52 protein-coding genes and 1 riboswitch (1 of these 53 running past the window's edge) are annotated in these 56,563 nt (G+C 59.6%); of the genes, 27 read left to right on the top strand and 25 right to left on the bottom strand.

From position 1 onward, the window contains the following. The 9 genes in view from MHM86_RS06930 to MHM86_RS06890 are tightly spaced (at most 8 nt apart) and all read left to right on the top strand, a layout consistent with a single transcriptional unit that may run on beyond the window. On the top strand, positions 1–319 hold the end of the coding sequence (locus tag MHM86_RS06930; RefSeq protein WP_239197364.1) for an ABC transporter ATP-binding protein. 404 nt of this gene lie to the left of the window's left edge; the window shows 319 of its 723 coding nt (coding positions 405–723); its start codon lies beyond the left edge, outside the window; the stop codon is at positions 317–319. Between the two features lies 1 nt (position 320). Beyond that, complete coding sequence (locus MHM86_RS06925; protein WP_239197362.1) at positions 321–1,352, top strand: branched-chain amino acid ABC transporter permease; 1,032 nt, start codon at positions 321–323, stop codon at positions 1,350–1,352. Position 1,353: 1 nt separating this feature from the next. Continuing rightward, on the top strand, positions 1,354–2,412 hold the full coding sequence (locus tag MHM86_RS06920; protein ID WP_239197360.1) for a branched-chain amino acid ABC transporter permease: 1,059 nt from the start codon (positions 1,354–1,356) through the stop codon (positions 2,410–2,412). Next, positions 2,409–3,215, top strand: coding sequence for an alpha/beta fold hydrolase (locus MHM86_RS06915; RefSeq protein ID WP_239197358.1), 807 nt, complete (start codon positions 2,409–2,411; stop codon positions 3,213–3,215). Before MHM86_RS06920 ends, MHM86_RS06915 begins: the two co-directional genes overlap by 4 nt. After that, complete coding sequence (locus MHM86_RS06910; RefSeq protein WP_239197356.1) at positions 3,212–3,811, top strand: TetR/AcrR family transcriptional regulator; 600 nt, start codon at positions 3,212–3,214, stop codon at positions 3,809–3,811. The genes MHM86_RS06915 and MHM86_RS06910 overlap by 4 nt, the downstream gene beginning before the upstream one ends. An 8-nt stretch (positions 3,812–3,819) precedes the next feature. Continuing rightward, on the top strand, positions 3,820–4,617 hold the full coding sequence (locus tag MHM86_RS06905) for an enoyl-CoA hydratase/isomerase family protein (RefSeq protein WP_239197354.1): 798 nt from the start codon (positions 3,820–3,822) through the stop codon (positions 4,615–4,617). Then, positions 4,610–6,100 carry an AMP-binding protein gene (locus MHM86_RS06900; RefSeq protein ID WP_239197352.1) on the top strand — a complete coding sequence of 497 codons (1,491 nt, stop codon included), beginning with the start codon at positions 4,610–4,612 and terminating at the stop codon, positions 6,098–6,100. The genes MHM86_RS06905 and MHM86_RS06900 overlap by 8 nt, the downstream gene beginning before the upstream one ends. After that, entirely contained in the window at positions 6,093–6,449 is a 357-nt protein-coding gene (locus MHM86_RS06895; protein ID WP_239197350.1) for a MaoC/PaaZ C-terminal domain-containing protein, read from the top strand. The genes MHM86_RS06900 and MHM86_RS06895 overlap by 8 nt, the downstream gene beginning before the upstream one ends. Next, positions 6,443–6,808 carry a phosphate acetyltransferase gene (locus MHM86_RS06890; protein ID WP_239197348.1) on the top strand — a complete coding sequence of 122 codons (366 nt, stop codon included), beginning with the start codon at positions 6,443–6,445 and terminating at the stop codon, positions 6,806–6,808. Before MHM86_RS06895 ends, MHM86_RS06890 begins: the two co-directional genes overlap by 7 nt. A gap of 91 nt (positions 6,809–6,899) precedes the next feature. Here MHM86_RS06890 and MHM86_RS06885 read toward each other — a convergent pair whose 3' ends face one another. The 4 genes from MHM86_RS06885 to MHM86_RS06870 all read right to left on the bottom strand — a co-directional run bounded on the left by MHM86_RS06885 (position 6,900) and on the right by MHM86_RS06870 (position 17,124). Then, positions 6,900–8,660, bottom strand: coding sequence for a sulfite reductase flavoprotein subunit alpha (locus MHM86_RS06885; protein WP_239197346.1), 1,761 nt, complete (start codon positions 8,658–8,660; stop codon positions 6,900–6,902). A gap of 4 nt (positions 8,661–8,664) precedes the next feature. Continuing rightward, positions 8,665–14,145 (bottom strand): glutamate synthase-related protein, encoded by a 5,481-nt coding sequence (locus MHM86_RS06880; RefSeq protein ID WP_239197344.1) that lies wholly within the window; start codon positions 14,143–14,145, stop codon positions 8,665–8,667. A gap of 483 nt (positions 14,146–14,628) precedes the next feature. Next, a complete protein-coding gene (locus tag MHM86_RS06875) occupies positions 14,629–15,615 on the bottom strand; it encodes a sterol desaturase family protein (RefSeq protein ID WP_239197342.1) in 987 nt (328 codons plus the stop codon). Between the two features lie 105 nt (positions 15,616–15,720). After that, entirely contained in the window at positions 15,721–17,124 is a 1,404-nt protein-coding gene (locus MHM86_RS06870; RefSeq protein ID WP_239197340.1) for a DUF4856 domain-containing protein, read from the bottom strand. 324 nt (positions 17,125–17,448) lie between these two features. On the opposite strand from MHM86_RS06870, the gene MHM86_RS06865 reads away from it, so the two are divergent. Both MHM86_RS06865 and MHM86_RS06860 read left to right on the top strand, forming a co-directional pair. Beyond that, positions 17,449–18,051, top strand: coding sequence for a hypothetical protein (locus MHM86_RS06865; protein ID WP_239197338.1), 603 nt, complete (start codon positions 17,449–17,451; stop codon positions 18,049–18,051). Positions 18,052–18,276: 225 nt separating this feature from the next. Continuing rightward, positions 18,277–19,593, top strand: coding sequence for a hypothetical protein (locus tag MHM86_RS06860; RefSeq protein ID WP_239197336.1), 1,317 nt, complete (start codon positions 18,277–18,279; stop codon positions 19,591–19,593). Between the two features lie 79 nt (positions 19,594–19,672). On the opposite strand, the gene MHM86_RS06855 is transcribed toward MHM86_RS06860, so the two are convergent. From MHM86_RS06855 to MHM86_RS06840, 4 genes are all read right to left on the bottom strand, one after another. Next, positions 19,673–20,299, bottom strand: coding sequence for a LysE family translocator (locus MHM86_RS06855; RefSeq protein ID WP_239197334.1), 627 nt, complete (start codon positions 20,297–20,299; stop codon positions 19,673–19,675). A 75-nt stretch (positions 20,300–20,374) separates the two neighbouring features. After that, positions 20,375–21,397 (bottom strand): biotin-dependent carboxyltransferase family protein, encoded by a 1,023-nt coding sequence (locus MHM86_RS06850; RefSeq protein ID WP_239197332.1) that lies wholly within the window; start codon positions 21,395–21,397, stop codon positions 20,375–20,377. After that, on the bottom strand, positions 21,394–22,146 hold the full coding sequence (locus tag MHM86_RS06845; RefSeq protein ID WP_239197330.1) for an allophanate hydrolase subunit 1: 753 nt from the start codon (positions 22,144–22,146) through the stop codon (positions 21,394–21,396). Before MHM86_RS06845 ends, MHM86_RS06850 begins: the two co-directional genes overlap by 4 nt. A gap of 71 nt (positions 22,147–22,217) precedes the next feature. Further along, positions 22,218–22,988: a hydroxypyruvate isomerase family protein gene (locus MHM86_RS06840; RefSeq protein WP_239197328.1), complete on the bottom strand. Its 771-nt coding sequence runs from the start codon at positions 22,986–22,988 to the stop codon at positions 22,218–22,220. A gap of 112 nt (positions 22,989–23,100) precedes the next feature. Beyond that, positions 23,101–23,231: riboswitch (TPP riboswitch) on the top strand. A gap of 105 nt (positions 23,232–23,336) precedes the next feature. Here MHM86_RS06840 and thiC point away from each other — a divergent pair. Further along, positions 23,337–25,178, top strand: a complete 1,842-nt coding sequence (thiC, locus tag MHM86_RS06835) for a phosphomethylpyrimidine synthase ThiC (RefSeq protein ID WP_239197326.1) — start codon at positions 23,337–23,339, stop codon at positions 25,176–25,178. Between the two features lie 70 nt (positions 25,179–25,248). On the opposite strand, the gene dtd is transcribed toward thiC, so the two are convergent. Together dtd and MHM86_RS06825 are read right to left on the bottom strand one after the other, a co-directional pair. Then, entirely contained in the window at positions 25,249–25,695 is a 447-nt protein-coding gene (gene dtd, locus MHM86_RS06830) for a D-aminoacyl-tRNA deacylase (RefSeq protein ID WP_239197324.1), read from the bottom strand. Positions 25,696–25,817: 122 nt separating this feature from the next. Further along, positions 25,818–26,924, bottom strand: a complete 1,107-nt coding sequence (locus MHM86_RS06825; protein ID WP_239197322.1) for a TFIIB-type zinc finger domain-containing protein — start codon at positions 26,922–26,924, stop codon at positions 25,818–25,820. A 135-nt stretch (positions 26,925–27,059) separates the two neighbouring features. Here MHM86_RS06825 and MHM86_RS06820 point away from each other — a divergent pair, with 135 nt between their 5' ends. The 3 genes from MHM86_RS06820 to MHM86_RS06810 all read left to right on the top strand — a co-directional run bounded on the left by MHM86_RS06820 (position 27,060) and on the right by MHM86_RS06810 (position 29,060). Next, positions 27,060–27,482 carry a CZB domain-containing protein gene (locus MHM86_RS06820; protein WP_239197320.1) on the top strand — a complete coding sequence of 141 codons (423 nt, stop codon included), beginning with the start codon at positions 27,060–27,062 and terminating at the stop codon, positions 27,480–27,482. Between the two features lie 434 nt (positions 27,483–27,916). Next, positions 27,917–28,294: a hypothetical protein gene (locus tag MHM86_RS06815; protein ID WP_239197318.1), complete on the top strand. Its 378-nt coding sequence runs from the start codon at positions 27,917–27,919 to the stop codon at positions 28,292–28,294. Between the two features lie 388 nt (positions 28,295–28,682). Further along, a complete protein-coding gene (locus MHM86_RS06810) occupies positions 28,683–29,060 on the top strand; it encodes a hypothetical protein (protein ID WP_239197316.1) in 378 nt (125 codons plus the stop codon). Between the two features lie 78 nt (positions 29,061–29,138). Here MHM86_RS06810 and MHM86_RS06805 read toward each other — a convergent pair whose 3' ends face one another. Then, positions 29,139–29,450, bottom strand: coding sequence for a cupin (locus MHM86_RS06805; protein ID WP_239197314.1), 312 nt, complete (start codon positions 29,448–29,450; stop codon positions 29,139–29,141). A gap of 119 nt (positions 29,451–29,569) precedes the next feature. Between MHM86_RS06805 and MHM86_RS06800 the strand changes: the two genes are divergently transcribed. Then, positions 29,570–29,986 carry an Lrp/AsnC family transcriptional regulator gene (locus MHM86_RS06800; protein WP_239197312.1) on the top strand — a complete coding sequence of 139 codons (417 nt, stop codon included), beginning with the start codon at positions 29,570–29,572 and terminating at the stop codon, positions 29,984–29,986. A gap of 61 nt (positions 29,987–30,047) precedes the next feature. Here MHM86_RS06800 and MHM86_RS06795 read toward each other — a convergent pair whose 3' ends face one another. The 6 genes from MHM86_RS06795 to MHM86_RS06770 all read right to left on the bottom strand — a co-directional run bounded on the left by MHM86_RS06795 (position 30,048) and on the right by MHM86_RS06770 (position 36,363). After that, positions 30,048–30,563 (bottom strand): DinB family protein, encoded by a 516-nt coding sequence (locus MHM86_RS06795; RefSeq protein WP_255723085.1) that lies wholly within the window; start codon positions 30,561–30,563, stop codon positions 30,048–30,050. A 6-nt stretch (positions 30,564–30,569) separates the two neighbouring features. After that, positions 30,570–31,733: an SPFH domain-containing protein gene (locus tag MHM86_RS06790; RefSeq protein WP_239197308.1), complete on the bottom strand. Its 1,164-nt coding sequence runs from the start codon at positions 31,731–31,733 to the stop codon at positions 30,570–30,572. 68 nt (positions 31,734–31,801) lie between these two features. After that, the gene (locus MHM86_RS06785) at positions 31,802–32,779 is read right to left on the bottom strand and encodes a DUF2927 domain-containing protein (protein WP_239197306.1); all 978 of its coding nucleotides are present in this window, start codon (positions 32,777–32,779) and stop codon (positions 31,802–31,804) included. A gap of 5 nt (positions 32,780–32,784) precedes the next feature. Next, positions 32,785–33,978 carry a toxic anion resistance protein gene (locus MHM86_RS06780; RefSeq protein ID WP_239197304.1) on the bottom strand — a complete coding sequence of 398 codons (1,194 nt, stop codon included), beginning with the start codon at positions 33,976–33,978 and terminating at the stop codon, positions 32,785–32,787. A gap of 64 nt (positions 33,979–34,042) precedes the next feature. Further along, the gene (locus MHM86_RS06775; RefSeq protein ID WP_239197302.1) at positions 34,043–34,945 is read right to left on the bottom strand and encodes a 5-bromo-4-chloroindolyl phosphate hydrolysis family protein; all 903 of its coding nucleotides are present in this window, start codon (positions 34,943–34,945) and stop codon (positions 34,043–34,045) included. A gap of 221 nt (positions 34,946–35,166) precedes the next feature. After that, positions 35,167–36,363, bottom strand: a complete 1,197-nt coding sequence (locus MHM86_RS06770) for a pseudouridine synthase (RefSeq protein ID WP_239197300.1) — start codon at positions 36,361–36,363, stop codon at positions 35,167–35,169. 97 nt (positions 36,364–36,460) lie between these two features. Between MHM86_RS06770 and MHM86_RS06765 the strand changes: the two genes are divergently transcribed. Then, positions 36,461–36,910: a nucleoside deaminase gene (locus MHM86_RS06765; protein ID WP_239197298.1), complete on the top strand. Its 450-nt coding sequence runs from the start codon at positions 36,461–36,463 to the stop codon at positions 36,908–36,910. Between the two features lie 69 nt (positions 36,911–36,979). On the opposite strand, the gene MHM86_RS06760 is transcribed toward MHM86_RS06765, so the two are convergent. Together MHM86_RS06760 and truA are read right to left on the bottom strand one after the other, a co-directional pair. Continuing rightward, entirely contained in the window at positions 36,980–37,672 is a 693-nt protein-coding gene (locus MHM86_RS06760) for a metal-dependent hydrolase (protein WP_239197296.1), read from the bottom strand. Positions 37,673–37,744: 72 nt separating this feature from the next. Then, positions 37,745–38,533: a tRNA pseudouridine(38-40) synthase TruA gene (truA, locus tag MHM86_RS06755; RefSeq protein ID WP_239197294.1), complete on the bottom strand. Its 789-nt coding sequence runs from the start codon at positions 38,531–38,533 to the stop codon at positions 37,745–37,747. Positions 38,534–38,717: 184 nt separating this feature from the next. On the opposite strand from truA, the gene MHM86_RS06750 reads away from it, so the two are divergent. Further along, positions 38,718–40,136 (top strand): YcjX family protein, encoded by a 1,419-nt coding sequence (locus tag MHM86_RS06750; RefSeq protein ID WP_239197748.1) that lies wholly within the window; start codon positions 38,718–38,720, stop codon positions 40,134–40,136. Further along, positions 40,136–41,179: a YcjF family protein gene (locus MHM86_RS06745; protein ID WP_239197292.1), complete on the top strand. Its 1,044-nt coding sequence runs from the start codon at positions 40,136–40,138 to the stop codon at positions 41,177–41,179. The genes MHM86_RS06750 and MHM86_RS06745 overlap by 1 nt, the downstream gene beginning before the upstream one ends. Here MHM86_RS06745 and MHM86_RS06740 read toward each other — a convergent pair. After that, entirely contained in the window at positions 41,176–41,583 is a 408-nt protein-coding gene (locus MHM86_RS06740) for a group III truncated hemoglobin (RefSeq protein WP_239197290.1), read from the bottom strand. The two genes, MHM86_RS06745 and MHM86_RS06740, sit on opposite strands and share 4 nt — an antisense overlap. Positions 41,584–41,894: 311 nt before the next feature. Between MHM86_RS06740 and MHM86_RS06735 the strand changes: the two genes are divergently transcribed. From MHM86_RS06735 to MHM86_RS06725, 3 genes are all read left to right on the top strand, one after another. Continuing rightward, positions 41,895–42,071 carry a hypothetical protein gene (locus MHM86_RS06735; protein ID WP_239197288.1) on the top strand — a complete coding sequence of 59 codons (177 nt, stop codon included), beginning with the start codon at positions 41,895–41,897 and terminating at the stop codon, positions 42,069–42,071. Positions 42,072–42,857: 786 nt separating this feature from the next. After that, positions 42,858–45,782 (top strand): isoleucine--tRNA ligase, encoded by a 2,925-nt coding sequence (gene ileS / locus MHM86_RS06730; protein ID WP_239197286.1) that lies wholly within the window; start codon positions 42,858–42,860, stop codon positions 45,780–45,782. 56 nt (positions 45,783–45,838) lie between these two features. Further along, positions 45,839–46,291 carry a methylated-DNA--[protein]-cysteine S-methyltransferase gene (locus tag MHM86_RS06725; RefSeq protein ID WP_239197284.1) on the top strand — a complete coding sequence of 151 codons (453 nt, stop codon included), beginning with the start codon at positions 45,839–45,841 and terminating at the stop codon, positions 46,289–46,291. Positions 46,292–46,395: 104 nt separating this feature from the next. Here MHM86_RS06725 and MHM86_RS06720 read toward each other — a convergent pair whose 3' ends face one another. From MHM86_RS06720 to fsa, 4 genes are all read right to left on the bottom strand, one after another. Beyond that, a complete protein-coding gene (locus MHM86_RS06720) occupies positions 46,396–47,103 on the bottom strand; it encodes a phosphatidylcholine/phosphatidylserine synthase (protein ID WP_239197282.1) in 708 nt (235 codons plus the stop codon). Positions 47,104–47,110: 7 nt separating this feature from the next. After that, on the bottom strand, positions 47,111–48,043 hold the full coding sequence (locus MHM86_RS06715) for a tyrosine recombinase XerC (protein WP_239197280.1): 933 nt from the start codon (positions 48,041–48,043) through the stop codon (positions 47,111–47,113). After that, positions 48,043–48,747 carry a DUF484 family protein gene (locus tag MHM86_RS06710; protein WP_239197278.1) on the bottom strand — a complete coding sequence of 235 codons (705 nt, stop codon included), beginning with the start codon at positions 48,745–48,747 and terminating at the stop codon, positions 48,043–48,045. The genes MHM86_RS06715 and MHM86_RS06710 overlap by 1 nt, the downstream gene beginning before the upstream one ends. A 217-nt stretch (positions 48,748–48,964) precedes the next feature. Further along, positions 48,965–49,618, bottom strand: coding sequence for a fructose-6-phosphate aldolase (gene fsa / locus MHM86_RS06705; protein ID WP_239197276.1), 654 nt, complete (start codon positions 49,616–49,618; stop codon positions 48,965–48,967). A gap of 107 nt (positions 49,619–49,725) precedes the next feature. Between fsa and MHM86_RS06700 the strand changes: the two genes are divergently transcribed. The 5 genes from MHM86_RS06700 to MHM86_RS06680 all read left to right on the top strand — a co-directional run bounded on the left by MHM86_RS06700 (position 49,726) and on the right by MHM86_RS06680 (position 56,141). Next, positions 49,726–51,939, top strand: a complete 2,214-nt coding sequence (locus tag MHM86_RS06700) for a primosomal protein N' (protein WP_239197274.1) — start codon at positions 49,726–49,728, stop codon at positions 51,937–51,939. A 114-nt stretch (positions 51,940–52,053) separates the two neighbouring features. Beyond that, positions 52,054–53,289, top strand: coding sequence for an MFS transporter (locus MHM86_RS06695; RefSeq protein WP_239197272.1), 1,236 nt, complete (start codon positions 52,054–52,056; stop codon positions 53,287–53,289). Positions 53,290–53,330: 41 nt separating this feature from the next. Continuing rightward, entirely contained in the window at positions 53,331–54,731 is a 1,401-nt protein-coding gene (locus MHM86_RS06690) for an MATE family efflux transporter (RefSeq protein WP_239197270.1), read from the top strand. A 68-nt stretch (positions 54,732–54,799) separates the two neighbouring features. After that, positions 54,800–55,666 (top strand): 50S ribosomal protein L11 methyltransferase, encoded by an 867-nt coding sequence (locus MHM86_RS06685; protein ID WP_239197268.1) that lies wholly within the window; start codon positions 54,800–54,802, stop codon positions 55,664–55,666. Between the two features lie 127 nt (positions 55,667–55,793). After that, positions 55,794–56,141 (top strand): hypothetical protein, encoded by a 348-nt coding sequence (locus tag MHM86_RS06680; RefSeq protein WP_239197266.1) that lies wholly within the window; start codon positions 55,794–55,796, stop codon positions 56,139–56,141. Positions 56,142–56,314: 173 nt separating this feature from the next. Here the strand turns inward: MHM86_RS06680 and MHM86_RS06675 are convergent, their stop codons facing one another. After that, positions 56,315–56,542, bottom strand: coding sequence for a DUF1127 domain-containing protein (locus MHM86_RS06675; protein WP_239197264.1), 228 nt, complete (start codon positions 56,540–56,542; stop codon positions 56,315–56,317). Positions 56,543–56,563 lie beyond the last annotated feature (21 nt).

The following is a 56,563-nucleotide window of genomic DNA, read 5'->3' as shown; positions in this document are numbered from 1 at the left end:
CCTCTCAGGCGGGCAGAAGCAAATGTTGTCCATTGCCCGCGCGCTGGCGGAGGATCGCCAGCTTTATCTGATTGATGAACCGACCAAAGGGCTGGCGCCGGCAATTGTGTCGACCATGGCGCAGGCGTTGCGCGAGCTGAAAGAGCAGGGCGCGTCGATCCTGCTGGTGGAACAGAACTTCTCCGTCGCGCGGGCGCTGGGTGACAGAGCGTTGGTGATGGATGACGGCGCGGTGGTCTGGTCCGGCGCTATGGCCGAACTGGCCGACAGTAAAGATCTGCAAGAACAGCTGATGGGTCTCAGCATGGAGGCGCATTGAGATGACAATTGCACCCGATCATAAACCGACATTTGCCAAGATGTCGCTGGGCGAACAGCTGGGCAAGGCGATGCCTGTTCTGCTGATCCCGATCCTAGTCGTGCTGGGCTTCTTCGCCATCGGCGCGCCGTCTTCGTGGTTGACACTGACGGTGTCTGGACTGGCGATGGGGATGATGATTTTCATCATGGCCTCTGGTCTGACGCTGGTGTTTGGCCTGATGGATGTGATCAACTTTGGTCATGGCGCTTTTGTCTCTGTCGGCGCCTTTGTCGGTGTGTCTGTCCTGCTCGCGCTGGGCGGTTGGACCGGTACGCCCTCGCTCCTCCTTAATATTGCGGCGGTGTTGCTGGCGGTGGTTGCGGCGATGGCGGTCACTGGCGCGATGGGCTGGGGGTTTGAACGGGTGATCGTAAAGCCCGTTTATGGCGCCCACCTGAAACAGATCCTCGTGACCGTTGGCGGATTGATTGTGGTGGAACAACTGATCCATGTGGTCTGGGGACCGGATGAGATTTTCATCAATCGTCCCGAAACCCTGAAAGGTGCGATCACCTTCGCCGGGGCCGCGATGGAGAAATATCGTCTGCTGGCTGTGGCGATCGGGCTGATCCTGTTTATCGCCATGCGCATGGTCCTGCGCCGTACCAAGGTGGGGCTGATTGTGCGCGCAGGCGTCGAAAACGGCCCAATGGTCGAGGCGCTGGGCTACCGGTTGCGCATGGTCTTTGTCGGGGTGTTCATCGCCGGATCGGCGCTGGCGGGCCTCGGTGGGGTGATGTGGGGGCTGTACCAAGAGGTGATCACCGCGGGTATGGGCGAACGGATGATGGTGCTGGTCTTTATTGTGGCAATCATCGGCGGGCTGGGGTCGATCGAGGGCGCCTTTATCGGTGCGCTCTTGGTTGGGCTGACGCAGAACTACGTTGCCTTTTTGGAACCGAAACTGGCGCTGGTGTCCAATATCGCGCTGATGACCGCAATCCTGATGTGGCGCCCGCAGGGGATGCTGCCTGTTGTGAAGGCGAAATAACATGCTGACGAAATTTCTTTCCGGCGATCAACCACGGTCGCGCGCGCTGACGGCGATCCTGCTGATGATTCTGATCTGTCTGGCTGGTGCCCCCTTGCTGTTTGACGGGGTGCGCCCGTTGGATACGGCGGCGCGCATCTGCATTTTTATCGTGCTGGTGGCCAGCTATGATCTGCTGCTGGGCTATGCCGGCATCGTCAGTTTTGCACATACGATGTTCTTCGGCCTTGGGGCATATGGCGTTGCGCTGGCCTCGACCTATATGGGGCGCGGGTTTGATGCGCTGATCGTGGGCAGTGTTGCGGGTGCGCTGGCGGCGGTGGTGCTGGCGCTGATGATCGGGCTGTTTAGTTTGCGGGTGCGTGCGATCTTCTTTGCGATGATCACGCTTGCTGTCGCCTCTGCCGTGGCGGTTCTGGTGTCGCAGTTTTCCGGCCTGACGGGGGGGGAGGACGGGCTGACCTACAAGATCCCCCGCGTGCTGACTTCCGCCAACCGGATGGGGGAATTTCTGGGCACCCGTATCAGCGGAAAGATCCTGAATTACTACCTGATCTTCTTTGCCTCGCTGGCGCTGTTCCTGCTGCTGCTGCGCATCGTGAATTCGCCCTTTGGGCGGGTGCTACAGGCGATCCGCGAAAACGATTTCCGGGCCGAGGCGATCGGTTATCGCGTGGTCTGGTATCGCACGGCTGCCACCTGCTTGTCGGCGGCCACGGCGGCGCTGGCCGGTAGCCTCTTTGCCATCTGGCTGCGCTATGTGGGGCCGGACACCACGCTGAGTTTTGAGATCATGTTGGACATCCTGTTGATGGTGGTGATCGGCGGCATGGGAACGATGTATGGCGCGGTGATCGGGGCGACCTTGTTCATCATGGCGCAGACCTACCTGCAAAACCTGATGGGCGTCGCGTCCGAGGCGACGCACAACCTGCCACTGTTGCCACATTTGCTGGAACCGGACCGCTGGCTGATGTGGCTGGGGATCCTGTTTATCCTTAGCGTCTACTTCTTCCCCACCGGCATCGTTGGCCGCCTGCGGGAGCGCGGCAAGGCATGACGACACCGGTACTATTCCTACACGGCTGGGCGATGCGCGGTGATCTGTTTGCGGATGTTGCCCGTCGCCTTGGCCCTGATTTCGACTGCCATATGCCGGATATGCCCGGTCACGGTGCGGCTGCGGATCAGGCCGGGGGGCTGGATGCCTGCGCAGATTTGGCAGCGGCTTGGATGAGCCGGCTGGACAGGCCCATTGTGGTGGGCTGGTCAATGGGGGCGGCGATTGCATGGCGGCTGATCGAACGGCTGGGTACGAGTGGGATGCGGGGGCTAGTGACCCTTGATATGTCGCCACGCATGTTGCCGGATCAGGGCTGGACGCAGGGGCTGATCGCGCGGGATGCGGATGCCATCCGCGCCACCGCCGCCCGCATCGTGCCGGGCTGGCAGCGCATGGCCAGAAGCATCGCTCAAAGCATGTTCGCTGAAGGAAGCCAGCCGGTGCCGACACGCACGGAGATTGCAGATTTCCTGTGCGGTCAAGATCCCGGTAATCTGGTTTCTGTGTGGGCGGATTTGGTGGAGGCCGACGCGCGGCAGGGGATTGCGGCTATCGAGGTGCCCTATCTGGTCTGTGCGGGTGCTCAAAGCGGGCTTTATCCGCGCTCCACCGCACAGTGGCTGGTTGAGGCCGCGCCGGACGCAACCCTCGCCCTTATCGAACAGGCAGGCCATTCGCCGCATCTGGAGCAGCCAGAGGCGTTTTGTGATGCCATTTGTCGCTTCGTTGCGGCAAAAGGGCTGGCATCCTCCCTGACCCGGACACAGATCCAGCCTGCACAGAAAGCCCCGATCCCATGACCAAAGCCGCCGCCAGCCAACCAAAAACCAAACGCGGTATCGAACGCCGTGCCAAGATCCTTGCCGCCGCCGAACAGGTGATCGGCGAAAAGGGGTTCGCCGCCGCTTCCATCGCGGACATAACCCGCGCGGCGGACACGGCGTCGGGCACTTTCTACATTTATTTTTCGGGCAAGGACGTTTTGTTCCGTGAACTGGTTGAGGATATGGGCCGCGCTACAAGATCACAGGCGGCTGAACGCATCGCGGGGGCCAGAAACCGACTGGAGGCAGAGCGCGCAGGCCTAGAGGCCTACCTGATCGTCGTAAGGGATCGTCCGATGCAATACCGCATTGTCGAAGAGGCCCGTTTTGTCGATCCAGACGCCTATCGCACCTATTACACCGAATTTGGCGAAGCCTATGCGGACCAGCTGAAACAGGCCGCAGAACAGGGTGAGATTTCGGCTGGCGACGCAGAGGTGCGCGCCTGGGCTTTGATGGGTATCGCCAAAACACTCGGCGAACGTTTCGTCCTCTGGGAGGAGGGTGAGGTGGATATCGAACGGGTGGTGGCAGAGGCGCATAAATTCATCTGCAACGGGTTGGCATCATAGGGGGGAATATGGCTGACATCAGGGAGGAGAGGGTTACCTGCGCAGAGGTGGCACTGCCAGGCGGGGAGGTCTGTTTCCAGATCACCCTGCAGGCACCGCGTGCCAATGCACTGGAACCTCAGGTGCTGGGTGATCTGCATGCCGCGCTTGACGCCTTGCAGCAGTCGGGCGCGACTAAGGCGTTACTGCGGACTGCGGGGCGCAATTTTTCGTCCGGTGGCGATGTGGCGGGGTTTTATCGCGCCGCACAAGAAGGCCGCGCAGATGTTTATGCTGATCAGGTGGTGCCGGTGTTGCAGGATCTGGTGATGCGGATCATCGACATGCCAGTTCTGTTTGCCGCTGCCATCCGCGGCGCCACGACGGGGGGATCTGCGGGATTGATCTTTGCCTCCGATCTGGTGATCGCGGCGCCGGATGCGTTTCTACAGCCCTATTATGGCGTGATGGGTTTTGCCCCCGATGGCGGCTGGACGGCTGTTCTGCCAGAATTGATCGGCGCAGGGCCTGCGCAGGGTTGGCTGCACGCGAACCTGCGCCATGAAGCGGATCAGCTCTTGGCGCTTGGCTTGGTTCAGGCGGTGGATGACGCGGCAGAGGATCGTGCGCTGGCACTGCTTGACGGCACAGATGCAGGCACTGCGCTGGCGACCAAGACGATGATCTGGACCGCAGAGCGCCGTGCCCGCGTGCGTGCGGGTTTGGACGCGGAAACCGCCGCCTTTCGTCGTTTGATCACGCGGCAGCAAACACTGGCACGCATGACTTCTTTTCTGACACCTGAAAAAGGGACGAGAGATGTTTGATATGATCCCTGACATGGCCGCCAAACGGGCGGAGTTGAGCCCTAATGCGCTGGCCTTTCACGATCTGGTAACTATGCGCGACTGGACCTTTGCCGAGGTCAATGCGGCAGCGAATGGAGTTGCTGCCGGCCTGACCGCATGCGGTCTGGGGGAGGGCGACCGTGTGGCCATCCTGTCCCAGAATAGGGTGGAGTTTTTCATCGCTCTCTTTGCTTGCCAGAAAACTGGCGTGATCCTCTGTCCGCTGAACTGGCGTCTGCCTGCGCCTGAACTGGTGGAGATTGTGGCGCAGGTCGGCGTATCGCTGATCCTCAGCGACGCGGGGTTTGGGGATGTCGCAGCGGAGGTTGCAGGTCTGACGGGGACCGCGACCCTAAGCATTGAAACCGATCTGGGCGCATGGATCGATGCGGGTGGGCCCGCGCTAACGGCAGCCATTCCGGCAACGCGGCCTTGGTATCTGCTGTTCACCTCCGGCACCACTGGCACGCCCAAGGCTGTGATCCAGACTGCGCGCATGGCTTGGGCCAATGCGATCAGCATCGGGCAGGCGATTGATATCGCGGCGGGGGATCGCGCGGCGTGTTTCCTGCCGTTGTTTCATACCGCTGGCATCAACCTCTACACCCTGCCGGTGTTCCTGTGGGGCGGCAGTTCTACTGTTCTGGCGAAGTTTGAGGAGGGGCCGGTTCAACAGCTATTAGCATCTGGGCGGATCAATCAGTTTTTTGGCGTGCCTGCGGTTTATCAGGCTCTGTCGTTGATGCCCGAGATTGCCGATGTCGACTGGTCCAAGGTACGGTGCGGCTGTGGTGGTGCCCCCTTGCCGGAACCCTTGATCCGGTTCTTTGCCGAACGCGGTGCAGATGTTTTGAACGGCATGGGCATGACCGAAAGCGGGCCGACCGTTTTCTTGATGGATGCTGCCCATGCAAGCGCTAAGATCGGATCGGTGGGCAAACCGCAATCTCTGGCGGAGGTGCGGCTGGTCGATGTGCCCGACGGCACAGCGGGCGCAGGTGAATTGCATCTGCGTGGTCCCGGCATCACGCCTGGCTATTTTCAGAACGAAGGGGCCACGGCCAAGACCTTCACAGACGATGGCTGGCTTGCCACCGGCGATGTCGCACGGCGCGATGCGGATGGGTATTACTACATCGTGGACCGCCTCAAGGACATGTTCATCTCTGGCGGGGAAAACGTCTATCCGGCAGAGGTGGAGCGTGTGCTGAACGCCCATCCTGCGATTCTGGAGGCGGCGGTCATTGGCGTGTCGGATGAACGCTGGGGGGAGGTGGGCGCTGCCCATGTTATGCTGCGCCCCGACGCGTCGTTGGATGCGGGCGATTTGCGCCCGTGGTGCCGCGAACGGCTGGCGGGCTACAAGGTGCCTGCTTATGTGCGCATCGTCGATGAGTTCCCGCGCACTGCGGCGGGCAAGGTCTGCAAACCCGATCTGCGAGAGGCTTTTGAACATGATTGAATTGAGCGAGGTCTGGACCCCGACGCAGGGCGATTTTGACGCCTTTGCACGGGTGTCTGGCGATGACAACGCGATCCATGTGGATCCGGACTTTTGTGCGCAAACCACATTTGGGCGTACGGTCAGCCACGGGATGCTGATCTACTCGAAACTCTGGGGCATGGTACGGCGCTATGACCCGTCGCTGCGGCAGGTCAGCCAGCAGATGATGTTTCCCAACCCCGCCTTCACCGGCGAGGAATTGCTGCTGGAGATCACTGAGCACCGCCCCAATATCCTGACAATGCGCGTCACGCGCAGCGCAGATGGTGCGGAATGCCTGACCGGGGAGGCAGAGGTTACATGCTGACAGTTGGACAGGCGGCAGAAATCCGTCGCACCTACACGCAATCTGATCTGACAGAGTTTGCGGCCCTCAGCGGCAGCGTCGGCGATACTGTGCCGGAACCGCTGATCGCGGCGCTGTTTTCCTACCTTTTGGGGGTCAAACTGCCGGGATCAGGGACCAATTACCTGAAACAGGAACTGGCGTTCAAAGCGCCGGCGCCGCTGGACACCCCCTTGATTGCACGGGTCGAAGTCACCCGCTTGCGGCCTGACAAGCACTTGGTCGATCTCTGGGCCAGCTGTACGGCACCAGATGGTACGGTTCTGTGTGAGGGGCGTTCACTGGTGAAGGCAAAAGATGTTTCGGGTGCCTTCGTCTAGAGTGTTCTAGCCGTGTTTTCTATCTGCCGCGTGCATACAGAAAAACGGGCGCCCGAGTGGGGCGCCCGTTCTGCTTTGTCTGGCGCGCGGGTCAATAAACGTCGCGCACGTAACGCTTGTCGCGTTTCAGCGCGTTCACATACGCGACCGCGCCGTCTTGTGAGAGGCCGCCATGTGTGGCGACGATCTGGTGCAGCGCGTCGTCCACATCGCGGGCCATGCGGGTGGCATCACCGCAGACGTAGAAATATCCACCTTCTTCCAGTTGAGCGAACAGATCTTTGCCGTTCTCGGCCATACGGTGCTGTACGTAGACTTTTTCCGCCTGATCGCGACTGAATGCCAGATCCAGGCGGCTCAGCAGACCGGAGGCGCTGAAAGCGCTGATTTCATCTTCATAGATAAAGTCGCTGGCGCGGTGCTGATCGCCAAAGAACAGCCAGTTGGCGCCGTTCGCGCCCCGTTCGCGGCGTTCCTCAAGGAAGGCGCGGAAGGGGGCGATACCAGTGCCGGGGCCGACCATGATCATCGGTACGCTGTCATCTTCTGGCACGCGGAAACTCTTGTTTGGCGACATGAAGATCCCGGTCTGTTCACCTGCAGGCATGTGATCGGCCAGGAAGGTCGAACAGACCCCGCCATGAGCGCGATTGTCATGCATCCAGCGCACAGCAGCGACGGTCAGGTGCACTTCGCCGGGGTGGGCCTTCGGGCTGGAAGAGATCGAGTAGGCGCGGTGTTGCAGCGGTTTGAGCCAGTTGACCACCTCGGCCGGATCAAGGGCGAGGTCAGGCGCGAGGTTCAACAGATCAAGCGCATCCTTGCCCCAGAGGTAGGCATCCAGCGCCTCTTTGTCGCCGTTGCCGACCACATGGCTCAGCTCATCATTATGAGCCAGCGGCTCAATCGCGCGGATCAGATCGCGCGAGGGCGTCATAATCTCCAACCCTGTGGTCAGTAGATCGCCTAAGGCGCGACCGCCAATATCGGTGTCAGCCCCTGCGCTCAGACGGTCCAGCCAGCCCTGCACCAGTGTTGGGTTGTTCACTGGCATCACGCACAAAGCATCGCCTGCTTCATATGTCATGCCGCTGTCACCCAGATCAAAGGCGATGTGGCGGATTTCCTTGGCGGAGTCCGCGCCAGACACGACGCGGTTGTCCAGCGTGGTGGCGAGGTAGGGATTTTTGCGGCCCCAGCCGGACTTTTCAGCCTTTGGCGTGGCGTCGGCCACGGGCACGGCGGCTGCGATGCTGCCTGCATCGGGGATCGTCGCGGCGATCCATGCCTCTGCGGCATCCTCGAAATCAACGTCACAGTCTACCCGCGCAGCCAGACGTTTGGCGCCCAGTTGTTCCAGACGGGTGTCAACCAGTTTTCCGGCTTGGCAGAACTCATCATAGGATGTGTCGCCAAGAGCCAGAACGCCGTAGTTCAGCGCCTCAAGCCGTGGCGCAGTGGAGGCGCTGAGCGCGCCCCAGAACTGGTGTGCGTTGTCGGGCATTTCGCCTTCGCCGTAGGTCGAAACCACGATGATCACGTTCTGCATGGCGGCCAGCTGTTCCATGCTGACGTCATCCATTTCGGCCAGCCGTGGCGTGAAGCCCCTGGTCCTGGCCAGTGTGGCGGCATCTTCGGCCACGGTTTCGGCATTGCCGGTCTGGGTGCCGAACAGGATGTCGAGGTGTTTCACCTCTGCCGCCGCAGTGGCGGGCGTGGCAGCGGCGGCACCGCCGCCAGCGGCAAGGCGCGAGTGCAGGCCAGCAAGAAACCCGCCCAGCCATAGGCGCTGTTCGCCAGAAAACGGGGCATCCCCGGGGATGTAAGGGACTTTGGTGTTTGTATCGGTCATCTGTTCACTCGGCTGCGGTGCGGGCGATCACGTCAGGGATCGCGTTTTCGGCAAAGAGCGCGTCAAAGCTGGGCACCTCGCCCAGTGCCGCGCGGTTTTTGGCGCTTTGGTGCAGGATCCAGGCATAGGTGCCGGGGCTGTCCATGCTGAGGATGTTGCGCAGGCTCAGCGCCCGCTTGAAGTCGCTGAGGCGCTTGTTGGCCACAAGGGCGGCCAGACCGGCATCATCATAGCCTTCCACAGCGGTTTTGGCGTGTTTGCCAAGGGCCGCCATAAGCGCGAAGTCTTCGGTCAGGATCAGGTTGCGCGCGGCCTTGTCCAGCGCAAACTGGTCGCGCCCTTTCACACGCTTCGCCGCAATCACCTGCGCCTGTTCCAGCACGATGTAGCTGCCCAGCAGGCGGAACATCTCATCGGTGTCCATCTCGCCATAGGCAGGCACCGCACCACGCTGTACAGGCCGGCCGTGTTTCCATGCGGCCTTCACCTCGGCGATCTGGTGGCTGGCGAGCGCAGTAGACAGTTCGTCGATCAGATCCTTGCGGCTGCGGGCGGCCAGAATGGCGTCTGCGTCCTGATATTGCAGGAGCGCCTTTGGCATGATCCACGCCATATGGGTGCGGGTGGTGTCCCAATCGCCCAGTAGATCCTTACCCTTGGCAGATCCCGTTGCTTCCACATGCCATGTCAGCATCTGGCGGACCGCCCCTTCGTGGATCTGGGCGTGATCAGAGCCGTCTGCCAGCGTGCCTGCCAGAACGGAGTCCTGACTCATCATCTCTTGGATGCGGCTTTCAGGATCATACTGATACGCAAAGCCACCCGACATGCCGTTGCCAAAACCCTTGGCGAAGTCGCCGATGTTCAGGATCGCACCGTTGGTCATATATTCGGCGCAGAAATCGCCCACGCCCTCAACCACCGCCGTCGCGCCGGAGTTGCGCACCGCGAAACGGTCTCCTGCCTGACCTTCGATAAAGGTACGACCACCGGTGGCGCCAAACAGGGCAAAGTTGCCGACCAGCACGTTTTCACGACCCTTGGCGCCACCGGGGCTGCGCACGATGATTTCACCGCCAGAGGCCCCTTTGCCAACACCGTCGTTACAGGTGCCGGTGTGTTCCATCAGCATGCCATCGTTGCAGAAGGCGCCAAAGCTTTGACCGGCAGATCCGTTGGTCACAACCTTGATCGCGCGGGCATCCAGATAGCGGCGGCCACGCTGATCCTGAAATGCTGCGGCGGGAAGCTGTTCCAACTCATGGTTTAGCATCCGCTCAATGTCGATGCCCAGCTGACCGCCCACAGTTTTATTGCGATTGTTCAGCGGCATGTTTGGACGCAGCTCGATCGTGCGTTCATCCCCCTCAATCAGGCGGGATTTCACCTGTTCCAGCAGCGCATCATCGACAGCGAAGTCTTTTTCCAGATAGACCGGATCTTCAACCTTGACCTCCGGCACATTGGTCAACATCGCCCGCAGGTCCAGTTTGCCCACCGATGCGGGGTGGTCCAGAAGGTGCAGCAGGTCAGAGCGACCGCGGGCCTCTGCCAAGGATTTCAGGCCAAGCGAGGCCAGAACCTCACGGACCTCATGGGCGATGTTCAAGAGATACTGCGCCAAGGCACGGGGGTCGCCATCAAATACTTCTGGATTCGTGGTTAAACCGGCTGGGCATTTCACGTTGCAGTTCTTGGCCATCACGCATTTCAGCATCATCAGCGCGGTGGTGCCAAATTCAAAGCTGTCACCGCCCAAGAGGGCACCTTTGACCACATCTGAACCGGTTTGCATCGCGCCCGAACAGCGCAGCAGCACCTTCTGGCGGATGCCATTTGCACAAAGCGCATGGTGTACCTCAGCGATGCCAATTTCAGCAGCGCGACCGGTGTATTTCAGGGACGTGACCGCCGCCGCGCCGGTGCCGCCGGTGTTGCCGGCGATGTTGATCACATCGGCGCCCGCTTTGGCGACGCCCACCGCAATGGTGCCGATGCCCTCGGAGGAAACCAGTTTGACGATGACGCGCACCCGTGCCGCCTTGGCGTCGTGGATCAACTGGCCGAGGTCCTCAATCGAATAGGTGTCGTGGTGCGGCGGGGGGGAAATCAGCTCCACCCCCGGTGTGCCGCCTCTGGCAGCGGCGATTTCCACCGTCACTTTGGGCGCCGGAAGCTGGCCGCCTTCGCCGGGTTTTGCGCCCTGACCGATTTTGATCTCGATCTCTTCCAGATTGGGGTCCGCCAGATAGCCTGCCCAGACGCCAAAACGGCCCGATGCAAACTGTTTGATGCGGCTGGCGCGGATGGTGCCGTAGCGCGTGATATGTTCCCCGCCTTCGCCAGAATTGGACATGCCGCCCACCATATTGGTGCCATGGGCCACCGCTTCATGCGCCGAGGCCACCAGCGCCCCATGTGACATCGCGCCAGAGGCAAGGCGTCCGGTAATCTGTGACGCAGGTTCAACCTCTTCCAGTGCGATCCGGTCGGGGGCTGGGCGGATGCGCGCAATATAGTCCTGCGCCATGCCAACGACGGTGACCTTCAGCGCACCTTTGGTGATGTAGTGCCCTTCGACATCCTTGCCAAACCGTTCCACCAGCGTTTCCGCCAGCACATCCAAACGCCCCAGATCGCCGGATTTGGCACCAGAAAGGCGCAACAGGTAGGCGCCCTCTCCCAGATCTTCTACCGCGAGACCACGAATAGCGAAGTCATTGTTGCCCGCGCGGTTAAACAGCATCATCTCACGCTTCATATCCGCGACAGTGTCGAGGAAGGTGATATCAGCCGGGAACGCCAGCACATCGCGCAGGGCGGCAGGGCGACGATGGCGCTCTTCGGCCATCATGGCGCTGAAGGCACGGTAGCCGGGGGTGATGGTGAAATTGTCGATCTGTTCCTGGGTGAGCTTCGCGAAGGAAGTGTTCACATAGCCCGTGTCATCAACGCCAAAGGCATCCTCCATTTGGCGCAGGGTCAGCAGGCGGAAGGGATCGGTTTCCCCATCCAGCGCGCCGCCGTCATTTGCGGTCTCAAAACTGATCTTTTCTTCGGTCAGGTCGACAAACCCACGTACCGCTGTGGTGCCGTACGAGTGGCCCGCGCCTTCTGCGCGTTCCTTGAACAGCCCAAGGATCGGGATGTCCTTGTCGCTCTCGACACTCAGTGCGCGTTCGTGCCAATCAGCGACCGATTTCGCCACCACGTTAAAGCGCACGCCGCCGACGGGCGTTTTCATGTTCGGCAGATATTTGGCAAAGACCGCATCGTTTGTGTCGAGGAAGTTCGGCTCAAAGAATTCCCCGCCCGAATAGCTCTCCACCGTACAAAGACCGACCTTGCCCATCGTCTTCATCAGCGCCTTTTCAGCTGCCTTTTTGAATTTCTGATAAGCAGCAGGAGCCTCATTGCCATAAAGCTCTTCGGCGCGCATCCGCACGGCCATCGGATAGACGGCAGAGGCGCCAAAGCCCAAGGCACAGGCGATGTGGTGGGAGGAACAGATCTGACCGCTTTCCACCACCAGAGACACCTTGAACCGCATGCCTTCTTCGATCAGGCGCTGGTTGATTGCCGATACGGCCAGTGTCATCGGCATCGGCGCACGTCTGCGGCTGAGGTGACGATCGGACAGGATGGCAATACCACCGTGATCGCGGGCAAAGACGACGATCTCTTCCGCCACCGCATCAATCGCGCTGGTGAGCGCGGTCTCATTTGCGGCTGCATCGTCAAACACCGGCACATAAAGCGCGTCAAACTTGGCCCAAGGGGTCTGGGACTGTGCTTTGATCTTCAAAACATCGGTCATCAACAAAACGGGGCTATTCACCACGATTTGGCGTGATCGGCTGTGGCCCAGATACGGTTTTTCACCCAGCGCCACACGCAGGGTCATTCCGTCCGCCTCGCGGATTGAATCCAGCGGCGGATTTGTCACCTGCGCAAAACGCTGGCTAAAATATTTGGCCACACCGCCTTCGTTATCCGACAGCGCGTTGATCGCGTTGCCATAGCCCATGGCAGAAACCTTCTCGACCCCGGTTTGCAGCATCGGATCCATCAGAAACTTGAAGCTTTCCTGATTGAGCGTGTAGCCCACATAGCGCGCCGCCCAGCTGAGGTCGCCGTCATAGCGTGCCGCCGCATCCGACGGCGCGGTGTCGGGGATGGGGAAATCGTCGATGTTGGTTTGCGCATCCGCCAACAGGGTGGCGTATTCCTTGGCTTCTGCCAGTTTCGCCAGCGCCTCATCGGTTTCATAAATCCGGCCTTCGGCGTGGTTCAGATAGATCATGCCGCCTGCCTCAACACGGCCGCGGCGCAGCACATCCTCTGGCGGGAAATCAATCTGGCCTGCCTCGGACATCACCGCCAGATACTCGCGGGTCTCAACCGAACGCATCGGGCGCAGGCCCAGACGGTCCAGGCGGGCGCCAATGATATTGCCATCGCCAAAGACCAGCGCGGCAGGACCGTCGTTCTTTTCCTCTGACAGGGAGAAGTATTCCAGCATCGCCCGCACCTCGGGGCTGATACGGGCATCGTTTTCCCACGCGGGTGGCATCATCGCCACCACCGCTTCGACCAGATCCAGACCTTCGCCATAGACCCGTGCGTTCAGTGTCTGGTCCAGACGACAGCTGTCGGACTGCCCCTTGGGGCGGACGATGGATTTGTTGCGCGCCAGCGCAATCGCCGCCTCTGACAGGCGGTTTTTCTTGTCGGTGTTCAGTTCCCCATTATGTGCCATCAAACGGAACGGCTGGGCCATCGATGGGTGCGGATCAGTGTTCGTGGAAAAACGGGTGTGGAAGTAAAGCGTATGCACCGCATGATCGGGATCGGACAGGTCGCTGAAATAGGGAATGATTTCCCACGAATTCAGTCGCCCTTTGAACACCTGCATGCGAGATGACAGCGACAGCGGGTAGAGGCCTTCCAGATCGGGATCGGTGTAGGCCTCTGCCTCGATCTCCAACAGGGCGAGGTGAATGCGTTTGTCAAAGGCTGTCTGATCCATGCCACTGGGCGCAACAAAGACCCATTGGGCGATCGGCAGTTGGCATTTGACCGCCCGCACGCCGATGGCGTCATTATTGACAGGCATGTTGCGGATCAGTTTGGTTTGAAACCCTGACCTATCCAGCGCGGTTTCGATCAACTGGGCGGCGCGGTCATGCTGGCTTTCGTCCGCAGGCAGGAAGAAGTTGCCAACGCCGAACAGGCCGGGCGTCAGCGTGTTGCCGGTGATCTTGTTAAAGAATGACAGGGACAGGTCCACGGACAGGCCAGCACCATCGCCTACTCCTTCGGAGGACATGCCGCCACGATGAGGCACCGCGCACAGCGCCTCATGGCCGTGTTTCAACACCTCATGGGTTTGCACACCATCTTTGCGGGTCAAAAAACCAACCCCGCAGGAGCTTTTCTCGCTCTTGGGGTCATAAAGGCCATAGGTTCCTGGCTTGGCTGTCATTCCGGGCTCCAACGATAAAGGGACATTGCGCCGCTTCGACGGAAGGGGCGGATAGGCTGTCTCTGGCGTTGGGCTGGAGGTCTAGTCACCATTGCGAGTAGCGGACGACACCACAAAATTCAAGTCTGGCAGACGCAATGTTACGTATATTTGGTCCGATGCGGATCTAAATTTAATGTAGAATGTGATGATATGCGATAATGTTGGCTGTTATAGCTGCTTTCGGGCTTGATATAGATATGCTTAGGTCAGTTTTTATGACATAAATATATTGATAAAAACTGAGCACCACCTTGTGTTCTGGTGTTGTGCGGCGGGATTTTAGTAATTTTGCAGTCGCTCGAATCCTTCCGATAGAATCAGGACGGAAATTTAGGACGCTTTACTGACCTAATTTGCAGCGCTGCGCACAGACTGCTGACCAACGGGGGAAAAGGAGCTGTTTGGGCCCTCTGCCCGCACTCTGCGAACCTTTGTGCGGGCTCAGTTCTCTTTGAGCGTCTTGTTCTGACGGTTCAGGGCGCGTTGCAGGCGGCGCAGACGCCGCCGTATCACTGCGGCCATATCGCGGAACGGGCGCAGGTAAATATCGAGCAGCGCATCGGCGCTGGCCTCTTCCGGTGGCAGCCCGAAGGCGAGCGTGCGGTCTTTTTCCGACAGGTGCAGTGATCCAAACAGCCAGTCCCAAACTGCCAGCGCAACACCGAAGTTCTTGTCATAATGTTCCACCGCGGTCGAATGGTGCAGCTGATGCTGGGCGGGGGAGATCAACAGCCGTTCCAGCCACGGCCAATAGTGGATGTCGATGTGGGAATGGCGCAGGTTCGACCCGGTGACATGGAACACAAACACCGCCGCGTTGACGCCCACGATAGTGATCAGGTCCACCGCATTGCCGAAGAAGAAGAAAAACACCGATAGCACCGTGCCTTGCACAAACACACTGCGCAGACCGTAAAGCACGCCCTCCAGCGGATGTACACGGTAGACGGTGATCGGGGTCATGGTTTCGGCCGAATGATGCACCTTGTGGATCGCCCAGAGGAGTGGCCAACGGTGCATCCAGCGGTGTAGCAGAAACTTGGTAAAGTCATCAAAGATGAACATGGCACATGTGAACAATGTCACAATCATTGCAATAGGGGCGTCTGAGAACACGCCGCTTTGCAGCCAGTCGACGCTCAATAAGAAATAAAACACCGCCGTCGCAATGCTGAGCTGGGTGATCAGCAGTGGCGAGATGAACAGGGTGAAAAAGCGGTTGATCACAAAGATCTTGTAATCCGCTTTGGCCGAAGAGGATAAGAACACCCGCCGGTCAAAGATCTGCGCCAGACTTGCGCGCAGGGTTTTGTGTTTCACGGCCACCAGCCAGACAGCGCCGATGACCAGAGACAGGAACAGGTAGCCGAAGAAAATCCGTTTCTTCGGATCCCAGAAATCCCCAAAGATATCTGCGAAAACGTCCATCTGGCACCTCTATTCGGGTTGCGACGAAAAGGAAAGGCGGCCCCGAAAGGCCGCCCTGGAGCTATTGGGGGACCCAGCTGCCTGGATCCTGCGCATTCTGGCGGCTTAGTCGGTTTCGGCGCTTGCCTCGGCCTTCATCTTGTCGGCCAGACCTTCCAGTTGCGCCAGCTGATCGTTGGCCAGAGATTTCAGGCCGAACTTGCCTTTCAGCAGTTCCTGGGTTTTCAGCATGTTCAGCTGGTAGTCGTTCCAGGTCATGCGACGATCACGGACGAAGTTACCGTCTGCGTCGATGCCGGTGACGTAAGAGTTGTCCATGGTTACAGGACCAAAGCCTACGAGGTTGTTCAGCTCAACCGCGGTGGCGCCCAGGTTGTTGCGGCCCGATTGCAGCGCCATGGCGAAGCCTTTCAGCTCACCCCAGTGCTTGACGTAGGCGCGGTAGGCTTTTGCTTTCTCTTCGCCTTCGGCCTCAGCCATCTTGTTGATGTCTTTGTAAACCGAACCGGCATATTTGAACGCGGCTTCGGCCAGCACTTTTTCCCAGTTGCTTTCGATGGTGGCGGCGTGCGCTTTCAACTGGGCGCGGGCCTCATCGGACAGCGCTTCGCCTTTGGCGTCTGCGATCACCTGACGGCCGTCAATGAAAGCCTGCATGATGGTGTGCATGTAGTTGGTCGACTTGGTGCCGCCTTTGTCGGCGCCAGCGGCGTAGTAGGCCGGGCCAAAGACGTATTCGGTTTTCAGGTCAACCATGCCGTCGCCGTTGGCGTCCGCTGCTGCCAGATCCTTGCCTTTGGCAATGGCGTAGGCTTGCTGCGGAGTCAGGCTCATCGCGTGTGCAGGGGCGCCCCAGTAGCCAAAACCTTCGTCCCAGCTGTGCTCTTTGCCGGTGTAGTAGGCGCCGTCTTTGTAGGGCTTGTCGTTCGGTTTGTTGTCAGCGGCCAGCTTTTCGTCCAGATAGTTGTCAACCGACTGGTTGTACATCATTGCGCCCATGGTGAATTTGGAAATCACCTGACCCCAGTCATAGCCGTTTTCAGCGTCAAAACCTTTGTCCGCCTTGGCGGCCATTTTGATCATGTGCATCACGGCGTCTTTGCCGGTGCCGTTGCCGGGCCATGCGGGCATTGCGCCCTTGTAGAACTTGCCCGAGATGTTTTTGCCCTTGGAGATGGCGTTCACGGTGGTCTGTTTGATCGGGAAGCCGTCTTTGGACTTCGGCGCCAGAATGTCCAGATCGGCGTCGGAACCGTTGAAGTAGGACAGCATCAGCGCTTCAACTTCGGCGGCGTTTGCACCACCGTTGCCCAGAGCAGCGGCCTTTTTCAGGCTGTCATGCAGCGCATGGCGGGCGATTTGACCCGAATAGGAGACAGAGTTGGTTTTCTCGCCTTCATAGCCTTTCAGTGTGACGGGGAAGGGGCCGTACACATCGGCCGCGGCAGCGCCGGTGGCGGTCATTGCGATCAGGGCCAGGGCCGTGGTGTGCAGTTTAATTGAACGCATTGGTGTTTCCTCTCAGGGTCTTGGTCGCGAAGTTTCAAAATTCTGACACTTTTAATAAGTTTTAAAAATTGTAAGTCAACAATAATGCTCAGGATTGAGCGTGGCCCTGTAAATAACATGAAGATCGCCACTTGATGCGAATATGAATTCGCGTTTTGAGCGGTCGGTCGCGGGTCGCTGCTGCGGGTGCCGGCCTCTGCATTTAAGGGGGGCGAATCTTACGGCGCGGCATTTTCGCGCGCAGGTCTACGGGCTCTAAAGAAACAGCAGAAATCGCCGTTATGGGAAACAATCTAACCTAATCAGACCCGCTGTGAGGTCGCCGTGTTTGAATTTTTGAAGCCACTACTCGCCCTGTTTAATCCCACATTAAAGCTGGAACAGCGTCAGCACATTCTGTCGCGGGATTTGGTGGCGTTGGATCAGGATCTGCAAAAGGTTGTCGATGCGATTCTGACGGAAAAGGTGCGTTTTCTGGAAAAACTAGATGCCCTGGATGGTGCAAACAAGGCAGCAGTTCGCAAGCCCGCGCCTGTAGCGCGTCCGGGCCTGCGAGCTGCGCAGAAACAGACGTCCTCCACCGCGGATGCTGTCGCAGCAAAAGCGTTGCGCGCTAGAACCTCTAAGCTGGAAACGCAATGCCATAGCGCGTTTGCAGAGCTGGCCGATCTGGCCCGTCAGCGCGGCGATGAGGTGGCGCAGTTGCGCAGCCGCCTAGAGGCCGTCGCGGTGCCGGAATTGTCAGCGGAATTGGGGCAGAACCTGGAAGAGATCGCGCAGGCCCTGATCATACAGAAATCACAGATTTCTGCCCTACGGCTGAAAGCAATCACCACCGCCACTGAACTACATCAGGCCTGCACCGCAGGGCAGGCACCCGCCACCCCCCCTGCCACCGTCGCAGCTCCGACGGGCCGTGCAGCCTAGGCCATCCCTGCGCTGACCGCGTGCGCAGCTCTTGTTTTCGGGAATTGTCCGCCGAATAAGGGTAATTTTTCCGCTGAAACGGCAAGAAATGCATCTTGCCGATGGAACCGCCGTCAAAAGATCGTTATCTGGGGAACAAAGGCGCTGCGCTTTGCGTAGCGTCACTGTCGTTTTTCTGCCGTAGCGCGACGCGCTGCGCTCACCAAGACAAGAGTAGAAGCTGAGATGAAAGAATCAATTCCGCTGACCTCCCTTCCGACCAACAGCCTTTATGGTGAAGGCGATGTTTTTGTACTGTTCGGCGAACTGTTCGGCCGTGGCTATGCCACCGGGCTGATTGACGCGGCCAAAGCGGCTGGCATGACCGTTGTGGGCATCACCGTTGGTCGCCGCGAAGAGGACGGGAGCCTGCGCGCGCTGACCGCTGAGGAGCACACTGCAGCCGAGGAAAACCTGGGCGGCAAGATTATCAACGTGCCGCTGATGGCCGGTTTTGATATGGATGCGCCCGAGGGTGAGAAGACCCCGACCGATCTGGTGGGCGAAATGACCATCGACGGCTGGCAGGATCACAAGCTGGACTTTGACCTGATCGACCGTTGCCGCGAACTGGGTGTCACCCGTTTCAAAACCGCGCTGATCGATGTCATGGCACAGCTGGACGCGCTGATCCCTGCCGGTAAAAACGTGTTCTTTGCCCACACTATGGCGGGCGGTATTCCGCGTGCGAAGGTGTTCATGGCGATCGCCAACCGTATCTACAAAGGTCGCGGTGCCCGTTACATGCCGTCGCAATCGCTGGTCGACAGCGATCTGGGCAAGCTGATTCTGCAAAACTTCGACGAAGTGACCGCACATACCTTCGGCCACCTGATCGAAGCCAGCAGCGCCATCCGCACCCGTATTGAAGGTGAGGGTGGTCAGGTGCGCTATACGGCCTATGGCTATCACGGCACCCGCGTGTTGATTGATGGCGCATACAAATGGCAGACCTACACCAACTACACACAAGGCTACGCCAAGATGACCCTTGAGGGTCACGCACAGGCGGCGTTTGAAAAGGGCATCAAGGCAACCGTCTTCAACTGCCCCGAAATCCGCACCAACTCTTCTGATGTGTTTGCCGGTATCGAACTGTCGCTGCTGCCTCTGCTGGAGGCGTTGCGGAAGGAAGGCGGCGGCGCATGGGTCGACGCGCTGTGGAGTGAATGTCAGGACCTGCTGAAGGATGGCGCAACAGTTGAGGGTCTGCTGAAAGACGTGAACGACTATCAGCTGGATCCGGTGATGCAGCCCTTTAACAATTTTGAAGCTTGGCCAATGCCCAACAGCGGCGAACAGGTCGAAAAGACTGTTGGCACCTCGCAGGCCATCGTGGCGCTGCACAAGGATCGCAAAGTCCTGGTCAGCGACGTGCTGAGCCATGAGGTGGTGAATGCCACCGGCCAGCTGATCTTTGGTGAGGCCAGCGATCCCGCTGGTCCCGTTCTGTGGCTGGACCATGATCTGGTTGCCCAGCAGCTGATCGCCAACAAAGGCTAATTTCTGTCTGGATAGAAATGGAAAGGGCCGCCCTGCTGGGTGGCCCTTTTCATGTTCGGATCATGTGAGGGGGGAGCCCTTACTTCTGTGTGACCAGTTTGAACGCCAAGCCCAGGAAAACGACACCGGCTAGGCGATTCATGAGGACTTGTGCGCGGTTTGAACCGGCAATCTTTTCACTGGCGAAACCCGATGCCAGCGCGATACCGCCGAACACCACCATCGTCACCAGCGCCATGATGAGCCCAAGGCTGAGGATCTGGCCCGCGATATTGCCCTGATCCGCAATGACAAATTGGGGCAGGAAGGCCAGCATGAAAATCGCGACCTTGGGATTGGTGATGTTCATTACGAATCCACGCGCCACCAGTTTGCCGCTGCTGAGGCGCGGGGCCTCTTGATCCGGTGCACCTGCAGCGCCTGCGCGAAACGCGCCCCAGGCCAGATAGATCAGGTAGGCGGCGCCAAGGGTTTTCAGTACAGTGAAGGCCGCAGGCACCGCCTGCATCGCTGCCGCCAGACCCAGCGCCACTGCCAAGGTGTGCAAAGCCAGGCCGCAGCACAGCCCCAGCACCACCATCAGGCCCGCCCGTCGCCCGACCAGTGCCGATTGGGTGAGTACAAACAGGTTGTCCGGTCCCGGCATCAGCGCCAAAAGCGCACTGGTTGCGGTGAAGGCCAGAATGGTTTCATAGCTGAGGATCATGAGCGAGGTCTTTCTGTTGGCGCGGTTTTCGCCCAAAGAAGTGACGCAAAAACTGCCCTTTGCCAAGTCCGGCAATCAATCGCGATCCAGATCGTCGCCCGCGGTCACGCCGCTGATCAGCTGATACCGCAGCAGGTCGCGGATCTGGTAGGGATCGCGCAGCTTGACCTCAGCCGCGGCGCGCAGTTGGGGCAAGGTCTGCGCCTCAGCTGCGGTTAGTGCATCGGCCTGTTCTAGCGTGATCGTCTCTAGCCGCAGTTCTGCGCCCAGCGGCGCCTGTGCCAGCATCGGCAGATCCTGCGCGACGACGGTGCCAAGGCGGGGGTAACCGCCCATGGTCTGACAATCAGCCATCAGCACATAGGGCACGCCGTCACCGGTCATCTGTACATCACCGGGACAGATGAAATCGGATGCCAGTGCGGTGGCATCATCGGCAGGGAAGGGCGCGCCGTCATGATGCAACCGAACGCCCTGACGGTTGGCTGCGGCGTCACGGCGAAAGGGCGTCGCGAGGGCGCGCTCTAAAGTCTCTGGCGCAAAAAGCGCGGTTTGCGGCCCTGCCATCATCCGCAATGCCCCACCTGACAGACGATCGGGCACCGCAAGGCGGCGGGTGGGCGCGGCAGCGTCGGGGTCTGCCTGCATCGGCAAACTGTCCCCTGAAGTCAGCATTTGCCCAATGCCAAGGCCCGCCTGCGTCGCCACACTTCCCATCCAGCGCGGCAGGTCCAGTGGCGCGGCAAAGGTCAGATAGCCATAAACGCCTTTTAGCACGCCGCCCACTTCCAGCCGTTGACCGGGAGAGAGCAGGTGGCTCTCGTTCCAGCCCAGCGGTTCGCCGTCTAATATGGCCTGCATCACCGCGCCTGTGAGGGCAAAACGGGTGGGGGTGGTGACAGTGAAACTGCCGCCCAACCCTGCCATCTCAATCGCGGGCAGGATGCAGGGGGCTTGTAGGAGCGCCGCTGCCTCTTTCAGTGCCAGCCGGTCCGCAGCGCCGCCCGTCGCGATGCCCTGTGACATCAATCCGGGACGGCCCAGATCCTGCACCGATAGGGCAGGGCCTGCGCGGTGAATATGCAGCGCGCCGCTCATGTCAGGACCTCCAGGCGTGCACCACCCATGCCATCAGCATTGTCGCGCATCAGATCGCGGTAGGTATCATGGCTCACATGGTGCAGGCATAGCGCATCCCCTTGCTGCAGCAGAAATGCCTCTGCACGGTCGCGCAGAAAGGGACGGAACCCAGTCTGGGCAATCTGACGCCAGCCGGTTGTAGAGGCATTGCAAAACAGCACCATCTGGCGCACGGCCGTGACAATCGCACCAGCGGGCACCTGTGGGGTCAGGTCACGCTGGCGTGGCACCTGCCATGCGGGCGGCAGATAGCCAAGGTAGGGCTGACCGGGGGCAAAACCGATGGCCAGAACGCGTAACTCAGTCTCTTGGGCCTGCGTCACGACGGCGTCTTCGCTCAGCCCGCTGAGGGTGGCGAAATCCGCCAGTTGCGGGCCAAACTCCCCACCAAAGGTCACCGGAATGTGCCAGCGGCGGCTGGGGGCGGGCAGGGCATCTTCAGCTGTGTCTTGTGGGGTGAAACGTGCTTTGACCGCCTTGGCAACTGCGGCGCGGTTGGTCTGTGTTGGGTCAAACTGCAATAGGACAGAGGTGAGCGATGGGATCACCTCGACCACGCCATGAATGGTTTGTGTGGCCAGCGCGTTGCGCAATTGCAGACAACGGGCGGTCGCGGCGGGGGACGCGTGGCGGGCAAAGCGGACCAACACACCGGTCTGGCCGAGCGGCAGCACCTCTGCATCTGTCGGGGTCTTGGCGGGTTCCATGGGGGTTCCGGTTGCGGTGGGTTTGTGGGAAATCAGTTGCGCGGATCGGCAGGCTTGTCAATTGGCGGAGTTTAATCAGTGCCGAGTGGCGCCATCCAGCTGAGGGATCCTTCTGTCGCCCCGTCTGGTCGATATTCCGCCCCCAATGGCGCATTGTAGCCCCGTGTCGCCAGATGCGCAAAGACCGCCGCGTAATCCAGTGCGCCCCGATCAGGGCGGCCGCGATCCGGCACGCCAGCAAACTGGATGTGGCCGATGCGAGATAGGTGATGATCCAGTTCAGCGATTACATCCAGACCCATGCGGGCAACGTGGTAGCAATCAAACATCATCGCCAGATTGGGGGCGCCGACCTGATCCATGATCATAGCTGCCTGATCCGGTGTGGTCAGAAAATAGCCTGGAACATCGTGGTTGTTGATCGGTTCGATCAACAGCGTCAGGCCATAGGCCTGCGCACGCTCGCAACCTTTTTTCAGCACCTCTACAAAGGTCGCTTCTACTGCCGCTCCTTCAGCCTTGCCAGCCATGACATGGATATTGCGCGTGCCGGTTGCTGTTGCATAGGCAATGGAGCGATCTATTTCAGCCAGCGCTTCTGCCCCGCGACCCGGCAGGGCAGAGAGGCCAAACTCCCCCGCCGTCAGATCACCAGGGGAAGTGTTCAGCCCCAACATCGGCAGGGCAGTTTCCTCCAGTGCTGCGCAGACATCGGTGGGATCAACGGCATAGGGCCAGTGACATTCCACCGCCTGAAATCCCGCACGCTTGGCGGCGCGGATGGCATCCGGCAGCGGGAGGTCAGCCCAAAGAAAGCCCAGATTGGCTGAATAGTCTGTCATGTGGCCTTCCGTTGTTCTCTCTCGTTTGATGCCATCCGCCAGACACCGGATGCAAGGGCTGCGTATGCAGCCGGACATTGCGGTTGACATGGATGACCCAACGTCGCATCACTGCCTCCGTCGGGGGAGTCTCACCAAGGAGACTGAGAGGCTGACAGGGGCAGGGGCAACCTTGCACCGGCGACGCGACCCTTAGAACCTGACCCAGTTGACACTGGCGTAGGGAGACCAAGGGGCGCAGTGCGTCCTTTGGGCCGCATATGGGCCCTGTTCATGGGATCCGTGCGGTCTCTTTCTGCCTCATCGTTCGGCTTGGGTCTTTTCGAGATTATCGCTTGAGGAGACGCCATGAGCACTGAAACCAAAACCACCGCAGACACCGCAGTGGAGCAAACAGCCGCCAAAATCACCACTGGCCCGTTGCCCGCATCCTATAAAATCTACGTCCACGGCCAGACGCACCAAAACCTGCGTGTGCCGATGCGCCAGATCCATGTGGGCGGCGATGAGGCACCGGTCACAGTCTATGACAGCTCCGGCCCCTATACCGATCCGGCGGCAGAGATTAATATTCGCGAAGGTCTGGCCGACAACCGTGGCACATGGCTGCAAGAGCGCGGTGATGTCGAAACCTACGAGGGACGCGCTGTTACCGACGCCGACAATGGCTTTGCCAAGGGTGACAAGCTGGTCCCTGCCTTCCCACAGCAACGCGCCCCGCTGCGCGCGGTCGGTGACAAGGCGGTCACGCAGCTGGCCTATGCCCGCGCTGGTATCATCACGCCGGAAATGGAGTTCGTGGCCATCCGGGAAAATAACGGTCGGATCAAGGCATGGGAAAAGGAGCGCGACGGTCATGACTTTGGGGCATCTATTCCCGATCTGGTGACGCCGGAATTTGTCCGTCAGGAAATTGCCCAAGGCCGCGCTGTCATTCCCGCGAACATCAACCACCGCGAGCTGGAACCGATGATCATTGGCCGCAACTTTTTGGTCAAAATCAACGCCAATATCGGCAACTCTGCTGTCACCTCCTCGATGGAGGAAGAGGTGGACAAAATGGTCTGGGCCACCCGCTGGGGGGCGGACACGGTGATGGACCTGTCCACGGGCCGCAACATCCACAACATCCGCGACTGGATCATCCGCAACAGCCCCGTGCCAATCGGCACCGTGCCGCTTTATCAGGCGCTGGAAAAGGTGAACGGCATTGCCGAGGATCTGACGTGGGAGGTGTTCCGCGACACCTTGATCGAACAGGCGGAACAGGGCGTTGATTATTTCACCATCCATGCTGGTGTGCGCCTGCATATGGTGCCGATGACCGCCAAACGGGTCACCGGCATCGTGTCGCGCGGTGGATCGATCATGGCGAAATGGTGCCTGCATCACCACCGCGAAAGTTTCCTCTATGAACACTTTGAAGAGATCTGCGAGATTTGCCGTCGCTATGACGTGTCCTTCTCGCTGGGCGATGGTTTGCGTCCTGGCTCTATCGCGGATGCCAATGATGAGGCGCAGTTTGCAGAGCTTGAGACGCTGGGCGAGCTGACCAAAATCGCTTGGGCCCGTGACTGTCAGGTGTTTATCGAAGGGCCAGGCCACGTTGCCATGCACAAGATCAAGGCCAATATGGATAAACAGCTGGAACATTGCCATGAGGCACCGTTTTACACGCTTGGCCCGCTGACCACCGATATCGCACCGGGGTATGATCATATCACCAGCGCCATTGGGGCGGCGATGATCGGGTGGTACGGCTGTGCGATGCTGTGTTACGTGACGCCCAAGGAACACCTTGGCTTGCCGGATCGTGATGACGTGAAAACCGGCGTGATCACCTATAAACTGGCCGCCCATGCGGCGGATCTGGCCAAAGGCCATCCGGGCGCGCAGGACCGGGACGATGCGATCAGCCGTGCACGGTTTGAATTCCGTTGGGAGGATCAGTTCAACCTGTCACTGGACCCTGAAACCGCGCGTGATTTCCACGATGAAACCATGCCGAAAGAGGCCCACAAAGTGGCGCATTTCTGTTCCATGTGCGGGCCGAAATTCTGTTCGATGCGGATTTCCCACGACATCCGTGCCGAGGCAGAGAAGGCCGATGGGTTTGCTAAAATGGCGGCGAAGTTCCAACAGGGCGGCGAATTGTATATCCCTGCTGATCAGGTGGAACCGGCGGAGTAATCCGACCCCACGCCAACAAAAGGACGGGGCGTGCATCGCGCCCCGCCCACAGTGTTCTGCACCTGCGGCCTTAGCCTGCGTCGGTGTCCATCCAGATGGTCACCGGGCCATCGTTTAGCAGTTCGACCTGCATGTCGGCGCCGAATTCGCCCGTCTCTACCGGCACGCCTTCAGCTGCCAGTTTCGCAGCGAAGTATTCATAAAGCGCCTTGCCCTCTTCTGGTCGTGCGGCGGTTGAAAAGCCGGGGCGGTTGCCGCGCGAGGTGTCAGCCGCCAGCGTGAACTGCGACACCACAAGGGCGGAACCGTCGATGTCACGCACGGATTTGTTCATCTTGCCCGCTTCATCCTTGAAGATGCGCTGCTTGGCGATCTTGACCGCCAGATAGTCGGCCTGCGCCTCTGTATCGCCCTGCATGGCGCAGATCAGGATCAACAGGCCGGGACCGGACTGACCGATTTTCTCGCCATCTACTGTGACAGAGGCATGCGAAATACGTTGCAACAGGGCGCGCATGGGCGACTTCCTTTCGGGTGTTTTACTCGTGGTCCCACAAAGGCCGTAGAACGCGGCCCTGTGCAAGTCTGATCAAGCCGTAACAGGCGTTGATTGCGACGGTCGCGACGAGATCAACTGTGTCACAGTTTGCCCTCGCTCACCGCAATGGCATAGCCGATGCCACCCGCCACAATCAGACCGGCAAGCGCTGCCAGCGCGATCTTCCATTTCGACCACGGGCGTTCGCCCTGAACACGACCGGTGCGACCGTTGACCACAAACCGGTAGCTCTCACCGCGATATTTATAGGCTGCGACCCAGACCGGCAGCAGAACATGTTTGAAGGTCACGTCACGGATCGCTGTTTCCACGTCGCTGATACGTTGGCGATCCCCGCCGATGTCGAAACGCACGTCGCGGCGGATCACCTGATCCATATGCTCGCGCGCCTCGTTAAAGCCATCGGTCAACTCAACCGTGTAAGCCTCTGCCCGAAAACCGGCGAGGTATTCAGGTTGATAAGGCTCCATCGCGGCTAAGTCCCACGGCTCCAACGCATCGGTGTAGCGTTTCGGCAGCGCGTTTGATGCCAGCACCAGCACATCATCAAAGAATCGCGCCACACGGCCTGACACATTGCGCCAGCGGATTTTTTGCACCCGTTCCTGCTTCATCTCGCCATCGCGCATGACGCTGCGGGTTTCATAGTAAACCGTGCCACGCTGACCGCGATAGCGGCTGTCTGTCTGGGCATCAAAGGTCCAGTAGGGGACATAAATGCCTTCCATCTTGCGGCCCTTGCGAGCGTAGTCCTGCAAACCGTTCGGCGCAAACCACAGGCGGCCCAGCCAAGCGCTCATCGCCTCATGCGCATCGCGTTCCTGCAGGGCAAAGGGCAGGACGCCGCGCGGTTTGATGTGGCGGTGTGTGCCGGTGCCGGTCACCACGGGCGTCGCACAGAAAGGGCATTCTGCTGCATGAGTGGCACCATCCATTTCCACTTGCGCGCCGCAGCTGGGGCATTCGCTAACGCGTGTTTCCTCCATCGCTTGTGCAGGCAGCAAATTCTCCAACGCTTGTTGAAAATCCAGTTCGCGGATACCGCCGGCCCATGGGTTTTTCTGCCGAACTTCGCCCTCATTGCCGCAATGATCGCAAATCAGTTGGCCTTTCGTTGGGTCAAAGCGGAAATCCGCCCCGCAGAGATCACAGGGAAAATGGTGTTGTGACAATGTGTTATCCATCATGAAATAGGCGTCCCATACTTTTGTGGGTGGCGACCCAAACTTTTTCTCATCTTTTTTCTAAAAAGGGGAGAGGCTATGTCGTTTTGACATCTGAACGCACAGAAAAAGATAGCACCTTAGCCGAAGGACATCGCCATGACTGCCAACATGACCGCGACCGCAGCAAACCAGAACGCCACCCCTGCCACCCTGCTGGGGCTGGACGTTGCACTGCAAAGCGCGCTGAAAGCGCATGGCGCGTGGAAACAGCGCATGATCCGCGCCGTAGCCCGCAAGAACACCCATGTCACCATTGAAGAGCTGCGCATGGCTGAGGTCAGCGAATTTGGCCGTTTCCTGATGGACCTGCCGCTGTCTCTGCAACAGTCTGAATATCTGGCAGAGGTACGCCGCCTGCACGCGGACCTGCATATCGCTGCGGCCGAGGTGGCGTTCATGGTGAAACAAGGCAAACACGATGAGGCCCGCGCAGCGATGTCGACTGGCGCTTTCCCGCAGATCAGCGCCGCACTGAATCAGGCGCTGGTGCGCTGGCAGGTGCGTGATCTGGCGGCCTAAACTGTGCTCCCTCAGGGGCGAGGGGCGGGCAGACAACTGACTGCTTGACGAAGGCGGCGATCCGGGGGGACGCCGCCTTTTTCTATGGCGATATGAGCGGCCACAAATGGTCTCGTGTCCGCCACAAAGATGCCACAATTCAATCCGTCCTTAGAGGACAGGAAAGTCAGAGTGCAGGTGGGCACAGGACGCAAATTGAGAGCAGGTCAGTCGGGCAGAGTTGGCATGAAAAATGCTGCAATCTTCTGAAAGAGCGCCACTTTTTATGACCAAAGCCGGATCACTAGGACCAAAGTCCTAGTCCGGCTAGGACCATTGAGAGCGCCTGTCATACTTATTCTCATTATCTTCCTAAAATGGGGGGTGATACTGTCGTTTGTAGTTATTGAGAGCAACCATTCGCATTACGCGATCAACCAAGAGAGAGATACGTCATGACCCAGAAGACAGTCACCAACACTTGCGAGATCATTAACAACGCGATCGTTGCTCACTTCGTTCTGGGCCATCAGCTGCGCGCCGCCGCCTATGAGGAAAACCGGGCCCTGCCGGTGCGCGCTTATAGAAATTCGCAGAAATGTGGTCTGGGCAAACTGATCGCCTTTCTGAAGGAAAACGACCAGATGACCGACCGTTCCAAAGAAGTCGACGCACTGCATCTTGATTTGCACGACGCCGCCTGTGGCGTGGCCGCGCTGATCGCCACTGGTCACTTTGACGAGGCGATTGATGAACTGGCCACCGGCTATTACGCCACAGCGGCCTCTGCTCTGACCAAGGCGCTGTCATATTGGAAAATGGAAACCGTCTAACGCTTTAGTACGGTAACGATTGCTCTTATGGCGCCTCGGACCCACCGGGGCGCCTTTTTGTGTGCGCCTTTTTGTGGAGTGTGGGGGCGTAGATTATCTGCCTGTTGGCCTCCGCCCCCCACCCATTTTCCCTGCCTTCTACCTCCCGAAGGATATATCGCGACTATATCCTTTCTAGGTCCGTGCCAGCGGTTCGAGAGGGCGCATTTTAGCACCATCCGGCAAAAGGCCGCGCCGTCCCCGCCGGAACGGCCTATGCGCCTTAGGACCATCGAGAGGGCGGACCATACTTTATCTCAATTGAGGCGATAAAGGCGGATATCTATATTCGTTTGTAGAGAGCACGAGCACACAATCGCATAAGCGACAAACGAGAAAGAGAAACACCATGACCCAGATGACCGTTCTGAACACCGCTGAGATCATCAACAACAGCATCGTTGCACATTACGTTCTGGGTCATCAGCTGCGCGCCGCTGCCATCGACGGCAACCGCAGCCTGCCGGTGCGCGCCTATAAGAACGCCGAGAAATGTGGTCTGGGTAAACTGATCTCCTTCCTGAAAGACAACGCACAGATGATCACCCGCGCCAAAGAAGTTGACGCGCTGCACATTGACCTGCACGACGCCGCCTGCGGTGTGGCTGCGCTGATCGCCACCGGCAATTTCGACGCGGCGATTGATGAACTGGCCACTGGCTACTACGCCGACGCAGCTGCGGCTCTGACCAAGGCACTGTCGCACTGGAAAGTTGAGATTTCGTAAACGCCACAAACTTACTCGGCTCTCTCAACCGAAAAGCGCCCCCGGATCGGAGGGCGCTTTTGTTTTGCTCAACTGGCGTCACACACTGCCAGTCTTTTCAATAACCAATGCGCGCGCAACACCGTCAGGGTAGGCGACGTGCTCATCCCCGTCCTTGGCATGAAAAATGTCCCCGCATTCCAGTCGCAGTACGTTTTCGACGCCGTCGTCGCGCACGTGCATATCGACCGCACCATCCAGCACGACGAAGACCTCGGCCCCATCGTTTACATGCCACTTGTAGGGGGCGTCGGTCCAATGCAGGCGCACAGTTGCACCCTCAATCTGGGCGATGTCCAAAGCGTCCCAGGCGTTTTGGCCGGTGAAGTCTTTGGCGGTGATCTTTTGCATATTTCCCTCGTCATTGGTCGCGATATGATGTGTCGTGTCACCGGCTATATTACCTAGCTGGCGCTACGCGCGGGAGTTGCGCACCGACGGCATCCCCCTGCCAATCGAAGGAAATGAACGTGGATCAGACCGACAAACGCATTGTGGCAATTCTAGAAGGAAATGGTCGGACCAGCGCTGCAGAAGTTGGACGCCAGATTGGCTTGTCGCGCACAGCAGTGCAGGACCGTGTGACGCGTCTGGAAGCTGCCGGTGTCATCGAAGGCTATCGCGCGATTGTGTCACAGGAGGACGGCAGTCTTATCCGCGCGGTCTTGTTTGTGACAATAGCAGTGCGGCCCTGTGCACCTGCCTTGGACTGGCTGTCGTCGCTGACTGGGGTACAGGAGGTGCTGTCATTGTCTGGGGATGTCGATGCTCTGGTGCGTTGCGCGGTGCCGAATGTGGCCGCGCTGACGACGTTGAATGACCGTATCGGGCAGAGTGATCTGGTCGTCAGGAGTACGTCACATATTGTTTTGAAGACAGTGAGGTAGCAGCGGGGGGGGGCAGCGGGCAAGGCTGACAGTTTATACCGCGTCCCTAGATGTGGTGCGTTTACATGGTCAGATATTCATTCGGCATGAATGGCAGATCTGTATCCTGCGGACGCGCACCTGCGGCGGTTAGCATCGCGTGGATCTGGCCACGGTGATGGGTCTGGTGGTTAAAGAGCTGCATTGCCAGGGTCGTTTTCGGCTTGGTCACATCCTGTCCGATGGCACCGGAAAACCAGCTGAGGTCGCCTTGAAACCAGTCTGGCGTAACCTCGTGTGCCCATTTGAGGATGCGCAGATCGAAAGCCTTTCTGTCTGTTTTGAACGCCTGCCAGTCATCGGCAAAGCCCGTTGACTGAGGGATGCCAGTCGTCGGCGCTGGTGTACCGGCAAACCGGCTGAGCCAAATCATGTCGCCCCAATAGAGATGCGAAAACGTCGCGTTGATCGATCCGAAGAAGGCGCCACGATCCTGCAGACGCTCCGCCGCTGACAGGGTATCAGCGGCGGTGATCAGGTTTTCGTTTTGCCAGAGGTTATATCTGGCCATGGTCTGAACGTAGGCTTGGTTTGGCATATTACCTTACATACCCGGCGGCGGGGGTGGGGGCGGCATCACGGTGAACAACTGCGCCAGTTCGGCCACCTCATCTGCGGTTTTCCAGCCGTCCTGACCGGGCGTCCAGACGTGGGTCTCACGCTTTAGTTCACCCGTTTGGGCCATGCGGCCCATCTGGGCCTTGGAAAAGGGGCCTTTGGTCTGGCCGTTTTCAGCGATGTGCCAGACGTGCTCCACAGGGGGCGGGGGCGGTGGAGCCATAGCGGCAGGGGCTGCCTGTGCTGCTGCGCCCCCCCATGGTCCGGCCTGGGATCCAGTTTGAGGTCTGCGCTGCGGTTGAGACATCTGAGCGCCCATGGCTTGGGCCATCTGCAGGCCCATGCCCATTCCCATGCCGGCCCCCATGGATTGATCCAGTGCGCCGCCATTGCCCATTGCCTCGGCGGCTTTCCATTTCATGTGGTCGTCGAGGTTTCCGGCAATGCCGCGGGATGTACGGGCGTCCAGCGCCTTTTCCACTGCGGGCGGCAGGGAGATGTTTTCGATGTAAAGTTCCGGAATGGACAGGCCATACCCCGCCAGAACCGGATCGATGGCCTGCGCGATCAGCTTGCCAACTTCGGCCGTATTGGCGGCCATATCCAGCACCGGAATGCCCGCAGCGGCAATAGCTCGGGAAAATTCCTGTACGATGATGTTGCGGATCTGGAAGCTGACCTCATCCATCGTGAACTCGCCATCGGTTCCGACAATCTCTGTCAGGAACAATGCGGGGTCAGACACTTTGATTGTGTAGGTGCCAAAGGCACGGATGCGGGTCGGGCCAAATTCGGGATCGCGCAGCATGATGGGGTTTTTGGTGCCCCATTTCAGATTGGTAAACCGGTTGGTGTTGACGAAGTATATTTCAGACTTGAACGGGCTTTTGAACCCGTGGTCCCAGTGCTGCAGCGTCGTCATCAGCGGCATGTTGTTGGTTTCAAGCATATAGAGCCCAGGGCTGAACACATCGGCCAGCTGGCCTTCGTGCACAAAGACTGCCGCTTGGCTCTCGCGCACAGTCAGTTTGGCGCCATATTTGATTTCATGGCCCTCGCGCTCAAAACGCCAGACCAATGTGTCGCGACTGTCATCAACCCAGTGAATAACGTCGATGAATTCCCCAGTGAGGAAGTCGAAAATACCCATGAAACCCTCCTTCGTGGGCGGTGAAATTTAGTACGGCGGCGCGAGCATGGCGCAGCCGTCAGATGTGTTCAGATCTGCGCGCCCATCTGTTCAGCGGCCAGTTGGCGCACGATCGGGCGGGCCTCTGGCAGTGGCATTCCGATGCGCAGCCGGCGGTCATAGTGCATCGCAAGCAACCGCTCGTCGTGACTGGTCAGAAAGGCAAATTCGTCGTCGTCATTAAAGATAGAAGGTCGCGCGCGGGGGCTGTCGTTGATCAATCCCATGCCTTGGGCCATTTCCTCGTGGATGCAGGATTTGCGCAGGATGTCAGGATGTTCGGCGCGGATCACCACAACGGTTCGGGTGATTTCCTGGGGCTGACGCGGACCGCCGAAGCTGAGCATCAGGCAATGCGTCGAGCGCGGCATCGTCGCCACAAGGCGCAGAGATGTCGGATCCGCACCGGGCAGGACCTGCCGTAGTCGGGTCATCAATTGGGCCTGATCGTCATAGCCGGTGAAAAACACATGGAAATTGGCGCGGGCGGCGGGGGCCATCGACATCGGGTGGCGAGTGATGCGGCTGAGGCGTTGCGTAAACAGACGTGTGTTGGTGCGATCAAGCTGCCGCTGTTCCAGCGGGACAGAGCGGCCGAATTCTACGTTCACCCCAATTGGATCCGCCCAGCGGCGCAGTTGCGATGGGGTGGCGTCTGCCTGCCGTTGCCAGCTGCCGTTCTGGTATTCCTGATAGAAGGCGATCGCCTCGTAATTTTCGGCCAGCTGGCGGGCGGTATAGGGTGTATCAATGCCGCCGCCGTCGGTGCGCAACAGGCCCTGTACCAATTGATCCGCCTGTAGCGTGGCATAATAGCGCGCCAAGGTCTGCGCAGGGGCGGATGCAGGGATCACCTCTGGCTGAGGCGCGACGCGCGCCTTCGGCGGGGCCACGGGGGCGGGGGACACGTTCAAGGGGGTGCAGGCCGCAACCAGTCCCAGAACGCCAAGGGCCGCGCTCAGATTTAGCGCGGCCTTCGGGCGTGCTTGGTGGGCGTGTGGCCTCATTCTGGTTACTCCGCTCCGGCGGAGGTGGCGATGGTGTCGCCCACCCCGTCCTGGCGCGCCTTGGCAGCGGCCAGCGTGTCGCGCAGGTCAGCTTCCATCTGTGTCAGGTCGGCTTCGGCGGCGGCACGTTTGGCTTTGCCTTCGTCTGCGATTTCAAGGCTTTCGTTGATCGTGGCGATCAGATCGGCGTTGGCTTGTTTTACCGCCTCAATATCAAAGACGCCGCGCTCCATTTCCTGACGGATCACCTTGTTGTTTTCACGCAGATTCGCGGCATTGGCGGTCAGCAGTTCGTTCGTTAGGTCGTTGGCGTCGCGCACGGCGTTTGCCGCTTCGGCGCTGCGCTGGATGGTCAGGGCTTGGGCCAGCTGGGTTTCCCACAGCGGCACGGTGTTCACGAGGGTGGAGTTGATCTTGCCCACCAGCGATTTGTCATTTTCCTGCACCAAACGGATCGAGGGCAGAGATTGCATGGTCACCTGACGGGTCAGTTTCAGGTCGTGCACGCGGCGTTCCAGATCATCACGTGCGGCGCGCAGATCGCGCAGTTCCTGCGCCTTCATCACCTGCGCTTCTTCATCCGCGGTGTGCACTTCTGCCTCTTTGGCGGGGATCACGGTGGCGTCCAGTTCGGCAATCTTGGCCTCACCTGCGGCGATATAGAGCGCCAGTTCGTCGTAAAATTCCAACGTCTTTTCATAAAGCATGTCGAGGGATTTGATATCCTTCAGCAACGTATGCTCATGCTTCAGCAGGTTGTCGGTGATCATGTCGATCTGACCCTGCACGGTTTCAAAGCGCGCGGTGAATTTGGCAAAAGGCGCGGCGCGACCGATGATCTTTTCCCAGAAGCTGCGCTTGCGGCGGGTGTCCAGTTCGGACATGGAAAAACCGCGGATAGTGGTCACGATATCGCGCAGGGAATCACCTGCCGGACCCAGATCTTTGTTGCGCACATCGGTCAGCATAGCCTGAGAAATGCTCTGCAATTCCGCCTGCGCCTTGGACCCGAAACCGATGATCGACCCGCTGTCTTCCATGTCCAGTTCCGCCATCCGGGTGCGGATTTCAGCGCTGGCGCTGTCATCTGCGGCCTCCAGCGGCACCACATCGGTGCTGGGGGCGGGCAGGATGGCGGCGGTGACTTGTTCCACTTCTGCCAATGCGGCTTGGGCTTTTTGTTGAATGGTCGTAGACATTTTGGTCCCTTTCAAACTGGGAAAAATAGGCAGGCGGCGGGGCCGCAGAATAGGATGTTAACACTCACTCAACAGTGAGGCCTTCGCGTTTCAGCCGGTCGCGGAGCACCTCAATTTCGATGGTGAGGTCGCTGCGGTCTTCCAGCAAGAATTTTTCGGTGCGGGCGGCGAAGTTCTGCTCAAGATCGCTGAGCAACGCCATGTAGTCGTCGCGCGCCTGATCGTCGCCACTGCGGCTGTAGATGTCGGCAAATCGCACCGTCGCGTCGCGCGCACCCATCAGATAAACGCTGAGGTACTTGCGTGCTGCGGTCAGATCACGCGGATCCTCCTCGACCTTGCGGAAAAGATCGCGGGCAGTTTTTTCAAAGGACTGCAACTGGCGGCTGGCCTGGCGGTCCCCGGCGCGCGCCATTGCATCTCGCATTTCCGCCAGATAGGCCTCCGCCTCTTCCACCGCGCGGGCAACGCGGTCGGTCTGGAAGGTATCGATCCCCTCCATCCCCTTGTCCTTCAGCGGATCAAGGCCAAAGGCCATGAGATGCAACACTGTGCCCAGCACTGCAAAGATGCCCGCTTCAATAGGGCCAAAGCCAGCGATTCCCACCAAACCAAGACCAAGACCAAGGCTGATCGCGCCGATTATCTTGCGCGGCATGGCGGGGCGGCGGGCAATCTTGCGGGCCTCATAGGCCTCTTCAGCGCGCAGACCTTCGCGGGTCAGCCACGCGGCAAGGATCAAGACCCCCAGTGCAAAGAGGTATTGGGCCATGATCAAAGGCTCGGCGCGAAACGCCTTTAGGATCAGCGGCATCGGCAACAGGAACAATAGGTTAGAGCGTAGTCCGACCCGGCTGCGCACCGCACCACGAAATTCCTGTGACCCTGCGGATGGGGGCGGGGGCGTATTCGGGGTCGATGTCTGACCACTGTCGGGGCTGTATTTGCCGCCAAATTTCTGTGCCATTATGCGCCCCCCCAGATGGTGTAACACATCAGAAGGATCAGCAGCGCATAGGCCAGTTTCTGTAATCCGGTCGCAGACATTCAAAGGCTCTTATCAAAATGCAAGGCGGGCTTGCCGTTGGGATAAAACCTAAGGTGTCTGCCCCAGTTTCGCTAGGGGGAAGATTTGCCGGATCGGCGCAAAACCGTTGTGGCGTGCGGGTTTGCGCTGCTCTCTTGGGATCAGCGGCGGGGTTTGCCACCCTGTGGAGCACCTGACCGGCTCGCTGGTTTGCCACTTGCCCTGCCGCCAGCTTTACCACGGCGCAGCGACTGGCTGGTGTCCATCGCGCCTCTGCGGCCACGAGGGGCGTCATCACGGGCAGGGCGATCAGTGCGATCGCCACGCGGCCCTGCGGAGGATTTTCCGAAGGATTTCCCAGAGGGCTTGCCCGTAGGTTTGCCGCCGAATTTGCCGCCACGGCGTTCGTCGCTGCGATCCTCATCACGCGACTTGCCATAGCCCTTGGCGCGGGCATCGCGGCCTTTGCCGCCTGCTCCACGGGGCGCTTTCTGGTCCTCTTCACGCGGGCGGCCGGGCTGGCCGGGGCCGCCAAAACTGCCTTTGGATTTTGGTTTGCGCAGCGGGCGGCGTACCTTTTGGCCGGGGGTGGCCTCTGGGTCGGCGAAATCCTCCGCGCTCAACCCCAGTTGATCGCGGATCACTTTGCGGCGGATTTCCTCAACCTCACCCTGTTTCAGGGTGCCCAGTTGGAAGGGGCCATAGGACACACGGATCAGGCGGTTCACGCTTAACCCGATGCTTTCCATCGCGCGGCGAATTTCGCGGTTCTTGCCCTCGCGCAGGCCAATGGTGACCCATGCGTTGGCGCCTTGCTGGCGGTCAAATGTGACCTCCATCGGCTGGAATTTCTCACCATCTACGGTGACGCCCTTGCGCAGCGGGGCCAGTTTGGCGTCATCCACGGCCCCCTTCACCCGCACGCGATATTTACGCAGCCACCCGGTGGAAGGCAGTTCCAACTGCCGTTTTATGCCGCCATCGTTTGTCAGCAGCAGCAGCCCTTCTGAGTTGAGGTCGAGGCGTCCCACCGACATCACCCGCGGCATATCCTCGGGCAGGGTGTCAAAGATGGTTTCGCGGTCCTGTTCGTCCTTGTGGCTGGTCACCAGACCCGTGGGTTTGTGATACAGCCACATCCGCGCCGGTTCCGGCGCCTGCAAGGCGCGGCCCTTCACAACGATGCGGTCCTTGCCGGTGACGTTCAGCGCGGGCGAGGTGATCACCTTACCGTTCACACTGACCTGTCCGGTTTCAATCAGCTTCTCCGCCTCACGGCGCGAGGCAACGCCAGCCCGCGCAATCACCTTGGCAATGCGATCCCCGGCTGGGGTGGTTTCGGGGGCTTTGTCAGACATGGGGGGCGGCCTTTGTGGCAAACAGCAGAAAAGAGGCGTCAGACCTAACCCAAATTTGCCCATTGCGAAAGCGCTGATCTACGGGCACACCAAGGGCATGGTTTTTCGCACATACATGGATCAGGCGCTGGAGGAAGCGCAGGCTGCGGCCGCCCGAGGGGAGGTGCCGGTGGGCGCTGTTCTGGTGTCGCCTGCGGGTGAGGTGGTGGCCCGCGCTGGAAATCGCACGCGCGAGTTGTCAGATCCCACAGCTCATGCGGAGGTGCTGGTCATCCGCGCCGCCTGTGAGGCGCTGGGCAGTGAACGGCTGCCGGGCCATGACCTATATGTAACGTTAGAGCCGTGCCCGATGTGCGCCACGGTGATTTCCGCCGCAAGGATTGCACGGCTTTATTATGGCGCGTCTGATCCCAAAAGCGGTGGCGTGGCGCAAGGCCCCCGTATTTTCAGCCACAGCCAGTGCCATCATGTGCCAGAGGTTTACGATGGGCTCAGCGCGGCCCCGGCGGAGGCTTTGCTGAGGGATTTTTTCGCCGCCCGCCGTTAATGCGCATGCGTGGATTTTGACGTCAAAATCAGTTGGGTTTTCTGGCGCCGGAGGATCCGCTCTCGCAGATTACAGCTCGATCGGCTGCATCACCTCTGGTTCTATCACATTCACCTCCGGCAAGGCTTCGGCCAGTGCTTCGGCGGATTGTTCCAGGATCGGGAAGGTGCGGTAATGACACGGGATCACCGTTTTGAAGTCAAAGAAGGTCTTGGCCGCATAGGCCGCGCGTTTCATATCCATAGTGAAATGACCACCCGCGGCCAGAATGCCAATATCCGGCTGGTGCAAATCGTTAAAGATCTGCATATCCGCCATCACATCCGTGTCGCCTGAGACATAGATCGTGTGGCCTTCGCCTGCGATCATATATCCCGCCTCTGCCCCCGCATAGATCGGCCCGCTGTCAGAGCCGAGCGATGAGGAATGCACTGCGTTCACCATTGTGATCGCCACATCGCCGATCTGCACCGTGCCGCCCTTGTTGAAGCCGATGGTTGCGATGCCTTCGCTTGCCTCCCAGAACGACATCAGATCGTAAATTCCCACGACTGGAACAGACAGCGCCTTGGCCAGTGCCACAGTATCGGCGGAATGATCGCCATGCCCGTGCGTCAGCAGAATCGCGGTCGCGCCGTCGGTTGCGGCGTCTTTCTGATCTTCGGGAAACATCGGGTTGCCGGTGAACCACGGGTCGATCAGCAGGATTTGATCGCCGATTTCCAGGCGGAAACTGGCATGGCCAAGCCAGATGAGTTTCATAGGGTGTCTCCTCTACGTGCTGCGCGTTTTGCGTGTAGCTTAGCACGGGGTCCCCGAAAGGCGAGGGCAGGGTTAGCCCTGCGGCGATGCCGCAGTTGAAAACGGATCGTCCTCATAGCCGACACCGGCCAGATACAGGCCCTGCGGTGGGCAGACTGGCCCGCAGGCGGCGCGATCACAGGCCGCCAGCGCGTCGCGCACGCGGTCGGGCTCCCACGCGCCAGCGCCCACACGCTCCAGCGTACCGACGAAGCTGCGCACTTGGTTGTGCAGGAAACTGCGCGCCCGCAGGAAAAACCGCAACTCGCGCCCTGACAAGCCATCAACCTCGGTAATCGTTAGCTCATCCAACGTCTTTACTGGACTGGCCGCCTGACAGATTGAGGATCGGAAGGTGGTGAAATCATGCAGCCCGATCAGGTGTGTTGCGGCCTCGCGCATCGCTCCTGCATCCAGTTGGTGAGAGATTTGCCAAACCAGCCCCGCATCATGGGTCGCAGGTGCACGGCGCATCAACAGACGAAAGACATAGCGCCGCTCATGCGCCGAAAACCGTGCGTGCCAGTCATCATTGACGCGGGCCGCGCGGGTGATTGCGACGGGTGATGGTTTCAGATGGTAGTTCAGTGCCTCTGACAGGCGGAAGGGGTCCCAATCCTTTTGCAGATCGCAATGAGCCACCTGTGCCAGCGCATGCACGCCTGCATCGGTGCGCCCTGCGGCGGCGATGGTGTGCGCGCCCGGTTCCAGCTTCGCCAGCGCAGCCTCAATCGCGCCCTGTACAGAAGGCTGATCGGCCTGACGCTGCCAGCCTGCAAAGGGCGCGCCGTGGTATTCAACAAGAAGGGCAAATCTGGGCATGGCGGGGGCGTAGCGGAAATTGCACGACATGGGAAGGGGCACGGGACGGGTGCCGGACGGGTAGGTGTGATTTTAGGGGGAGTTCTGGCAGGCTTTCCCCGCAAACCCCTGCGTACGGTGCTTTTATCGCAGCAGGCGCGTGCCTATGTTGAATGGACAAGAGGGGTTAGAGGGCAGAGAGTACGTGATCATCTCATCCGTGGCAGAGGCGGTCAGCCGTCAATTGGAAACCGTGACTGACAGCGTTAATGAGGCGCTGTTTGAGCCGGTGATCCGTCTGGGCGTCACCGGATTGGCGCGGGCGGGTAAGACGGTGTTCATCACCTCGCTGGTCGCCAACCTCAAAGATCGTGGACGCATGCCGCAACTGCTGGCCGAGGCAGAGGGCCGTATCGCCACCGCCTTCTTGCAGCCGCAACCAGACGACACCGTGCCGCGCTTTGCGTTTGAGGAAAACCTTGCCGCCCTCACCGGCCCCGACCCGCATTGGCCTGACAACACCCGCGGGATCAGCGAGTTACGCCTGTCACTGCGGCTGCGTCCTGCTGGCCTGTTGTCCGGCGTGCGGGGCATGCGCACGGTGCATCTGGATATTGTGGATTACCCCGGCGAATGGTTGTTGGATCTGGCGCTGTTGGACAAAAGCTATGCTGACTGGTGTGATCATATCTTGACCCGCCTGCAGGCGCGTGAGGAGGCGGTGGGTTTTCTGGAGGATCTGCGGGGTGTTGATTTCGAGGCAAAGCTGGAAGAGGGCACCGCGCAGGCGCTGGCAAAATCCTTCACCGCCTATTTGAACGCGGCCCGCGCGGCAGGGTATTCGGATTGCACGCCGGGGCGGTTCCTGCTGCCTGGTGATCTGGCAGGCTCCCCCGTTCTCAGCTTCGCCCCGCTGCCGGATGGCGCTGCAGGTGCAGGTCGCGGCACATTGGGCCGTGAAATGGCGCGTCGGTATGAGGCATATAAAGCGCAGGTTGTGAAACCGTTTTTTCGCAATCATTTTGCCCACATTGACCGTCAGGTGGTGCTGGTGGATGCGCTGGGCGCTTTGCATCACGGTCCTGCTGCGGTGGAGGATCTGCGTCAGTCTATGGCTGACATTCTTGCCGCCTTTCGCCCCGGACGCAGCGCCTTCTTGACGCGTATCTTAGGCGGTAAACGGGTTGAGAAGATCCTGTTTGCCGCGACGAAGGCCGACCATTTGCATCACAACCAGCATCCGCAGCTGGCAGCGATCACCGAGGCGTTGCTGCGTGATGCCCGTGACCGTGCGGATTTCGCGGGGGCCAAGACGCAGGCGATGGCACTGGCGGCACTGCGCACCACGTCAGAGGCACGGCTGCCGTATGAGGGGCGCGAGGTGGACTGTGTTCAGGGCATCCTGCTGGATAGCGGCAAGCGGGCTGCTTTCTATCCCGGGGCGTTGCCGGAAGATCCCGCGCAGCTGCTTGCACCGGCACGGCAGGGGGAGACGCAGTGGCTGGATCAGGATTACGCAGTGATGTGTTTCGCACCTGCGCCACTTGAACTGCGGCCGGGGGCGGGGCCGCCGCATATCCGGCTGGACCGCGCGGCGCAGTTTTTGATCGGGGATGTGTTGTGATGGATGAGGCGAAGGCAACGAAAGGCCCTGTGCTGATTGAGCTGTCAGATGAGGTGACATTGGAGCGCCCTGATCAGGCGCCACCAGTTCCAGATTTTGGGCCGGATCCAGCGGCAGATCCGGCCAGTGCCCAGACCGGCCTGCAACGTGCCGTAACGCGGAGTGGCAGCAGTAAAGGATCACGTCTGGGGCGCTGGATCCTCGGGCTGGCGCTGTCTTTCCTCGGCACTTTGGCGTTGATTGCAGCCTATGATGCCGTGGCAGGTATGATCATGCGTGTACCGCTGTTGGGCTATGCGCTGGCCATACTTGGGGTTGGGGTGATCGTTGCGGTGGTCTTTGCCGTAATCGGCGAACTGGCAGCTCTGTCCCGTCTGTCCCGTGTCAGCGCCCTGCAGCGCAGGGCAAGCGCCGCACTGGCCGATCACGATCTGGCAGAATCGCGGAAGGTGACAGCGTCCTTGCTGCGGCTTTATCGAAATCGTGCGGACTTAGCGTGGGGGCGGCAGCGGTTTGAAGAACGTGCAGGCGAACAGTTTGACGCCGACGCGCTGATCGGTCTGGCAGAGCAGGAGCTGCTATCACCGCTTGACCTGCAGGCGCAGGCAGAGGTGCAGGTCGCCGCACGTCAGGTGGCGACGGTGACGGCGCTGGTGCCATTGGCGCTGGCGGATGTTTTGACAGCACTGACGGCCAACCTGCGGATGATCCGCCGTGTGGCGGAAATCTATGGTGGGCGTGCGGGCACTCTTGGCAGTTGGCGACTGTTTCGTTCGGTGATCACCCATCTGGTCGCCACTGGTGCGGTGGCGGTTGGCGATGATCTGCTGGGATCCATGCTGGGGGGAAGTGTGATGAGTAAGCTATCGCGCCGTTTCGGCGAAGGTCTGATCAATGGCGCCCTGACCGTGCGTGTTGGTGTCGCCGCAATGGAGGTCTGTCGTCCGCTCCCCTACGCCCAACGCAAACGTCCCAGCGTCAGCCAGATGGCGGGCGCTGCCCTCGGCGGAATGTTTGGCAAGGGGGACAAAGGGGCGGATTAACGCAGCATGGGGATGCCGTCGCTGTTCTTCACCTTTTCCACCACACCAGCGCGCAGGGATCGGCCGATGCGATGGGCCAGCGCGGACCAAGCGGCCGCTTGATCAGGGTGTAGCTCACGGGTCAGTACGCGGTCGAACAGTCCCAGCCATGTTTCAAACATACCGGGATGCACATTGCCTGCCTGCCGATGCACCAACAGAGGATTCCCATCATAGCAGCGTTCATTGAGAATCGCATTGGCCCAGAAGGCGGCAACCTTTGCCTCATGCGGTGGCCAGTCACTGATATGCGCAGCAAAGACCGGTCCCAATCCGGGATGTTCACGGATCGCCGCGTAGAAAGTGGCGACAACGTGCTCGATCTCTTTGCGGGTGATGTCAAAACGCGGCGGCTGGGCGGTCATGGGAAAATCCTTTCATTTTCAGGGATATGTCGCTGCGCCCTTGCAGACAAGGGGTGGGGGTGTCGCAGGGGTGGCGGTTTCCGACAGAAATGATCGGATTGCAATTCCCGACAAAACCTATCAAGTATTTGAAAATAAACAAAAAAATACTTGCGACATGCGGCGAGTCGGTCTAGGAATACTTTTACAGACTTTACGGTGATCGCTGAAACAGCCTCACCTTCCAGCCTGCCAGATCACGCTACGCAGCCAGCTTTGATGCCAGCCACGCCGCCAGATCTCGCCAGCCAGATAATGACTAGGAGAGTATCATGTCCGCCAAAGCTTGCACCACGTGCACCTTCTTCGACAAAGCCACCAAGGTCGCTGACAACGCAGGCCTGTGCCGTTTTAACGCCCCCAGCTTCCTGACCGAGGCAGAGCTGGACGCGAAATGGCCGGTCGTGAAATCGACAGATTGGTGCGGCCGCTTTGACGCCAAAGCGTGATCAGCGCCAGCGTTCGCCAGCACCTTAAGGTATAGGTTCGCGTCGCCTTAGCACGCATGTTTCGTAATCAGTACAGCAAGGCCCAATTCGCAAGATCCAGCCTCGCCACGTTTCGCACAGCACCATCCAGCCTGACAGGCCCAGCACGTCAGATCCAGCACCGCCGCCCGCCACCCCGCAAGGTTTTGAACCTCTGCATTGGTCGCCAGCCACGTCGCCAGATCTAACCAGCCAGACCTATCCAGCCAGATGTCGCCAGCCAGACGCAGCACGCCAGGTTTAGCCCATCAGGCCCAGTCAGAGTCACCAGTGACATAGCCCGCCAGCCGGGCGACCGGACCAAGAGAAGAGGGATCGCCGACGGGCGGTCCCTTTTTCGGTTTTTGGAAAAAGCCCCGGATCGCGCAGCGAGCCGGTTCGTGCCCGACTCCGCCCCCAGGGCGGGCACGAATTTGAAACGTTTCCAGATCATGTGACGCTTCGCAGCCTGCGGGGCCTGTGCCAAATTTCAGGCCGCCCTCGGGCTCGGGCACGAACCTACCGTTGTGGTGGCCTGTACGATTATGCCAGTGGCGCTCTGGCCAGCAAGCACTCAATGAAAGCCACATGTTGCGCTTTACCCTTAAGGGCTTCGCGCCTATAAGCGGACCCATGATGATGCACGCGATCATTATTCGAATTATTTGCCCGGCGCTCTGATCAAAAACGAGCGGCCGGGACAAGGCGTATGGGATACCGCGCCGCCTCTCTTCCTTAATTCAAGACCTGAGATGAAGGACGCCCGAAATGTGCGCCGACACCCCCGAATACAAAGACACGCTGAACCTGCCGAAAACCGACTTTCCCATGCGGGCAGGTCTGCCGAAACGTGAACCCGGCTGGCTGGCCCGCTGGAACGACATCGACGTCTACGGCAAACTGCGCCAGAAGGCCGAAGATGGCGCGCGCCAGCCGTTCACCCTGCATGATGGCCCCCCCTATGCAAACGGCCATCTGCACATCGGCCACGCGCTGAACAAAACCATCAAAGACATGATCGTGCGCAGCCACCAGATGATGGGGTTTGACGCGCGTTATGTGCCGGGCTGGGACTGCCACGGTCTGCCGATTGAGTGGAAGATCGAAGAACAGTACCGCAAAAAGGGCAAGAACAAGGATGAGGTCGACGTTGTCGACTTCCGCCAGGAATGCCGCGCCTTTGCCGACAGTTGGGTGGATATTCAGCGGGATGAATTCAAACGTCTGGGCATCACCGGCAACTGGGACAAACCCTACCTGACGATGGATTTCCACGCCGAAGCGGTTATCGCTGAGGAGTTCATGAAATTCCTGATGAACGGCACGCTCTATCAAGGGTCCAAACCCGTGATGTGGTCGCCGGTCGAAAAGACCGCACTGGCCGAGGCAGAGATCGAATACCACGATCACAAATCGCACACGATCTGGGTGCCGTTCAGCTTCGCCGCTGGCTCAGGCGATCTGGCAGAGGCCCGCGTGGTGATCTGGACCACCACACCGTGGACCATCCCGTCGAACAAGGCTGTGGCCTACAACGAAAAGGTCGCCTACGGCCTCTACCGTGTGGACGCGACAGAGGAAGAAAGCTGGACCAAACCCGGCGACCTCTACCTCTTTGCCGATGCACTGGCAGAGGACGCACTGGGCAAATCCCGCGTCACTGAATTTACCCGCGTGCGCGATGTTGCTGCGTCCGAATTTGACGGTGCGATCCTGAAACACCCGTTCCACGGTGTTGATGGGGCCGAAGGCTACTGGGACTATGAGGTGCCAATGATCGACGGCGATCACGTCACCGACGATGCGGGTACAGGTTTCGTGCACACCGCGCCCAGCCACGGTGCTGACGACTACGAATGTTTCGTCAAGCGCAACTGGCTGGACCGCATGACTCACAACGTCGGCGAAGAGTCCGAGTTCCTGCCGCATGTCCCGTTCTTCGCCGGCCTGCGCGTGCTGGATCACAAGGGCAAAGAGGGCAAGGCCAACAATGCCGTCATCGCCAAGCTGGTAGAGGCCGGTGGCATCATCGCCCGTGGCCGCGTGACCCACAGCTACCCGCACTCTTGGCGGTCCAAAGCGCCGATCATCTTCCGTAACACGCCGCAGTGGTTTGCGTCTGTAGATCGTGAGGTGGGTGATGGTCAGGATGAGATGGGCAAAACCATCCGCGAACGTGCGCTGAATTCCATCGACCAGTTGGTCAAATGGTGGCCGCAGACCGGGCGTAACCGTCTCTATTCGATGATCGAAAGCCGCCCTGACTGGGTGCTGTCGCGTCAACGTGCGTGGGGCGTGCCACTGACCTGCTTTATCAAGAAGGATACGCTGCCGACAGCGTCTGATTTCCTGCTGCGTGATCCGGCCGTAAATGCCCGTATTGTTGAGGCGTTCGATGTTGAAGGCGCGGATGCATGGTACGCCGAGGGCGCCAAAGAGCGCTTCATCGGCGATGCGGCCAATGCGGATGAGTATGAGCAGGTCTTTGATGTGCTGGACGTGTGGTTTGATAGTGGCTCCACCCACTCCTTCGTGCTGCGCGATCGCGAGGATGGGACTGATGACGGCATCGCAGACGTCTACATGGAAGGCACCGACCAGCACCGTGGTTGGTTCCATTCGTCGCTGCTGCAGGCCTGCGGCACCAAAGGTCGTGCGCCGTACCGCAACGTCGTGACCCATGGTTTCACGCTGGATGAGAAGGGCAATAAAATGTCCAAATCTCTGGGCAACACAATTGTCCCAGAGAAGGTCGTCCAGCAATATGGTGCTGACATCCTGCGTCTGTGGGTGGCCCAGACCGATTACACTGCCGATCAGCGTATCGGGCCGGAAATCCTGAAAGGCACCGCTGACAGCTACCGCCGTTTGCGCAACACCATGCGCTTTATGCTGGGCTCGCTTGCCGATTTCACCGAGGCAGACCGTGTCGATCCCGCCGACATGCCCGAGCTGGAGCAATGGGTGCTGCACCGTCTGGCAGAGCTGGACCATCAGGTGCGCACAGGCTACCAGAGCTTTGATTTCAACGGTGTGTGGCAGGCTGTGTTCAACTTTGCCACTGTGGATCTGTCGTCCTTCTACTTCGATATCCGCAAGGATGCGCTGTACTGCGATGGCAACACGTTGCGCCGCCGTTCGGCCCGCACTGTGCTGGACATCCTGTTCCACCGCCTGACAACTTGGCTGGCGCCGGTGCTGGTCTTCACCATGGAAGAGGTCTGGCTGGAACGGTTCCCGGGCAGCGACAGTTCGGTTCACCTGACAGATATCCCCGAAACTCCTGCCGACTGGCTGAACGAACCGTTGGCCGCCAAATGGGGCAAGGTGCGCGAAGTGCGCCGCGTTGTCACCGCCGCGCTGGAAATCCAGCGCACGGATAAGGTCATCGGCTCCAGCCTGGAGGCCGCGCCGGTTGTGCATGTGCGTGACACGGACGTTGTGGGCGCACTGAAGGCGATTGAGTTTGCCGATGTCTGCATCACCTCTGACATCTCTGTCACCAATGATCCGATGCCGGCAGAGGCGTTCCGCCTGCCCGAGGTTGAGGGGGTTGGCGTCGTTTTTGAAAAAGCGCAGGGACAGAAATGCCAACGCAGCTGGAAGATCATGCCTGATGTTGGCACTTACAAATACCCCGGTGTCTGCAAGCGCTGTAATGATGCGCTGGAAGAAATGGGTTTTGAGATCTAAGTCACGAAGGGCGCCGCTTCAGGCGCCCTTTTCTTTGACCTGTCGCGGGGGATGATATGCCTGAACTGACCGTTTCCAGCCCTGTCGGCGATCTGACTTTGACGGAGGAGAAGGGCGCGATCACTCGCCTGCGCTGGGGGACAGGTGGCGGGGATGATACGCCCTTGTTGCGACAGGCGGAGGCGCAGCTGGGTGCCTATTTTGCCGGAACGCTGACGCAGTTTGATCTGCCATTGCGGGTGGATAGCTCGGACTTCCAACGGGCGGTGTGTGATGCGATGTCAGCGATTCCTTTTGGGGAAACACGGACCTATGGGGAAATTGCCCGCGACCTTGGCGTGTCCGCGCAGCCGGTGGGGCAGGCCTGTGGGGCCAATCCCATTCCGGTGATTATTCCCTGCCATCGGGTGCTGTCGGCCACGGGGCTTGGCGGGTTTTCTGGTGACGGTGGGGTGGAAACTAAGGTGACGCTTCTGCGCCATGAGGGCGCGGCAGGGCTGTTGATCTGAGGCTTAGGAAAAACCTTTGCCCGGGCGGGCTGATAGGTTGGGCTGCGTCTGCTGATAACAAAACGCCCCGGCGCAGGTCCGGGGCGTTTTGGGTATCTGTGATATCAGGTTTTCGATCTGCTCTCTGGCACGATCTGCTGCACCATACCAACCAGCAGCAGATAGACCGAGGTGATCACCAGACCCCAGTGGGCCCAGCTTTCGGGGTGGAAATCGACCCATGCGGCCCAACCGGCAAAGAAGGTCCACGCCAGCGCCATCGGCAGTGACACCATACGCCAGCGTGCTGTGCGCACCGGATGGATAAAGCGCAGCGGCAGGAACATCGACGCGGCCAGTGCCACGACCACAGCGACAATGATCCAGAAATTTGGCTCAACAGCGAAGAATACAAGGATCGCCATGTTCCAGCAGCCGGGGAAACCGGCGAAGGAGTTGTCTTTGGTCTTCATCCGCGTGTCAGCGAAATACATCGCGCTGGAGAAGGTGATCAGGATGATCGCAAACCAACCGGTCCAGCCGGGCAGCAGCCCGGATTTGAACAGCGCAAAGGCCGGGATAAACACATAGGTCAGATAGTCGATGATCAGATCCAGCAGCACACCATCAAACTGCGGTGCGTAGTGTTTGACGTTGTATTTGCGCGCCAGCGGGCCGTCGATGCCATCAACGGCAAAGGCCACAACCAGCCACAGGAACATCAGGTCCCATTTCAATTCAACCGCGGCCAGCATGGCCAACATGGAAAAAACGGCGCCGGTGGCGGTCAATAAATGGACGCTTAGCGCCTTGGATTCTTGGGTAATAACCATTTTGGCCCTATTTCTTTGGCTCTTTGGCCTTGGGATGAGTTTGGTCATATACGTCCAAAATACGGGATAAGTCCACTGCCGTGTAGGTCTGGGTTGTGGACAGGGACGCATGGCCCAGCAGCTCTTGGATTGTGCGCAAATCACCGCCCGCGTTCAACAGGTGGGTGGCAAAGCTATGGCGCAGGGCATGGGGCGTGGCGCTGGCCGGCAGGCCCAGCTGCGCGCGGGCCTGCGCCATGGTTCGTTGCAGCATACGCGGGTTCAGCGGGCCACCACGGGCGCCGCGAAATAGCGCATCCTCACCGCGCAGCTCTAACGGCAGCAGGGCAAGGTAGCGATCGACCGCTTGACGTGCCACGGGCAGAACCGGGACTATGCGGTCCTTGTCACCTTTGCCGCGAATGTACAGCATTTCGGGCAGGGGGACGTCGGCGCGGGTGAGGCTCAACGCTTCTGATATTCGCAGGCCGCAGCCATAAAGCAGCGTCAGCACTGCGGTGTCGCGGGCGCCAATCCAGTCTTCACGCGCGTGATCTTCGACCTCCGCGATCACTGCACTGGCCGCATCGGGGGCCAATGGGCGGGGCAGCTTCTTGGTGAACTTCGGCGATCGTGTGGAAAGCACAGCGGTGGGGTCAAACCCCTCGCGCTCTGCCAGCCAGCGGTAGAAACTTTTGACTGCGGACAGTTTGCGCGCCAGCGAGCGAGCGCCAACATCCTGCCCCCGCGTGGCGGCCATCCATGCACGCATATCGCTGACGGTCAGGCGGGCAATGGCACCAAGACCCTGTTGTTTGCCGTGGTGGCCGGCCATGAAGCCCAGAAAGTCACTGACGTCGCTCTGATAGGCGGCGATGGTGTGATCTGATGCAGATTGCAGCGCCTTCTGGCTGTCCAGCCACCGTTGCAACGAATCGCGCGCGGCGGGAGAGATGATCATCACGACAACCAGCGCCGCATGGAACGCTCAAACACGCCAGAGAAAAACTCCAACAGGTTGGTGCCCTGCTGCGGTGAAAACAGATGCGGATCCTCCGCGCCCATGACCAGCATGCCGGGCAGACGGCCGGTGCCGAAATCCAGTTGCAGGCAGGCCTCAGATCGCAGGTAAGGCGCCTTATCCCCGTAGATGGCGGCAGATCCTTCCTGCATCTGACGCAGCACGATCTGGCGATGCGGCGCGGCGCGGCCGTTGCTGACGTAGCGCGCGACAAACCCGGGCTCTGCGACCTGCAGTACGCTGCCAAGGCGTTGCAGCGCAACCTCGCCTTCGGCATTGGCACTTTCCAGCACCAGTTTCATGCTGTCGACGCGCAGGATATCGGCAACAGGGCCGTTCAGATCCTTGAGGAAGGGTTCAAATTCGATCGGATCCAGCATTCGCAGAATGGCGCGATGGATCTGATTGGTGCCTGCAAGATTATCAAACGCCGCCGCCACAACAGAACGATGGGTGTCCTCCAGCCGGTCCAGACGATGTTCCAGCCGTTCCATCGCGATGCCGCGCAGATCAACGATATTGCCCCCCATTGCCCGTTCATTGGCGGCGATCAGCGCCTGCATCACATCCTGATCGTCCAGAATAACATCTGGTTCCGAGATGATCTTCTCGCGCAGGGTGTCGTCGATTTTTGCTGTGCTCATAGTGCTCTGTTTACTGTGCTGCTTTTGATGCGGCGGGTGCGGCCGTTTCGACCTGCGGTGTTGTTGATGGAAATCTAACAGAGGTTCTGCCGGATTTCTTCATATTTTTGCGGTTTCATGCGGCTTGACCAAAAGGTTTTGGCAGGCAAGTCATACCAATCTGAAACAGAAAACGCCCCCGAACAGGTCGGGGGCGCTGATTTTAGCTGTAAATAATTTACAGAATCTTGATGTTCGCCGCTTCGATATCGGCGAGGAAGGCGGCCAGACCTTTGTCGGTCAGCGGGTGGTTGGCCAACGCTTTGATTACGGCGGGGGGGGCGGTGATCACGTCGGCACCAACGCGGGCGCAGTCCTGAATGTGGTTGGCAGACCGGATCGAAGCAGCGAGAACCTCGGTTTCAAAACCAAAGTTGTCGTAGATGGTGCGGATGTCTTCGATCAGCTCCATACCGTCCAGCGCAATGTCATCGAGACGCCCGATGAAGGGGCTGATGAAGGTCGCACCGGCCTTGGCGGCGATCAGCGCTTGGTTGGCAGAGAAGCACAGGGTCACGTTGACCATATGGCCTTCGCCGCTCAGCACTTTACAGGCTTTCAGGCCGTCCCATGTGAGCGGTACTTTGACGGCGATGTTTTCGGCGATTTCCACCAGCTTGCGGCCTTCGGCGATCATCGCGTCGGCATCAGTTGCGACAACCTCAGCCGATACAGGGCCCGACACCAGATCACAGATCTCTTTGGTGACTTCCAGAATGTCACGGCCGGATTTCTTGATCAGCGACGGGTTGGTGGTGACACCATCCACCATGCCAAGGTCATTGAGCTCGGCAATGGCGTCGATCTCTGCGGTATCAACGAAGAATTTCATGGGGCGTTCCCTTTTGTGGCGCGGGTTGGCTATTGTCGCGTTAGCGTTTACCTCATGACGAGAAGGGGGGCTAGCCCCCGCGCGGTTTCAATCTGGATGGCAGGCGGATGGCAGCACAGAAACAGCAGGCAGAGCCCGAATTTTTCGAGTCGGGCGCATTGGTGGGCGTGCTGACGACCCAGCCGCTGGACCGTGTGCTGGACTATAAGGCGCCCGAAGGCGGCTGTTGGCGTGGCGCGTTTGTCGAGGTGCCGCTGGGTCCGCGCAAGGTCTTGGGCGTGGTCTGGGGCGCGGGGCAGGGCGGTTACGATCTGGCCAAGGTGCGCACGGTCCTGAAGGTGCTGGATGTTGCCCCGATGCGCGATGAGCTGAAGCAATTTTTGGAACGCTCTGCCGATTATACGTTGACGCCATTGACTGCTATGCTGCGGCTGGCGACCCGGGCGCCTGGTCTGGGTGATCCGCCGTCGATGCAGAAGATCTACCGTTTGGGGGCTGGAGAACCAGATCGCACGACGGCCGCGCGCACCAAGGTGATTGAGGTGCTAAAAGACTACGGCGGTCTGGCCTTCACGCTGAAAGAACTGGCCGAGATGGCGGATGTGTCGACCAGCGTGGTCAAAGGACTGGTGAAACAAAACGTCGTGTTGGAAGAGGACCGCCCGCGCGATCTGCCCTTTCCGCGGATGCACCATGATCACGCCGGCAAAACCCTGACTGATGCGCAGGCAGAGGCATCGGCGCAATTGCGCGCCGGCGTGGCCAGCCATGAATATGGCACCACCTTGCTGCGTGGTGTGACCGGATCGGGCAAGACCGAGGTGTATCTGGAGGCAGTCGCCGAATGTCTGGCGCAGGGGCGTCAGGCGTTGGTTCTGTTGCCGGAAATTGCCCTGACGGCGGAGTTTTTGACCCGCGTTGAAGCGCGGTTTGGTGCCAAGCCGGCCGAGTGGCATTCCGGTGTCACCATGACCGAACGCCGCCGCATTTGGAAAATGGTCGGTCAAGGCGGGGCGCAGATGGTGATCGGGGCGCGATCGGCACTGTTTCTGCCCTATCAGAATCTTGGCCTCATCGTCGTGGATGAGGAACACGACACCTCTTACAAACAGGAGGAGGGGGTTCTGTATAACGCCCGCGATATGGCAGTGCTGCGCGCGCATTTGTGCGGGGCGCAGGTGGTGCTGGCCTCTGCCACGCCATCGCTGGAAAGCTGGGTCAACGCCGATCAGGGCAAGTATCGCAAGATCGAACTGGTCAGCCGCTATGGCCCTTCGGTCATGCCGGACATGCGGGCGCTGGACATGCGGCAGGACAAGCTGCCGTCGAACCGCTGGATATCCAACCGCCTGCGCGATGAGGTGCTGGCGCGGGTGGCGAAGGGCGAGCAGGCGCTGTTGTTCATCAACCGTCGTGGCTATGCGCCGGTGACGATCTGCAGGGCCTGCGGCCATCAGATCGCCTGCGATGTCTGCGACGCGCGGATGGTGGAGCATCGTTTTCTCAAACGTCTGATGTGCCACCAGTGCGGAGAAACGAAACCGGTGCCCACCACCTGTCCCAATTGCGCGGCAGAGGATCGTCTGGCCCCCGTTGGGCCCGGTGTGGAACGTCTGGCCGAGGAAGCGACAGAGCTGTTTCCCGATGCCCGTGTGGTGACACTCAGTTCCGATATGTTTGGATCTGCGCGCGCGTTGAAAGAACAGATCGCCCAGATCGCCCAAGGGGGTGCGGATATCATCATCGGCACGCAGTTGGTGGCCAAGGGGCACAATTTTCCACTGCTGACGCTGGTGGGGGTGATTGACGCGGACCTTGGCCTGCAGGGATCGGACCTGCGCGCGGCAGAGCGGACGTTTCAACTGATGCGGCAGGTGGCAGGCCGTGCAGGCCGGTCAGAGCGCAAGGGCGTTGCTATCATGCAAAGTTATCAGCCCGAACACCCCGTCATCCGCGCTATTCTTGCAGGGGATGAGGAAGGATTCTGGCGGGCAGAGGCCGACCAGAGACGATTGGCAGGCGTGCCGCCCTATGGTCGGATGGCCGGCATCGTGATCAGTGCGCCGGATGCGCAAGCGCCTTTTGATCTGGGCGCGGAAATGGCACGGCGCGATGGGCCACTGCGCGCGATTGGTGCGCAGGTCTTTGGCCCCGCTCCGGCGCCCATTGCCCGTATCCGTGGTCGTCACCGAGTGCGTCTGCTGGTTAAGGCCGAGAAGGCCGCGCCGCTGCAACGTGCGCTGACCCAGTGGTTGGCGCAATTCCGGCCCGGGGGACAGATGCGCATATCGGTAGATATTGACCCGCAGAGCTTCCTTTAAGCATCCAGATGGGGCCTTGGCGGGGGAGGGTGCGCTTTTTTGAAGAGGCCTCTGTGCATCTGTGGGCAGTGTCCATCCTCGCTTTCGCGCCGGTTTGCGCGTATTGGCGGAGGGATGAAGACTGTCTACACCCTTGATCAAGCCGCTACCCTGCCGGTCTGGCGCCGCCCTGTTACCTTGCTGTTCTTGATGGCAGCGGCGATGCCGATTGCCTTTTCCACATGGTCGGCGCTGCTGAATAACTTCGTCATCGAGGTGGCGGATTTTGACGGATCTGACATCGGCTGGCTGCACACGGTCCGCGAAATACCGGGGTTTTTGGCGATCGGGGTGATCGCGATCATCATGTTCATGCGCGAACAGGTGCTGGGAGTCGTCTCGCTTGCGCTGTTGGGCGTGGCAACCGCGATCACTGCGTGGTTCCCGTCCATGGGGGGGATCCTGACCATTACAATGCTCAGCTCCATCGGGTTTCACTACTATGAAACGGTGAACCAGTCGTTACAGTTGCAATGGTTGTCAAAGGATCGCGCGCCGCAGATGCTGGGCTGGATGGCGTCGGCGGGATCGGCGGCCACATTGGTGGCCTATGTGCTGATCGTGCTCAGCTGGGAACGGTTGGGCCTGACCTATAATATGGTTTATATGCTGTCGGGCGGGATCACCGCTGTGATCGCCATTTTCTGCCTGATCGCCTATCCGCAGTTCGACAGTCCCACCCCGCAGGTGAAGAAGTTCATTCTGCGCAAACGCTACTGGCTTTACTACGCGCTACAGTTCATGGCGGGGGCACGGCGGCAGATATTTGTCGTGTTTGCAGGCTTCATGATGGTGGAACGCTTTGGCTTTGATGTGCATGAGGTCACGGGCCTCTATCTGATCAATCTGGTGGCCAACATCATCCTTGCGCCCATCTTCGGCAAAGTCGTGGCCCATTTTGGGGAACGCAAAGCGCTGGTTTTTGAATACGTTGGGCTTGTCACCGTGTTTTTGGCCTATGGTGGCATTTATTGGTTCGGCTGGGGCGTTTTATTGGCGTCGATCCTTTATGTGTTGGATCACATGTTCTTCGCCCTTGCGCTTGCGCTGAAGACATACTTTCAGAAAATTGCTGATCCTGCGGATGTGGCGCCCACGGCGGCGGTGGCCTTTACCATCAACCATATTGCGGCGGTGTTTCTGCCTGCGCTGCTGGGCTACCTGTGGCTGGTGTCGCCGGGGGCAGTGTTCCTGCTGGCCGCTGGCATAGCTGCCACGTCACTGGCGCTGGCCTGTCTGATCCCGCGCCATCCCGAACCAGGGAATGAGACGGTCTTTGCCAAATACCGCCGAGGGGCCGCCGCGGCCTGAGGCCTATTCGAGACGACATTGCCTGTTGAGGAGAGAACGCAATGGCCACAGACACAGCCAATCAGCCCGCAGATGAGGCAGCTCAGAAAGCCGCCCCACAGGCGCGCTTCACCACTGGGTCGACCATGCGCCACGTGGTGGTGATGACCCTGACCAGCGCGTTCGGGCTGAGCTTCATGTTCCTCGTCGACTTTCTGGCCCTGTTCTGGGTCAGCCAGCTGAAGATTGAAATGCTGGTTTCCGCTATCGGATTTGCTGCGACGATCCAGTTTTTTATTATTTCCGTTGCCATCGGCATGATGATCGCCGGTGTCGCGCTGGTCAGTCGTGCATTGGGCATGGGGCAAGGGGAGCGGGCGCGCCGGCTGTCGACTGTGGTGCTGGTCTATAGCGTGGCCATTCAGACGCTGTTGTCGCTGCTGGCGTTGATCTATCTGGAACCGCTTCTGCGCCTTAGCGGCGCTGAGGGAGAGACGTTGCAGGTTGCCCAATCCTTCCTCACCCTATCCTTGCCCAGCCAGCCGATCATGGCGGCGGGGATGTGTGCGGCATCTGTCCTGCGAGCCATTGGCGATGCGTGGCGCGGTATGATGGTGACTGTGATCGGCGGTCTCTTCGCGGCGGTGCTGGATCCGCTGTTCATCATCTATCTAGACATGGGCGTCGAAGGCGCGGCTTGGGCTATTGTTGGATCGCGCCTGTTGATGGCGGGCGTCGGCATCTATTGGGTGATTGCAAAACACAACATGATGGCGCGACCCAGACTGTCTGATTTCAGTCGCTTCCTTGGTGCCTATCTGGCGATTGCCCTACCGGCGGTGGCCACCCAAATGGCGACGCCTTTCGGCAACTGGCTGTTGATCCGCGCGATTTCCGAACATGGGGACGCGGCAGTGGCGGGCTTTGGCGTGGTCTCACGCCTGACGATCCTTGGCTTTGGCGGCATCTATGCTCTGTCGGGGGCGATCGGCGGTATTATCGGCCAGAACGCGGGCGCGGGCTTAGGCGATCGCGTACGGCAGGCCTATAACGACTCGCTCAAGTTTTGCGCGATTTACACGCTGGCCACATGGGCGGTGTTGGCCGCCCTTGCCGGTCCTATCGTCAGTGCTTTTGGTCTGAGTGCTGAGGCGGCAGAAGTGGTGGAAGTGTTCTGCTACTACGCTGCAGGCACCTTTGTGTTCACCGGTGCACTGTTTGTCGCCAACGCCACGTTCAACAACCTAGGCCGCCCCCTGTGGGCCACAGTGGCCAACTGGACCCGCGACGGGCTGCTGATGGCGCCCCTGGCGTTTGGTATGGGCGCGATGTTCGGTGCAGGTGGTGTCATCTGGGCGCAGGCGCTGGGCAATGCGGTCGTGGGGATCCTCGCAGGTTGGGTCGCATGGCGCTATGTGCAGTCGGGGCGTGGAATTGAGCCTGCAAAACCAGCCAAGGCTTGACCCCGGCGCAGGCTGGGCTTAGGCGCAGGCGTTAAGACTTCAGATAGATTTCAGCCCCGGAGGCCGCCATGCCCACCTTTACCGCCCTGACCACCCTGCCTGGAAAAGCACCTGCTGAGGCGCTGGGCGAAGCGATGGAGCGTCTGACCCCCGAACCCACTGGCGTCGGCGTGTTCGAGATTGAGGATGGTTCTGGGCTGTGGGAAGTGGGTGCCTATTTTATCGAGGCCCCGGATCAGGCCGGTCTGGCGGTTCTGGCCGCAGCCTTCGATGCCAAGCCTTTCGCGATTTCTGAACTGCCTGAAACTGACTGGGTCGCCAAGGTAAAGCGTGAACTGGCACCGGTAGAGGCAGGGCAGTTCTTTGTCTATGGCAGTCATGATGCAGATCAGGTGCCGGAAGGCTGTGAACCTTTGTTGATCGAGGCTGCGATGGCCTTTGGCACAGGCCATCATGGCACCACGCAGGGCTGCCTTCTGGCACTGGACCGTCTGGACAAGGCAGGTGTGAAAGGCGCGAATGTCGCCGACATCGGCTGTGGAACCGCCGTTCTGGCCATGGCGGCAGCGCGCATCTGGCCGAACCCTGCACTGGCTGGTGATATTGACCCCGTCGCGGTCGAAGTGGCGGCGGCCAACGTCAAAGTCAACGATCTGGATGGCCGCGTGACCTGTGTGGTCGCCGCAGGTTTTGACGCGCCGGAACTTCAGGCCGCGGCCCCGTTTGATCTGGTCTTTGCCAACATCCTGAAAGGGCCGCTGATTGATTTGGCCCCTGATATGGCAAAGAACCTTCAATCGGGTGGTTACGCGATCCTGTCGGGTATTTTGAATGAACAGGCCGATGAGGTGATCGCCGTTTACGCCGACAATGGTATCAGCCTGACCCACCGCGAAGAGATCGGCGAGTGGACAACGCTGACTTTGCAGAAATAATCAGTAAAATAAGGGGTTTTAGCCCCTTTTTGACATGAAATTGGGGCGCTTGCCCCAATTTTGCCTTATTTCGCAGGTATCAAAAGCTCTTATAGTATTGAGTGGGGCTCGACCTTCGGAGGTTGTTATGTCTGATGCCTTTAACGAGTTTGATAACAGATTACGTCGCATCGATGAAAAAAATGCGCGTCTGAAAGAGAACGGTTTTGTCACGACCGTCAACCGCGATGGATTGATCGTGGTGCGCCCGCAGCGGAAACGGTCCGTCCTGCCGTGGCGCGGTTTGCTGTTTCTGCTGCTGGGATTCATCGGATTCAAGACGCTGCTCTTGGCCGGAATCGGCTTTGCCACTTATCAGGAACGGGTGGATGACCTCTATGCTGGTGGCGTGGTGGAACGCGCGGGTGCGTTTCTGATGCAGCCTGATCCAATCTCAGAGAGCCTAGCGCTGAAGGTGCGTCCTTACTTGCGTTGAGGCTGAGTTAAGGCTGCGTTGTGCCCGACCTTTTATTTCCGTCCTCAGATAGAAAATCCGTCCTGACATAGAAAAGCCCTGACTGAGCGATCTCAGTCAGGGCTTTATGACTTCGGGGAGCGAAGTCGCGGGGTCAACTCTTGGTCGTTAACACCGTGGTCGCAAGGCTGCGATCAGCGCTTGCTCACCTTGTCGATGTCAGCGCGAACCATGCCGATATCGTCCAGCTCGCGGTCGCTCAGATGGGACAGGGCCTTGCGAGTGATGCGTGCCTCGTTCCAAGTGCTGAAGGTTTCGCGCATGTGGGTCAGACCGTTTACCGCAACAAATGCGGTACGGGCGATAAGGCTGGCCATTGCGCCAGCCTGATACTGGGTGCGGGTGTTCTCATAGACAGCCATATCAGGAACCTCTGTTTCGTG

Origin of the sequence: Thalassobius sp. Cn5-15 (assembly GCF_022347685.1) — a bacterium.
GTDB lineage: Bacteria > Pseudomonadota > Alphaproteobacteria > Rhodobacterales > Rhodobacteraceae > Thalassobius.
This window is presented reverse-complemented; position numbering and strand designations above follow the sequence as displayed.

Coding starts and splice junctions, on each gene's coding strand:
- MHM86_RS06925 (WP_239197362.1), top strand. CDS start 321: ATGACAATTGCACCCGATCATAAACCGACATTTGCCAAGATGTCGCTG.
- MHM86_RS06920 (WP_239197360.1), top strand. CDS start 1,354: ATGCTGACGAAATTTCTTTCCGGCGATCAACCACGGTCGCGCGCGCTG.
- MHM86_RS06915 (WP_239197358.1), top strand. CDS start 2,409: ATGACGACACCGGTACTATTCCTACACGGCTGGGCGATGCGCGGTGAT.
- MHM86_RS06910 (WP_239197356.1), top strand. CDS start 3,212: ATGACCAAAGCCGCCGCCAGCCAACCAAAAACCAAACGCGGTATCGAA.
- MHM86_RS06905 (WP_239197354.1), top strand. CDS start 3,820: ATGGCTGACATCAGGGAGGAGAGGGTTACCTGCGCAGAGGTGGCACTG.
- MHM86_RS06900 (WP_239197352.1), top strand. CDS start 4,610: ATGTTTGATATGATCCCTGACATGGCCGCCAAACGGGCGGAGTTGAGC.
- MHM86_RS06895 (WP_239197350.1), top strand. CDS start 6,093: ATGATTGAATTGAGCGAGGTCTGGACCCCGACGCAGGGCGATTTTGAC.
- MHM86_RS06890 (WP_239197348.1), top strand. CDS start 6,443: ATGCTGACAGTTGGACAGGCGGCAGAAATCCGTCGCACCTACACGCAA.
- MHM86_RS06885 (WP_239197346.1), bottom strand. CDS start 8,660: ATGACCGATACAAACACCAAAGTCCCTTACATCCCCGGGGATGCCCCG.
- MHM86_RS06880 (WP_239197344.1), bottom strand. CDS start 14,145: ATGACAGCCAAGCCAGGAACCTATGGCCTTTATGACCCCAAGAGCGAG.
- MHM86_RS06875 (WP_239197342.1), bottom strand. CDS start 15,615: ATGGACGTTTTCGCAGATATCTTTGGGGATTTCTGGGATCCGAAGAAA.
- MHM86_RS06870 (WP_239197340.1), bottom strand. CDS start 17,124: ATGCGTTCAATTAAACTGCACACCACGGCCCTGGCCCTGATCGCAATG.
- MHM86_RS06860 (WP_239197336.1), top strand. CDS start 18,277: ATGAAAGAATCAATTCCGCTGACCTCCCTTCCGACCAACAGCCTTTAT.
- MHM86_RS06855 (WP_239197334.1), bottom strand. CDS start 20,299: ATGATCCTCAGCTATGAAACCATTCTGGCCTTCACCGCAACCAGTGCG.
- MHM86_RS06850 (WP_239197332.1), bottom strand. CDS start 21,397: ATGAGCGGCGCGCTGCATATTCACCGCGCAGGCCCTGCCCTATCGGTG.
- MHM86_RS06845 (WP_239197330.1), bottom strand. CDS start 22,146: ATGGAACCCGCCAAGACCCCGACAGATGCAGAGGTGCTGCCGCTCGGC.
- MHM86_RS06840 (WP_239197328.1), bottom strand. CDS start 22,988: ATGACAGACTATTCAGCCAATCTGGGCTTTCTTTGGGCTGACCTCCCG.
- thiC (WP_239197326.1), top strand. CDS start 23,337: ATGAGCACTGAAACCAAAACCACCGCAGACACCGCAGTGGAGCAAACA.
- dtd (WP_239197324.1), bottom strand. CDS start 25,695: ATGCGCGCCCTGTTGCAACGTATTTCGCATGCCTCTGTCACAGTAGAT.
- MHM86_RS06825 (WP_239197322.1), bottom strand. CDS start 26,924: ATGATGGATAACACATTGTCACAACACCATTTTCCCTGTGATCTCTGC.
- MHM86_RS06820 (WP_239197320.1), top strand. CDS start 27,060: ATGACTGCCAACATGACCGCGACCGCAGCAAACCAGAACGCCACCCCT.
- MHM86_RS06815 (WP_239197318.1), top strand. CDS start 27,917: ATGACCCAGAAGACAGTCACCAACACTTGCGAGATCATTAACAACGCG.
- MHM86_RS06810 (WP_239197316.1), top strand. CDS start 28,683: ATGACCCAGATGACCGTTCTGAACACCGCTGAGATCATCAACAACAGC.
- MHM86_RS06805 (WP_239197314.1), bottom strand. CDS start 29,450: ATGCAAAAGATCACCGCCAAAGACTTCACCGGCCAAAACGCCTGGGAC.
- MHM86_RS06795 (WP_255723085.1), bottom strand. CDS start 30,563: ATGCCAAACCAAGCCTACGTTCAGACCATGGCCAGATATAACCTCTGG.
- MHM86_RS06790 (WP_239197308.1), bottom strand. CDS start 31,733: ATGGGTATTTTCGACTTCCTCACTGGGGAATTCATCGACGTTATTCAC.
- MHM86_RS06785 (WP_239197306.1), bottom strand. CDS start 32,779: ATGAGGCCACACGCCCACCAAGCACGCCCGAAGGCCGCGCTAAATCTG.
- MHM86_RS06780 (WP_239197304.1), bottom strand. CDS start 33,978: ATGTCTACGACCATTCAACAAAAAGCCCAAGCCGCATTGGCAGAAGTG.
- MHM86_RS06775 (WP_239197302.1), bottom strand. CDS start 34,945: ATGGCACAGAAATTTGGCGGCAAATACAGCCCCGACAGTGGTCAGACA.
- MHM86_RS06770 (WP_239197300.1), bottom strand. CDS start 36,363: ATGTCTGACAAAGCCCCCGAAACCACCCCAGCCGGGGATCGCATTGCC.
- MHM86_RS06765 (WP_239197298.1), top strand. CDS start 36,461: ATGGTTTTTCGCACATACATGGATCAGGCGCTGGAGGAAGCGCAGGCT.
- MHM86_RS06760 (WP_239197296.1), bottom strand. CDS start 37,672: ATGAAACTCATCTGGCTTGGCCATGCCAGTTTCCGCCTGGAAATCGGC.
- truA (WP_239197294.1), bottom strand. CDS start 38,533: ATGCCCAGATTTGCCCTTCTTGTTGAATACCACGGCGCGCCCTTTGCA.
- MHM86_RS06745 (WP_239197292.1), top strand. CDS start 40,136: ATGGATGAGGCGAAGGCAACGAAAGGCCCTGTGCTGATTGAGCTGTCA.
- MHM86_RS06740 (WP_239197290.1), bottom strand. CDS start 41,583: ATGACCGCCCAGCCGCCGCGTTTTGACATCACCCGCAAAGAGATCGAG.
- MHM86_RS06735 (WP_239197288.1), top strand. CDS start 41,895: ATGTCCGCCAAAGCTTGCACCACGTGCACCTTCTTCGACAAAGCCACC.
- ileS (WP_239197286.1), top strand. CDS start 42,858: ATGTGCGCCGACACCCCCGAATACAAAGACACGCTGAACCTGCCGAAA.
- MHM86_RS06725 (WP_239197284.1), top strand. CDS start 45,839: ATGCCTGAACTGACCGTTTCCAGCCCTGTCGGCGATCTGACTTTGACG.
- MHM86_RS06720 (WP_239197282.1), bottom strand. CDS start 47,103: ATGGTTATTACCCAAGAATCCAAGGCGCTAAGCGTCCATTTATTGACC.
- MHM86_RS06715 (WP_239197280.1), bottom strand. CDS start 48,043: ATGATCATCTCTCCCGCCGCGCGCGATTCGTTGCAACGGTGGCTGGAC.
- MHM86_RS06710 (WP_239197278.1), bottom strand. CDS start 48,747: ATGAGCACAGCAAAAATCGACGACACCCTGCGCGAGAAGATCATCTCG.
- fsa (WP_239197276.1), bottom strand. CDS start 49,618: ATGAAATTCTTCGTTGATACCGCAGAGATCGACGCCATTGCCGAGCTC.
- MHM86_RS06700 (WP_239197274.1), top strand. CDS start 49,726: ATGGCAGCACAGAAACAGCAGGCAGAGCCCGAATTTTTCGAGTCGGGC.
- MHM86_RS06695 (WP_239197272.1), top strand. CDS start 52,054: ATGAAGACTGTCTACACCCTTGATCAAGCCGCTACCCTGCCGGTCTGG.
- MHM86_RS06690 (WP_239197270.1), top strand. CDS start 53,331: ATGGCCACAGACACAGCCAATCAGCCCGCAGATGAGGCAGCTCAGAAA.
- MHM86_RS06685 (WP_239197268.1), top strand. CDS start 54,800: ATGCCCACCTTTACCGCCCTGACCACCCTGCCTGGAAAAGCACCTGCT.
- MHM86_RS06680 (WP_239197266.1), top strand. CDS start 55,794: ATGTCTGATGCCTTTAACGAGTTTGATAACAGATTACGTCGCATCGAT.
- MHM86_RS06675 (WP_239197264.1), bottom strand. CDS start 56,542: ATGGCTGTCTATGAGAACACCCGCACCCAGTATCAGGCTGGCGCAATG.